Origin of the sequence: Vineibacter terrae, assembly GCF_008039615.1 — a bacterium.
Taxonomy (GTDB): Bacteria; Pseudomonadota; Alphaproteobacteria; order Reyranellales; family Reyranellaceae; genus Vineibacter; species Vineibacter terrae.
Map to the genome: position 1 here is coordinate 1 of NZ_VDUZ01000029.1, position 55,780 is coordinate 55,780.

51 protein-coding genes and 1 pseudogene (1 of these 52 cut by a window edge) are annotated in these 55,780 nt (G+C 68.9%); 20 read left to right on the forward strand and 32 right to left on the reverse strand.

The genetic code is table 11. The features are described 5' to 3' along the window. Window positions 1-64 precede the first annotated feature (64 nt). Complete coding sequence (locus FHP25_RS23180; RefSeq protein ID WP_147849351.1) at window positions 65-859, reverse strand: exodeoxyribonuclease III; 795 nt, start codon at window positions 857-859, stop codon at window positions 65-67. 196 nt (window positions 860-1,055) lie between these two features. Here FHP25_RS23180 and FHP25_RS23185 point away from each other — a divergent pair, with 196 nt between their 5' ends. Continuing rightward, window positions 1,056-2,519: an FAD-dependent oxidoreductase gene (locus FHP25_RS23185; RefSeq protein ID WP_147849352.1), complete on the forward strand. Its 1,464-nt coding sequence runs from the start codon at window positions 1,056-1,058 to the stop codon at window positions 2,517-2,519. A gap of 49 nt (window positions 2,520-2,568) precedes the next feature. Here FHP25_RS23185 and erpA read toward each other — a convergent pair whose 3' ends face one another. Continuing rightward, window positions 2,569-2,925 (reverse strand): iron-sulfur cluster insertion protein ErpA, encoded by a 357-nt coding sequence (erpA, locus tag FHP25_RS23190; protein ID WP_147849353.1) that lies wholly within the window; start codon window positions 2,923-2,925, stop codon window positions 2,569-2,571. Window positions 2,926-3,112: 187 nt separating this feature from the next. On the opposite strand from erpA, the gene FHP25_RS23195 reads away from it, so the two are divergent. Further along, window positions 3,113-3,871 carry a SapC family protein gene (locus tag FHP25_RS23195; RefSeq protein WP_231712442.1) on the forward strand — a complete coding sequence of 253 codons (759 nt, stop codon included), beginning with the start codon at window positions 3,113-3,115 and terminating at the stop codon, window positions 3,869-3,871. A 109-nt stretch (window positions 3,872-3,980) separates the two neighbouring features. On the opposite strand, the gene FHP25_RS23200 is transcribed toward FHP25_RS23195, so the two are convergent. From FHP25_RS23200 to FHP25_RS23210, 3 genes are all read right to left on the reverse strand, one after another. After that, window positions 3,981-6,839, reverse strand: coding sequence for a FecR domain-containing protein (locus FHP25_RS23200; RefSeq protein ID WP_147849354.1), 2,859 nt, complete (start codon window positions 6,837-6,839; stop codon window positions 3,981-3,983). A gap of 28 nt (window positions 6,840-6,867) precedes the next feature. Next, window positions 6,868-8,154 carry a tetratricopeptide repeat protein gene (locus FHP25_RS23205; RefSeq protein ID WP_147849355.1) on the reverse strand — a complete coding sequence of 429 codons (1,287 nt, stop codon included), beginning with the start codon at window positions 8,152-8,154 and terminating at the stop codon, window positions 6,868-6,870. A 359-nt stretch (window positions 8,155-8,513) separates the two neighbouring features. Then, window positions 8,514-9,440 carry a DMT family transporter gene (locus FHP25_RS23210; RefSeq protein ID WP_178133727.1) on the reverse strand — a complete coding sequence of 309 codons (927 nt, stop codon included), beginning with the start codon at window positions 9,438-9,440 and terminating at the stop codon, window positions 8,514-8,516. A 284-nt stretch (window positions 9,441-9,724) separates the two neighbouring features. Between FHP25_RS23210 and FHP25_RS23215 the strand changes: the two genes are divergently transcribed. Next, a complete protein-coding gene (locus tag FHP25_RS23215; protein WP_178133728.1) occupies window positions 9,725-11,989 on the forward strand; it encodes a CHASE2 domain-containing protein in 2,265 nt (754 codons plus the stop codon). Beyond that, entirely contained in the window at window positions 11,989-12,912 is a 924-nt protein-coding gene (locus FHP25_RS23220) for a glutamate cyclase domain-containing protein (RefSeq protein ID WP_147849358.1), read from the forward strand. Before FHP25_RS23215 ends, FHP25_RS23220 begins: the two co-directional genes overlap by 1 nt. Before the next feature lie 174 nt (window positions 12,913-13,086). Here FHP25_RS23220 and FHP25_RS23225 read toward each other — a convergent pair whose 3' ends face one another. Beyond that, the gene (locus tag FHP25_RS23225) at window positions 13,087-13,806 is read right to left on the reverse strand and encodes a glutathione S-transferase family protein (RefSeq protein WP_147849359.1); all 720 of its coding nucleotides are present in this window, start codon (window positions 13,804-13,806) and stop codon (window positions 13,087-13,089) included. A gap of 102 nt (window positions 13,807-13,908) precedes the next feature. Here FHP25_RS23225 and FHP25_RS23230 point away from each other — a divergent pair, with 102 nt between their 5' ends. Together FHP25_RS23230 and FHP25_RS23235 are read left to right on the forward strand one after the other, a co-directional pair. Then, window positions 13,909-14,265 (forward strand): winged helix-turn-helix transcriptional regulator, encoded by a 357-nt coding sequence (locus FHP25_RS23230; RefSeq protein ID WP_147849360.1) that lies wholly within the window; start codon window positions 13,909-13,911, stop codon window positions 14,263-14,265. Between the two features lie 90 nt (window positions 14,266-14,355). Next, a complete protein-coding gene (locus tag FHP25_RS23235) occupies window positions 14,356-15,543 on the forward strand; it encodes an acyl-CoA dehydrogenase family protein (RefSeq protein ID WP_147849361.1) in 1,188 nt (395 codons plus the stop codon). Between the two features lie 114 nt (window positions 15,544-15,657). Here FHP25_RS23235 and FHP25_RS23240 read toward each other — a convergent pair whose 3' ends face one another. The 6 genes from FHP25_RS23240 to FHP25_RS23265 all read right to left on the reverse strand — a co-directional run bounded on the left by FHP25_RS23240 (window position 15,658) and on the right by FHP25_RS23265 (window position 20,626). Beyond that, window positions 15,658-16,095, reverse strand: coding sequence for a CHRD domain-containing protein (locus FHP25_RS23240; RefSeq protein WP_147849362.1), 438 nt, complete (start codon window positions 16,093-16,095; stop codon window positions 15,658-15,660). A 175-nt stretch (window positions 16,096-16,270) separates the two neighbouring features. Further along, window positions 16,271-17,041, reverse strand: coding sequence for an ABC transporter ATP-binding protein (locus FHP25_RS23245; protein ID WP_147849363.1), 771 nt, complete (start codon window positions 17,039-17,041; stop codon window positions 16,271-16,273). A gap of 1 nt (window position 17,042) precedes the next feature. Continuing rightward, window positions 17,043-17,870: an ABC transporter permease gene (locus FHP25_RS23250; protein WP_147849364.1), complete on the reverse strand. Its 828-nt coding sequence runs from the start codon at window positions 17,868-17,870 to the stop codon at window positions 17,043-17,045. Beyond that, window positions 17,867-18,841 (reverse strand): aliphatic sulfonate ABC transporter substrate-binding protein, encoded by a 975-nt coding sequence (locus FHP25_RS23255; RefSeq protein ID WP_218578533.1) that lies wholly within the window; start codon window positions 18,839-18,841, stop codon window positions 17,867-17,869. Before FHP25_RS23255 ends, FHP25_RS23250 begins: the two co-directional genes overlap by 4 nt. 133 nt (window positions 18,842-18,974) lie before the next feature. Then, window positions 18,975-19,793, reverse strand: coding sequence for a methyltransferase domain-containing protein (locus FHP25_RS23260; RefSeq protein ID WP_147849365.1), 819 nt, complete (start codon window positions 19,791-19,793; stop codon window positions 18,975-18,977). A 197-nt stretch (window positions 19,794-19,990) separates the two neighbouring features. Further along, window positions 19,991-20,626, reverse strand: a complete 636-nt coding sequence (locus FHP25_RS23265) for a TetR/AcrR family transcriptional regulator (RefSeq protein ID WP_178133729.1) — start codon at window positions 20,624-20,626, stop codon at window positions 19,991-19,993. Window positions 20,627-20,713: 87 nt separating this feature from the next. Between FHP25_RS23265 and FHP25_RS23270 the strand changes: the two genes are divergently transcribed. Beyond that, a complete protein-coding gene (locus tag FHP25_RS23270; protein WP_147849367.1) occupies window positions 20,714-21,106 on the forward strand; it encodes a nuclear transport factor 2 family protein in 393 nt (130 codons plus the stop codon). A gap of 149 nt (window positions 21,107-21,255) precedes the next feature. On the opposite strand, the gene FHP25_RS23275 is transcribed toward FHP25_RS23270, so the two are convergent. The 3 genes from FHP25_RS23275 to cls all read right to left on the reverse strand — a co-directional run bounded on the left by FHP25_RS23275 (window position 21,256) and on the right by cls (window position 24,244). After that, window positions 21,256-21,912 (reverse strand): exopolysaccharide biosynthesis protein, encoded by a 657-nt coding sequence (locus tag FHP25_RS23275; RefSeq protein ID WP_147849368.1) that lies wholly within the window; start codon window positions 21,910-21,912, stop codon window positions 21,256-21,258. A gap of 79 nt (window positions 21,913-21,991) precedes the next feature. After that, complete coding sequence (locus FHP25_RS23280) at window positions 21,992-22,798, reverse strand: endonuclease/exonuclease/phosphatase family protein (protein WP_147849369.1); 807 nt, start codon at window positions 22,796-22,798, stop codon at window positions 21,992-21,994. Continuing rightward, window positions 22,799-24,244: a cardiolipin synthase gene (gene cls, locus FHP25_RS23285; RefSeq protein ID WP_218578534.1), complete on the reverse strand. Its 1,446-nt coding sequence runs from the start codon at window positions 24,242-24,244 to the stop codon at window positions 22,799-22,801. Between the two features lie 187 nt (window positions 24,245-24,431). Between cls and FHP25_RS23290 the strand changes: the two genes are divergently transcribed. Continuing rightward, window positions 24,432-25,409: an NADPH:quinone oxidoreductase family protein gene (locus tag FHP25_RS23290; RefSeq protein ID WP_147849370.1), complete on the forward strand. Its 978-nt coding sequence runs from the start codon at window positions 24,432-24,434 to the stop codon at window positions 25,407-25,409. 306 nt (window positions 25,410-25,715) lie between these two features. Then, window positions 25,716-26,129, forward strand: coding sequence for a VOC family protein (locus tag FHP25_RS23295; RefSeq protein WP_147849371.1), 414 nt, complete (start codon window positions 25,716-25,718; stop codon window positions 26,127-26,129). Here FHP25_RS23295 and FHP25_RS23300 read toward each other — a convergent pair. After that, window positions 26,110-26,973, reverse strand: coding sequence for a protein-methionine-sulfoxide reductase heme-binding subunit MsrQ (locus tag FHP25_RS23300; protein WP_147849372.1), 864 nt, complete (start codon window positions 26,971-26,973; stop codon window positions 26,110-26,112). The genes FHP25_RS23295 and FHP25_RS23300 overlap by 20 nt on opposite strands. Window positions 26,974-27,001: 28 nt before the next feature. Then, window positions 27,002-28,435 carry an NAD-dependent succinate-semialdehyde dehydrogenase gene (locus FHP25_RS23305; protein WP_147849373.1) on the reverse strand — a complete coding sequence of 478 codons (1,434 nt, stop codon included), beginning with the start codon at window positions 28,433-28,435 and terminating at the stop codon, window positions 27,002-27,004. Between the two features lie 550 nt (window positions 28,436-28,985). Here FHP25_RS23305 and FHP25_RS41965 point away from each other — a divergent pair. Beyond that, a complete protein-coding gene (locus tag FHP25_RS41965) occupies window positions 28,986-30,311 on the forward strand; it encodes a DUF2325 domain-containing protein (RefSeq protein WP_147849374.1) in 1,326 nt (441 codons plus the stop codon). Window positions 30,312-30,396: 85 nt separating this feature from the next. Here the strand turns inward: FHP25_RS41965 and FHP25_RS23315 are convergent, their stop codons facing one another. After that, complete coding sequence (locus FHP25_RS23315; RefSeq protein ID WP_231712444.1) at window positions 30,397-31,230, reverse strand: SDR family NAD(P)-dependent oxidoreductase; 834 nt, start codon at window positions 31,228-31,230, stop codon at window positions 30,397-30,399. 228 nt (window positions 31,231-31,458) lie between these two features. Then, the gene (locus tag FHP25_RS23320; protein ID WP_147849376.1) at window positions 31,459-32,190 is read right to left on the reverse strand and encodes a pyridoxamine 5'-phosphate oxidase family protein; all 732 of its coding nucleotides are present in this window, start codon (window positions 32,188-32,190) and stop codon (window positions 31,459-31,461) included. 154 nt (window positions 32,191-32,344) lie between these two features. On the opposite strand from FHP25_RS23320, the gene FHP25_RS23325 reads away from it, so the two are divergent. Further along, entirely contained in the window at window positions 32,345-33,505 is a 1,161-nt protein-coding gene (locus FHP25_RS23325) for a phytanoyl-CoA dioxygenase family protein (RefSeq protein ID WP_147849377.1), read from the forward strand. 213 nt (window positions 33,506-33,718) lie between these two features. Here the strand turns inward: FHP25_RS23325 and FHP25_RS23330 are convergent, their stop codons facing one another. Genes FHP25_RS23330 through FHP25_RS23340 form a run of 3 tightly spaced genes read right to left on the reverse strand, consistent with a single transcriptional unit; the run spans window position 33,719 to window position 38,666 of the window. After that, window positions 33,719-34,831 carry an ABC transporter permease gene (locus FHP25_RS23330; RefSeq protein ID WP_147849378.1) on the reverse strand — a complete coding sequence of 371 codons (1,113 nt, stop codon included), beginning with the start codon at window positions 34,829-34,831 and terminating at the stop codon, window positions 33,719-33,721. 2 nt (window positions 34,832-34,833) lie between these two features. Then, window positions 34,834-37,596, reverse strand: coding sequence for a ribosome-associated ATPase/putative transporter RbbA (rbbA, locus tag FHP25_RS23335; protein WP_147849379.1), 2,763 nt, complete (start codon window positions 37,594-37,596; stop codon window positions 34,834-34,836). Further along, window positions 37,593-38,666, reverse strand: a complete 1,074-nt coding sequence (locus tag FHP25_RS23340) for an HlyD family secretion protein (protein ID WP_231712443.1) — start codon at window positions 38,664-38,666, stop codon at window positions 37,593-37,595. The genes rbbA and FHP25_RS23340 overlap by 4 nt, the downstream gene beginning before the upstream one ends. 163 nt (window positions 38,667-38,829) lie before the next feature. Here FHP25_RS23340 and FHP25_RS23345 point away from each other — a divergent pair, with 163 nt between their 5' ends. Continuing rightward, window positions 38,830-40,590 (forward strand): PHA/PHB synthase family protein, encoded by a 1,761-nt coding sequence (locus FHP25_RS23345; protein WP_269434402.1) that lies wholly within the window; start codon window positions 38,830-38,832, stop codon window positions 40,588-40,590. Window positions 40,591-40,614: 24 nt separating this feature from the next. Here the strand turns inward: FHP25_RS23345 and FHP25_RS23350 are convergent, their stop codons facing one another. Next, window positions 40,615-40,845 (reverse strand): hypothetical protein, encoded by a 231-nt coding sequence (locus FHP25_RS23350; RefSeq protein WP_147849381.1) that lies wholly within the window; start codon window positions 40,843-40,845, stop codon window positions 40,615-40,617. 233 nt (window positions 40,846-41,078) lie between these two features. Between FHP25_RS23350 and FHP25_RS23355 the strand changes: the two genes are divergently transcribed. The 4 genes from FHP25_RS23355 to FHP25_RS23370 all read left to right on the forward strand — a co-directional run bounded on the left by FHP25_RS23355 (window position 41,079) and on the right by FHP25_RS23370 (window position 43,557). Beyond that, window positions 41,079-41,564: a VOC family protein gene (locus FHP25_RS23355; protein ID WP_147849382.1), complete on the forward strand. Its 486-nt coding sequence runs from the start codon at window positions 41,079-41,081 to the stop codon at window positions 41,562-41,564. A gap of 75 nt (window positions 41,565-41,639) precedes the next feature. Continuing rightward, window positions 41,640-41,966 (forward strand): MmcQ/YjbR family DNA-binding protein, encoded by a 327-nt coding sequence (locus FHP25_RS23360; protein WP_147849383.1) that lies wholly within the window; start codon window positions 41,640-41,642, stop codon window positions 41,964-41,966. A gap of 207 nt (window positions 41,967-42,173) precedes the next feature. Further along, on the forward strand, window positions 42,174-42,929 hold the full coding sequence (locus FHP25_RS23365; RefSeq protein ID WP_178133731.1) for an SDR family NAD(P)-dependent oxidoreductase: 756 nt from the start codon (window positions 42,174-42,176) through the stop codon (window positions 42,927-42,929). A gap of 253 nt (window positions 42,930-43,182) precedes the next feature. After that, window positions 43,183-43,557: a helix-turn-helix domain-containing protein gene (locus tag FHP25_RS23370; protein ID WP_331461699.1), complete on the forward strand. Its 375-nt coding sequence runs from the start codon at window positions 43,183-43,185 to the stop codon at window positions 43,555-43,557. A 201-nt stretch (window positions 43,558-43,758) separates the two neighbouring features. On the opposite strand, the gene FHP25_RS23375 is transcribed toward FHP25_RS23370, so the two are convergent. Next, on the reverse strand, window positions 43,759-45,210 hold the full coding sequence (locus tag FHP25_RS23375) for a GH1 family beta-glucosidase (RefSeq protein ID WP_147849385.1): 1,452 nt from the start codon (window positions 45,208-45,210) through the stop codon (window positions 43,759-43,761). 165 nt (window positions 45,211-45,375) lie between these two features. Here FHP25_RS23375 and FHP25_RS23380 point away from each other — a divergent pair, with 165 nt between their 5' ends. Then, window positions 45,376-46,077 carry an aspartate/glutamate racemase family protein gene (locus tag FHP25_RS23380; RefSeq protein WP_147849386.1) on the forward strand — a complete coding sequence of 234 codons (702 nt, stop codon included), beginning with the start codon at window positions 45,376-45,378 and terminating at the stop codon, window positions 46,075-46,077. A gap of 208 nt (window positions 46,078-46,285) precedes the next feature. Here the strand turns inward: FHP25_RS23380 and FHP25_RS23385 are convergent, their stop codons facing one another. Both FHP25_RS23385 and FHP25_RS23390 read right to left on the reverse strand, forming a co-directional pair. Next, entirely contained in the window at window positions 46,286-46,651 is a 366-nt protein-coding gene (locus FHP25_RS23385) for a hypothetical protein (protein WP_178133732.1), read from the reverse strand. Window positions 46,652-46,726: 75 nt separating this feature from the next. Further along, complete coding sequence (locus FHP25_RS23390) at window positions 46,727-47,113, reverse strand: hypothetical protein (RefSeq protein WP_147849388.1); 387 nt, start codon at window positions 47,111-47,113, stop codon at window positions 46,727-46,729. A 182-nt stretch (window positions 47,114-47,295) separates the two neighbouring features. Here FHP25_RS23390 and FHP25_RS23395 point away from each other — a divergent pair, with 182 nt between their 5' ends. Then, window positions 47,296-48,045 (forward strand): formylglycine-generating enzyme family protein, encoded by a 750-nt coding sequence (locus tag FHP25_RS23395; protein ID WP_147849389.1) that lies wholly within the window; start codon window positions 47,296-47,298, stop codon window positions 48,043-48,045. 41 nt (window positions 48,046-48,086) lie between these two features. Here the strand turns inward: FHP25_RS23395 and FHP25_RS23400 are convergent, their stop codons facing one another. The 6 genes and pseudogenes from FHP25_RS23400 to FHP25_RS23425 form a co-directional block, all read right to left on the reverse strand. Then, a complete protein-coding gene (locus FHP25_RS23400) occupies window positions 48,087-48,599 on the reverse strand; it encodes a hypothetical protein (RefSeq protein ID WP_147849390.1) in 513 nt (170 codons plus the stop codon). Window positions 48,600-48,724: 125 nt separating this feature from the next. Further along, complete coding sequence (locus FHP25_RS23405) at window positions 48,725-49,606, reverse strand: hypothetical protein (RefSeq protein WP_147849391.1); 882 nt, start codon at window positions 49,604-49,606, stop codon at window positions 48,725-48,727. Between the two features lie 2 nt (window positions 49,607-49,608). Further along, the gene (locus FHP25_RS23410; RefSeq protein ID WP_218578536.1) at window positions 49,609-49,896 is read right to left on the reverse strand and encodes a hypothetical protein; all 288 of its coding nucleotides are present in this window, start codon (window positions 49,894-49,896) and stop codon (window positions 49,609-49,611) included. 164 nt (window positions 49,897-50,060) lie between these two features. After that, a pseudogene (locus tag FHP25_RS23415) lies at window positions 50,061-50,240 on the reverse strand (hypothetical protein); the annotation flags it as partial. Window positions 50,241-50,652: 412 nt separating this feature from the next. Beyond that, on the reverse strand, window positions 50,653-51,945 hold the full coding sequence (locus FHP25_RS23420; protein WP_218578537.1) for a baeRF11 domain-containing protein: 1,293 nt from the start codon (window positions 51,943-51,945) through the stop codon (window positions 50,653-50,655). A gap of 711 nt (window positions 51,946-52,656) precedes the next feature. Next, window positions 52,657-54,066 carry an MBL fold metallo-hydrolase RNA specificity domain-containing protein gene (locus FHP25_RS23425; RefSeq protein ID WP_456243304.1) on the reverse strand — a complete coding sequence of 470 codons (1,410 nt, stop codon included), beginning with the start codon at window positions 54,064-54,066 and terminating at the stop codon, window positions 52,657-52,659. A 10-nt stretch (window positions 54,067-54,076) separates the two neighbouring features. On the opposite strand from FHP25_RS23425, the gene FHP25_RS23430 reads away from it, so the two are divergent. Together FHP25_RS23430 and FHP25_RS23435 are read left to right on the forward strand one after the other, a co-directional pair. Further along, window positions 54,077-54,349, forward strand: a complete 273-nt coding sequence (locus FHP25_RS23430; RefSeq protein ID WP_178133733.1) for a hypothetical protein — start codon at window positions 54,077-54,079, stop codon at window positions 54,347-54,349. Beyond that, a protein-coding gene (locus FHP25_RS23435) for a DUF3987 domain-containing protein (RefSeq protein WP_147849393.1) crosses the window boundary here: on the forward strand, window positions 54,346-55,780 show its 5' portion. Its footprint extends 770 nt past the window's final position; 1,435 of the gene's 2,205 nt are visible here — the first part of the coding sequence; its start codon is at window positions 54,346-54,348; its stop codon lies off the right edge, out of view. The genes FHP25_RS23430 and FHP25_RS23435 overlap by 4 nt, the downstream gene beginning before the upstream one ends.

Here is a 55,780-nt window from a genome sequence, read left to right on the forward strand (position 1 = left end):
CACGCGCGCACCGGCGCGAAAGCGCCGGATCATGAGCGCGCGTGGACGCGCGCGGTCCGAAAGGCTACCCGGCCACCGCCGCGTCGAGCTCGACCCATACCGGCACGTGGTCCGACGGCTCCGGCCGGCCGCGCTCGGCCCGGTCGATGCCGCAGGCCTTCAGGCGATCGGTGGCCTGTGGCGAGAGCAGCAGGTGGTCGATGCGCAGGCCGTTGTTCTTGGGCCAGGCGCCGGCCTGGTAGTCCCAGAAGCTGTAGGCCTGCACGCCCGGGTGCAGGGCGCGGAAAGCGTCGGTGTAGCCGAGGTTGAGGATGGCGCGCAGCGCCTGGCGCGACTCCGGCCGGCACAGCGCGTCGTTGGCCCAGGCGATGGGATCGTAGACGTCCTTGTCGGTGGGGCAGACGTTGTAGTCGCCGGCCAGCACCACCAGCGCCTCGCTGTCGAGCAGCTCGTGGGCACGCTGGTGCAGCCGCCGCATGAAGGCGAGCTTGTAGGGAAACTTCTCAGTACCGACCGGATTGCCATTGGGCAGGTAGATCGACGCCACGTGCAAGGGCCCGGCGCTGGTCGCGAAGCGCGCCTCGACATAGCGCGCCTGGACATCGCCGTCATCGCCGGGCAGGGCCCGGTTGATGACCTCGGGCTGGGTGCGCGACACCAGCGCCACGCCGTTCCAGCTCTTCTGGCCGACGACGGCGCAGCAATAGCCCGCCGCCTCGACCTCCAGGCGCGGGAACTGGTCGTCCTGGCACTTGATCTCCTGCAGCAGCAGCACGTCCGGCTGGGCCCGCTTGAGCCAGTCCGTGAGGTTGCCGGTGCGCCGGCGCACCGAGTTGATGTTCCAGGTCGCGATCTTCATGGCCGCACCATCGCAAGTCTGCGATGCGAAGGGAAGGTTTACGGGTGCGGCCGGAGCGGTATCATTGTCCACGCACCGTCATCCCGAGCGCAGCGAGGGATCTCCCGGAAAGGAGAACGCGTTCTTGCAAGCGGGAGATCCCTCGCTGCGCTCGGGATACGGTCTGTGCGTTCAAAATGACGCTGGGGCGTGTTCCATGGCCGAAGGGCGCTTGTTCTTCACGTCGGAGATATTCGAAGGCGGCCGCCGTCGCCGGCGCGTGGCCCGGCCACAAAAGACCTGGGTCGAGCCCTCGCGCACCCTGCCGGTGTTCGCCGAGTGCGACGTGCTGGTGGTGGGCGGCGGGCCGGCCGGCACGGCCGCCGCGGTGAGCGCCGCGCGGCTGGGCGCCGATGTCGTGCTGCTGGAGCGCTACAACCATCTCGGCGGTCTGTCGACCGGCGGGCTGGTGTTCTGGATCGATCGCATGACCGACTGGGATGGCAAGCCGGTGATCCGCGGCTTCGCCGAGGAGGTCTTCGACCGCCTGCCCAAGGAGTATGTCTGTGGCCCGGCGCGCGCCGACTGGGGCTCGCGCGATGCCGCCACCGCCGCCTACTGGTCGCTGCGCGCCGCAGCCTTCCACGGCATCGTCACGTGGTCGCCCATGGTCTGCCCGGAGCGCCTGAAGCTGGTGTCGCTCGACATGGTCGAGGAGGCCGGCGCGCGGCTGGCGCTGCACGGCTGGGCCTCGGTGCCGGTCGTCGAGGACGGCGCCGTGAAGGGCGTCGTCTTCGAAAGCAAGGAGGGGCGGCAGGCGATCCTCGCCAAGGTCACGGTCGACGCCACGGGCGACGGTGACATCTTCCATCGCGCCGGTGTGCCGTCGGAGAACGACATCGAGAAGAACGACATCCACCACTGCATGAACACGGCCTGGATATGGGCCGGCGTCGACATGAAGCGGTGGATGGATTTCCGGACCTCGGATCCCGACGGCTACAGCGCCTTCATGGCGCTGGGCCGCGAGAAGGTGCGGCACTTCGAGCGGCCCTTCACCTCGTGGCGCGATGACGTGGCGCTGTTCATGGGGCCGCGCCAGTCGGGCTTCGATGCGCTGAACGTCGATGACCTCACCGAGGTCGAGACGCTGTGCCGGCGTCTGATGTGGCAGCACCTGGAGGTGTTCCGCGCCCACGCGCCGGGCTTCGCCAACGCCTATCCCGTGCAGAGCGCGCCGCAGATGGGCGTGCGCCACACGCGGCGCATGGTCGGTGTCGAGAAGGTCGTGCGCGCGCAATGGGATGACGGCACGCCGCTGTCGAGCGAGGTCGGCGTCAGCCCCTCGCTGTCACCCAGGTTCCGCAATATCTCGGTGCCCTATGGCGCGCTGCTGCCGCGCGCCGTCGACGGGCTGCTGGCCCCCGGCCGGCACCTGTCGTGCGATGCCACCTCGCATTCCTTCATGCGCGAAATCCCGCAATGCTGGCTCACCGGCCACGCCGCCGGGGCCGCCGCGGCGCTGGCCGCGTCCGTCGGCGTGGCGCCGCGCGCGCTGGACGTCACGGTGCTCCAGAGTGCCCTCCAGAAGCAGGGCGCTTACGTGCGGCCGTCTGCTTCTTCGGACCGCGCGCGTCCACGCGCGCAATCGCCCGCAGCGGAGCGCAAGGCGATATCCTGACTGTCGGCGCTTGCGCGCCAATGCGGGCGTGGACGCCCGCGATCCGACATCACACGCTGAACGAGTTGCCGCAGCCGCACGAGCTGCTGGCGTTGGGATTCTTGATCTGGAACGAGGCGCCGACCATCTCGGTGACGTAGTCGATCTGGCTGCCCTTGAGCAGCTCCAGCGAGGCGCTGTCGATCAGCACCCGGGCGCCGTCCTTCTCGATCACGACGTCGTCGTCGCCCGTGTTGGTGTCGAAATCGAACATGTACTGGAAGCCCGAGCAGCCGCCGCCGTTGACCGCCACGCGCAGCTTGGCTTCGGCGGACTCGCGCGACAGCAGGAAGGCGATGCGCTTGGCGGCGCTGTCGCTCAGCGTCACCTGGGCATCGACCGGGACATCGATGAAGGCATCCGGCATGGCTCGAACCTTGTCTGGCGGGCCGCGTCCGGCCCTTCTCGTGCCTAATGTGGTGCTGCCGGCGGGACTGTCAACCAAATGCAGGTCCAAGTCGGTCGGACGCCACCGAAAACAATGGCTCCGCGCCGGTTCGGATTATAAAATTGCATGACTGGTCATTAGCCACACTAAAAGCGGGGATTTTGTCGTGTCCACACCTGTCAGCCAGACGCCGGCCCCGCCCATGCCATTGTTCTACACCCAGCCGGCACCGGTCGACGCCAATCGGCACAGGGGCAAGTCGCTGCGCGACAATCCCGGCTTCGGCTTCTCGGTGCGCACCAATTCCGTGCCGGTGAGCGGCGCCGAGTTCGCGCTGGCGCAGCGCCACTACCCGATCGTGTTCTCGGGTCAGGACGGGGCCGTGCCGGTGGCGGTGCTGGGGCTGCGGGCTGACGAGAACCTGTTCGTGCGCCGCGACGGCACCTGGGAGCCCAACCTCTACATTCCGGCCTATGTGCGCCGCTATCCGTTCGTCTTCATCGAGGCGGCGGGCGGCCAGCTCATCCTGGCGATCGACGAGGGCGGCGGCTTCGTCGTCGACGGCGGCAAGCTGCCGCTGTTCGATGCCGAGAACAAGCCCACCAACCTGGTCAACAGCGCGCTGCAATTCTGCGCCGCCTATCAGAACAACCACAAGGCGACGGCCGAGTATGTCGCGGCCCTGCAGGCCAACGACGTGCTGGTCGACAACCAGGCGCAGGCCACGATCGCCGGCACCGAGCGCCTGTCGCTGGCCGGCTTCAAGGTGGTCGACGAGGCCCGGTTCAACAAGCTGCCGGCCGCCACCCTGGAAGCCTGGCGGGAGAAGGGCTGGCTGGCCTGGACCTACGCCCACCTGCTGTCGTTCGGCTGCTGGAACGCGCTCGCCAACCTCGCCGCCGAGCGCAAGAAGGCGGCGGCATAACCCGATACACACTGTCATCCCGAGCGTAGCGAGGGATCTCCCCCGAATGACGCACTCGTGCGCCCGTCCGCAGGAGATCCCTCGCTGCGCTCGGGATGACAGGATCTCCCTACCGCTTGCCAGCGAAGATGCCGGTGGCGCGGTAGGCGGCGCCGTTGATCGCGAAGCTGCCGGCCTGGTAGGCGACCGGGTCGGTCGGGCTGCGGAAGAAGGAGCCGTTCAGCGCGCCGCTGCGGCCACCGCCGGTGACCGTGGCGACGAAGTCCCGCGGCGTCCGTGGCGCGGCGGAGGGGCCGGTGTAGTCGGTGCCGTCGAAGCTGGTGATCGCCACCGAGCCCGAGCGGGTGCCGAAGTTCCAGGCCTGGCGGTAGCCGCCGGCTGCAACGTAGCGGTCGTTGCCGTTGGTGACGTTGCCGATGATGTGGCCGCTGTAGGAGGCGGTGCCGTAGACCGGGATCTGCGCCACGCTCGCGAGCTCGCCGGCGACCCAGGTTCCCAGGTGCATGCGGTCGCGCTGGCCAGCGCGCGGGCCGCTGTCGTAGCGCACATCGCCGGCCCAATATCCCCACGACAGGTATTGGCAGTCGCAGAAGCTCACGCCGCTGGGCAGGAGGTTCTGCACCGGCACGCTGGACTGGGTCACGGCGAACACCCGCGCATCGGCGGGATTGCCGTGGCCGTAGGTGGCGCCGACCGTGGCGCTCTGCGCCATCGCGAAATTGGCGTCGTCGATGAAAGCCGAGCGTGACCGGTTGGGCCCCGAGAGGCCGCCGAGCGCCAGGGTCAGGTCGGGATGGTGGTGATGATGGCCGGCACGCTTCAGCCGCAGCGTCGCCTCGACGCGGTTGCTGGACGCGTCGGTGGTGATGCCGACATCGGTCGGGCGCCTGTTGCGCAGGCTGTATTCGGAGATGTTGCCTGACGCGTCGACCGTCTCGACATTGGCGCCGGCATAGCCGTTCATCGGGCGCGTGGTCCGCCGGCTGCCGAGCCCGTCGGGCACCGCCGCCGGCACCGCGAGCGCGAGCGGATAGTAGCTGTCGGTCGAGCTCAGGTTGTCCAGCGGCTGCCGCAGGGCCGCCTGCTGCGTGCGCGTGCTGTCGTTGATGCCGTTGGTCACCAGGCTGTCGGGGCCGAGCACCATGTATTCGGCGTGCGGGCCGTAGATCGCGGTCCCGGTCTGGGTTTCCATCGTCGAGGCCGCCGACGCGAAGCGCACGGTGTGGTCGCTGGCCGCGGCGCGCAGCGAGCCGCTGAACAGGCCGGACAGCGCGATCGCGTCAGGCTTGGTGTAGTCGGTGATGTAGGTCGCCAGCATCAGCCCGATGTAAGAGGACTGCGCGCTGCCCTGGCCCACGATCCCGAGCGAGGCCTGCATCGCCACCGCACGCTGGTTGGGATCGGGCGCGCTGGCGATCAGCGGCACGTGCGCGTTGGGCGAGTAGACCGACAGCAGCGGCGAGTTGAAGGCCGAGAGGATGGCGGGCCGCAGCGCGTCCTGCGGCGGCACGAAGGCGGTCGGCGAGGTCAGGGTTGCCGACTGGACGCCGACCAGGACATGGGCGCCGAACCCGGAGATCGGCAGGCCGTCGCTGGCCGTGGGCGTGCCGCCGAACACGCCGCTGAGCTTGTCCGGGGCGTTGTTGGGCACGAAGACATAGGCGAAGAAATCACCACCGACCGATGTCAGCCCCAGGCCGGTCAGCGGCCCGAAGCTCGAGCTGGTGTTGCCGGCGGTGAGCGTCACGGCCGCGCCGGGACTCCAGGGCAGGGTGAACGCGGCGCCGCTCTGGGTGGTGAGCGCCAGCGTCGTGCCGCCGACCACCGAAGCGCTGATCAGCGCCGCGTTGTTGGCCGGATCGCGCGGCGCGGCCAGCGTGGCGTTGTTGAACTGGGTGTAGGGCCGGTCGGCGATGTAGCGCCCCTGGCCCGGGATCAACACCACGCTGGGTGGTGCTGGCGGCGGTGGCGGTGCCGGCGGCGAGGGCGGCTGCGCCTGTGGCGGCTGGGGCTGGGGCGTCGTCGGCTGGGGCTGGGGCTGGGGTTGCGGTGCCGGTGGCTGCGGCGCGGCCTGCTGCACCGGCTCGGGCGGCGGCGGTTGCTGCGACGGTCCGGTCGGGCCGGGCGGTGCCGGCAGGAGGAAGGATTGCCCCGACCGGCTGTTGGCATCGGCGCTGGCCGTGTTGGTCAGCTGCGCCATCGTGGTGGCGGACGCCGTGCCGTTGGCCGTGGTCGCGGGCGCGATGGCGCCGGGGGCCAAGGCGGAGTTCACGCCGCTCACGCCGGATTGCGCCAGCCCCTGCTCGATGCTGGACGGTGCCGGCGTGCCCGCGGCCGACGCTGGCCGCGACGCTTCCAGGGCGCCGTTGGGCGCCGCCAGCTCGGTGCGCAGCGCCAGGCGCGGCTCGCCCGGCCGCCGTCCGGTCGCGATCTCGATGATCGACCCGGGGCGGCGCGCGACCTCCTCGCCGTTGGCGTTGGTGACCCGCATGCGCTCGCCGAACAGGAAGAACGCCTTCACGGCCGTCGGCACCGAGGCGTCGATCACGCTGATGCCGCCGCGGATGCCGATCGTGGCGGCGGGCGTCTTGACCACGGCTTCCGACGACTTGGTGATGTTGCCGCCGACCAGGCGGAACACGCCCTTGGTGACGGTGACCGCGATGTCGCCCGCCTTCTTGTCCGGGTCGTAGACGTAGCGGTCGATCACGATCTGGCTGCTGGGCCCGATGGTGAGCGCCGTGCCGTCGTTGAACAGCAGGTGGGCCCGGTCGTTGGCCGACGTGCGGATCGCTTCGTTGGCGACGACGTCGGTGCCGACGCGCAGGATGCGGTCCTGCTGCGCCGGCGGCGTGCCGATCGGCTCGCCTGCTGCCGAGCTGGTGACGCCGACCTTGGACTGCGCGCCGACACCGTGCAGCGCCAGCATGGTGGCGCACAACAGCCCAGGAACGGAGGTCATCCTCATGATGTCTCTCCCTGCCGCCCGAGGCGGCTCAGAACCGCCATGTCATGCCGACCATGGCGATGTAGTTGACGTAGGCGAAGTTGGGCAGCGTCGATGAGCGCGAGTTGCGGGCGCCCTGCACGACCACCGCGAGGCGCTCGGCGACCGGTATCTGCAGCGTCGCCGACAGGCGCCACTCGCGGTCGCGCCGCGTCGTGTTCGGATCGATGGTCGGGTCCGGCTCGGCATAGTTGTCCCACAGGCGCGCCGCGGAGAGCGCCAGCGAGATCTGGTCATCGGGCGCCCACGAGGGCCGTCCCATCGTCGCGATCAGGCCCACGCCCAGCAGCCATTCGTTGTAGGTCTCGAACGGCTTGTTGGCATCGAAGCGGCCGATGCCGGCGGTGGCGCCCAGCGACAGCCACGGCAGCACCTGCCAGTCGGCCGACAGCCGCCCGAACTTCTCCCAGCCGGTGCGGAAATCGTTGAACGGCCGCGTCGCGCTGTTGTGGTAGTCGCGCCGCCGCAGCTCGGCGACGAAGCCGGCCGACACGCTGGCCCATTTCTTGTCGATGTTGACGCCCAGGCCGGGCGCCACATATTCCGTCGACGAGCCCAGGATCACATAGTCGAATGCGGCATAGGGCCGGATGCTGACCTGCGGCAGCGCCGAGGGCAGCAGCCACAGGCGCGGGCCGCTCGACAGGCTGGCATAGAGCAGGTTGACGTCGGTGGCCTTGAACTGCCGCGCGACATAGAGCGTCCCCTGGGTGTCGAGCGCCTCGCCGCCCTGCGTGCCGAAATCCCACAGATGCTGGAAGGTGCCGATGATGAAGGCGTTCCAGTCCTTCCTGGACGTCGATTGCCGGTCGAGCTGCGCGTCGATGCCGCCGAAGCGGACGGTGCCGCCGGTGGGCGCGGCGTTGGCGTTCGACTGGTAGCGGAAGCCCCACAGCAGGCTGCCCGAGAATTTGTGCGGATTGATCTGGCGGTCGATCTCGGCCAGGAAGGCCTCGGCCCGCGTCCGCACCGTCGGCGGCACGTCCGGCAGGGCGAGTACGTCCGTCACGTAGCGGCGCGCCACCTGGTACGAGCCCAGCCGGTAGTAGAGCACGCCGAGCTCCAGACGCACGCGCGGCAGGTTGGGCGCGATGATCAGCATGCGCTCCAGCGCGGCAACGGCGCCCTCCAGGTCGCCGACCTTGATCGCCAGCTCGACGAAGGCGAACGCCTTCTGGAGGTCGCCCGGATCGGTGATCATCGCCTTGAAAGCGGCATCATAGGCGGCACGGTCGGACGGCGCCGGCTGTGCCTGCGCGGTCGATCCAAGCGGCACGCCGCATGTCAGGCACAGGGACAGGAGTCCTGCCCGCAGCCACGTTGATCCACGCAACTCACCCCCCGTGACTTGCGTTCTGCAAACTCCCCGGCCTCGTTACGACACACGATCCCCTGTGCCGCAGCATCGCCGCTGCGGCTGCGCGCATGCACGTGACGAAGCATTCAAATTGTCAAACGAACGACGTGGAGGCCACGGAACTGAAACGCGTACGCCATCGGCACACGCTCACCGCCGGCCCACCTTCCCATCGGCAGTGTCGCACGCTGGGATGGCCGCGCCCCACACGGCCATCACATAGGAAACTTTATAGGATAATTCATGCCGGCGCAACCGAGCCGCCCGATCCGCGAGCGTCAGGCGCCTGCAATGCGCTCGCGTGCCCGCACCCGCTCGCGATGCAGGATGTAAAGCCCCGAGCCGATGATCAGCGGCAGGCCGCCCCATAGCCACGGTGTCGGTATCTCGCGCCAGAACAGCCAGCCGTAGCCCAGCGCGAAGACGATCGAGATGTAGTCGAACGGCGCCAGCACCGCGGCCGGCGCCAGCCGCCAGGCACGCGTCACCAGGATCTGGCCCAGCCCGCCGATCACGCCCAGCGCCAGCATCCAGAGCCAGTCGATAGCGGTGGGCCACACCCAAAGCGTGCCCAGCGGCTCGCCGGCCACGGCGTTGGTGACGATGATCAGCCCGCTGACGCCGATCGCCGCCAGCGAATAGATGGTGATCGTGGTCTGGTCGCTGTCCGTGCGGCTCAGCCGGCGCACGCAGATCATCGACAGCGCATAGCACAGGGTGGCGGCGAGCACCGCCAGCGACAGCGGGTGGAAGGCGGCCGAGCCCGGCTGGACGATGATCAGCACGCCGGCGAAGCCGACGCCGACCGCGCTCCAGCGCCGCCAGCCGACGCGCTCGCCCAGCAGCGGCACGCCCAGCGCCGTCATGAAGAGCGGTGCGGCGAAGGAGATCGCGTAGAGCTCCGCCAGCGGCATCAGCGGGAAGAGGTAGAAGAAGCCGTACAGCGACAGCAGCGATGCCGCCACGCGCACCGACTGCAGCAGCGGCTGCCGTGTCGCCAGGGTCTGCCAGCCGCCTGCCGCCTGGATCAGCCAGAGCTGCGGCAGCAGGCCGAACAGGCTGCGGCAGAACATCACCTGCAGGGTCGGGTAGTGTGCATCGAGCCCCTTCACCATGGCGTCCATGGTGGAGAGGAGCGCGATCGCCATGATCTTGTTGTAGATGCCGCCGACGGGATCGATCAGCGACATGGCAGGAAGGCGCAACGCAACATCGCACGCGGAAATAGCATTGCGCCGCGGTGGTGTCATCCGAACAGACATGGGATGATCGCAGCAGGCGTCGCGGCGCGCGACGGGCAGGGCGATCGCATAAGGCCCTTCTGTCATCCCGAGCGCCAGCGAGGGATCTCCCGCAGCAGGACGCACGGTGCGCTGTTCGCGGGAGATCCCTCTTCTGAGCCTGTCGAAGGGGCGCTCGGGATGACAGGAGTGGCGGCCGCGCGACCTTGCGCCATATGCGCTCGCCCTGGCGCGACGGGGAGCGCTCGATGAGGCTGGCGCTGGCAAGGCGGTGGAGCAGGCGGCTGCCGGTCGTGGCGCCGCTGCTGATCCTGGTCGCCGCCTTGGCGCTGCGCGTGGCCGATCCGCCCGGCGTCGCCCGCCTGCGCGACTTCGCCTTCGATACCTTCCAGCGGCTGCAACCGCGCAGCTACGACCCGCAATGGAACGTGCGCATCGTCGATATCGACGAGGCGTCGCTGGCGGCTTACGGCCAGTGGCCATGGCCGCGCGACCGCATCGCCAGGCTGGTCGACAAGCTCACCGAGCAGGGCGCCGCCGTGATCGCCTTCGACGTGCTGTTCGCCGAGCCCGACGCCTCGTCGTGGCGCCGCCGGGTGCGCGAGCTGATCGCGTATGTCGATCCCGAGACGGTGCAGCGCATCGCCAACGCGGTGCAGGACAACGACCAGCTGCTGGCCGACGCCTTCGCGCACTCGACCGTGGTCACGGCCTACGCCTTCGACGTCGCCACGCGCGCGAGCCGGCCGCCGGCGCTGCGCCACGGCTATGCCATCAGCGGCGAGGATCCGCAGCGCTTCATCGGCCGCTATGCCAGCGTCGTCACGACGCTGCCGCTGCTGGAGGCCGGCGCCAAGGGCAATGGCGGCATCACGCCCGACTACGACATCACGGTCATCCGGCGCGTGCCGCTGCTGCTGCGGCTGCAGGACCAGCCGCATGTCTATCCGGCGCTGGCGATGGAAGCGGTGCGCACGGCGCTGGGCGCTTCGACCTACATCGTGCGCGGCGCCACCTCGGGCGGCGACCTGCCGTGGCTGGCGCGCGTGATCGCCCCGTTCGAGGAGGGGGTGCAGTCGGTGCGGGTCGGCGACAAGGTCGTGCCCACCGACCGCAACGCCAACCTGCTGCTCTACGACAGCGGCCACCAGCCGCAGCGATTCATTTCAGCCAAGGACGTGCTGGAGGACCGCGTCCCCAGGGACAAGGTCGAGGGCAGCATCATCTTCATCGGCACCAGCGCGGCCGGCCTCAAGGACATCCGCAACACGCCGGTCGATACCGCCATCCCCGGCGTCGAGATCCACGCCCAGGCGGTCGAGCAGATCTTCACGGACGTCTATCTCTGGCGGCCTTTCTTCGCCGGCTTCCTGGAGGGCGGCTTCCTGCTCGCCGTCGGCTTGCTGTTCGTGTTCCTGATGCCGCGCCTGTCGGCCGGCTGGGAGGCGGTGCTGGCGGTGGCCGGCGTGGCCGCCGGGCTGGCCGTGCCCTGGATCCTGTTCGCCGGCGAGCGCATGCTGGTCGATCCGATCTATCCGCCGGCCACGCTGGCCCTGATGTACGCCGCCAGCTCGGCATCGAGCTTCATGCTGACCGAGCGCGAGCGGGCCCAGATCCGCGGCGCCTTCGGCCTCTACCTGTCGCCGGATGTGGTCGAGGAGCTGGCGCGCAGCCCCGAGCGCCTGCAGCTGGGCGGCGAGGAGCGGGCGCTGACGGTGATGTTCACCGACGTGCGCGGCTTCACCACCATCGCAGAGCAGTTCGACCCGCAGGGCCTGACGCGGTTCATGAACCGCTTCCTGACGCCGATGACCAACATCATCCTGGCCGAGCGCGGCACGATCGACAAATACATGGGCGATGCCATCATGGCGTTCTGGAACGCGCCGCTGGACGTGCCCGACCACGCCGCGCGCGCCTGCCGCACGGCGCTGGCCATGCAGGCGCGGCTCAAGGCGCTGAACGTCGAGTGGCGCGAGCAGGCGCACGCCGAGGGCCGCAACCATATCGCGGTGACCATCGGCATCGGCCTGAACACCGGCCGCGCCTCGGTCGGCAATTTCGGATCGGATCAGCGCTTCACCTATTCGGTGCTGGGCGACGACGTCAACCTCGCCGCCCGCCTCGAAGGCCAGTGCAAGGCCTACGGCGTGGCGGTCATCGTCGGCGAGGACACGCGGGTCCAGGCGCCGGGCTTCGCCTATGTCGAGCTCGATCTCATCAAGGTGAAGGGCAAGACCGAGCCGGAGCGCATCTTCGCGCTGGTCGGCGACGCCGGGCTGCGCGAGTCTGCGGGGTTCGGGGCGCTGCTGGCGGCGCACGCGGCCTTCCTGGCCGAGTATCGCGCCGGGCGCTTCGCCGAGGCCCGCCGGCTGGCGTCGGCGGCGAAGGCGCAAGCCGAACTGGCCGGCTGGTCCGGCACGTACTATGACCGCATGCGCAAGCGGCTGAAGGTGATCATCGCCGATCCGCCGGCGGTCTGGGACGGTGTCTACGAGGCCAAGGAGAAGTGATGCAGCGAGGGGATATCGACGCGCGGCTGGCCGCCATCGAAGCGGCCGTCTGCCGCGAGGTCGGGCGCGGCGCGGCGCCGCTGATGGCAGCCACGCAGGGCCAGCTCGCGCGCGCCGCGCAGGCGATCGCCGCCGCCGAGCAGCCTGTCATCGGCATCATCACCGGCTTCTTCGTGCCGACGCTGGAGCCGCCGATGGCCGAGACTGACGGCCCGGTGGGCGCGGCGCATCTCGCGGTGGGCTTCGCGCGCAGCGGCTGGCGCGTGCGGCTGGCCACCGATTCGCCTTGCGCCGGCGCGTTGACGGCGGCGATGCAGGGCAGCGGCGAGCCCTTCGGCCCGCACATCGCGCTCGACGTGGTCGATGCCGACGACGCGCCGCGCGCGATCGCTGCCGTGGCCGAGCGCTGGCGCGCGGCGGGCGTGACCCACGCCATCGCCATCGAGCGCTGCGGCCGGGCCGCCGACGGCCGCAGCTACACGATGCGCGGCATCGATGTGTCGGCAGCCGCGGCGCCGCTGGACGATCTGTTCACGGCCGGCGCCTGGGTCCGTATCGCGATCGGCGACGGCGGCAACGAGGTCGGCATGGGCAGCCTGCCGCGCGACCTGATCGGGCGTTCGGTGCCCAACGGCGAGAAGATCGCCTGCGTGACGCCGGCCGATCATTTGATGGTTTGCGGCGTTTCCAACTGGGGCGCCTATGCCCTGCTGTCGGCGCTGTCATTGCTGCTTCCGGCCAAGGCGGCGAGCCTGCTGGCGACGCTGACGCCGGAAGCCGACTTGCGCATCCTGGAGACCCTGGTGCGCGACGGCCCGTCGGCCGATCCGGTCGCCGGCGTGCGCGCCGCCTCGGTCGACGGCTTCGCGCATCCCGTGCACGCCGCCGTCATCGAAGCCGTCCTCGCCGCCACCCGCGGCTGAGGGGGCTCATCTCTGCGGGAGTCAGCGCATGCGCATGCCCTGCCGTCATCCCGAGCGCAGCGAGGGATCTCCCGCGAATAGCGCACCGTGTGCCTTGCCGCAGGAGAGCCCTCGCTGGCGCTCGGGATGACAACGAGGTCATATGCAATCATCCCGCTCCCGCGGGGAGAGGTGTCAGCGCGACGGTCGTGGCGTGCCGAAGCGCTCGATCACCTCGGCCAGCTTCACGTGGCCCTTGAAGGCGCCGCTGCCTGCAGGCGCCTCGCCGGCCTCGATCGCCTGTGCGAAGCGCACGTCAGGCTCGGCCTCGATGCGCCGCCGCAGCGCTGCCAGCCGCGGGTAGGACGCCGTGTCGACGGCGTTGTGGAACTCCGCCCAGCGCGCCACGCCGACCAGCACGGTGTCGGCCAGCGTCAGCCTGTCGCCGGCCAGGAACGGCGTGTCGCCGATCAGGGCTTCGAGCCGGTCGTGGCGGTTGGCGACCGATCGGCGTCCGAAGGCGCGCAGGGTCTCCTGCACGGCCGGGTCGGGCGCCTTCATTTCCAGGGCCGCCCACAGGGGACTGAAGGCGCCGGTGAAGCCGGTGTTCAGGAAGGCCATGAGCTGATGCATGCGGTCGGCCTGCGGGCTGCCGGGCGCGAAGCTGATGCGCCGAGCCGTGTCGCGCATCTCCAGCCACAGGGCGATGGCCATGGTCTCGGTCAGCACGCGTCCGTCATCGGTGATCAGCACCGGTGTCTCGCGGCGATCGTTGATGCGGCCATAGCCGTCCGTCGCCATGTCGGCCAGCATGTCGACGCGGCTCAGCCGATAGGGTTGGCCCAGCCGCTCCAGCGCAGCGACGAGCCCCATCGAGCTTCCCAGCGGGAAGCCGTAGAGAAGGATCGGTTCCATGTCTCTTCCGTGGCGTTGAGGGATCGTGCTGCGCAGCGCGCTGGACTCTATGCGCCGCGGCTCCCATGTAAATTACGCACATTTCTGTAACCAGGCCGGTCCATGAAAGACGTCGTTTCGCGCTGCCCGATCGAGCAGGTCATGCGGGTGCTCAGCGGTCGCTGGCCGACGCTGCTGCTCTACTATCTGAAGGACGGGACGAAGCGCTTCAGCGATCTGCGGCGCGACAATCCCACGGTGTCGCACCGCATCCTCTCCCTGGAGCTGCGCAAGCTGGAAGCGGCGGGCATCGTGCAGCGCACCGTCCACCCCGGCTACCCGCTGCGGGTCGACTATGACCTCACCGCGCGCGGCCGCCGGCTGGTGCCGCTGGTCGACGCGCTGGGCGCCTGGTGGGAGAGCGAGGCAGCGGCCCGGCGCCCGGATGTGTCTGGCGCGCGCCGGCGTTCCGCTGCGTGACGGCCTCTTGGCTGCCCTGTTGAAAACCGGCTCGTCATGCCCTGTCGCGTCTGGTAACGGGCTTTTGCCTGTGATTTTTAGGAACGCCCAATGGCCGCGACCGCCGTCCCCAGCGATCACCCCTATGCCCGCTCCCATCCCGAGATCCGTGATGCGGTCCGGCAGCTCTGCAGCAAGTTCGACGGCGCCTACTGGCGCAAGCTCGACCGCGAGCGGGCCTATCCCACCGACTTCGTGCGGGCGCTCACCGAAGCCGGCTGGCTGTCAATCCTGATTCCGGAGGAGTACGGTGGCGCCGGCCTGGGCATTTCGGCCGCGGCCGCCGTGCTGGAGGAGATCCACGCCGCCGGCTGCAACGCCGCCGCCTGCCATGCCCAGATGTACACCATGGGCACGGTGCTGCGGCACGGCAGCGCGGCGCAGAAGCAGCGCTACCTGCCGAAGATCGCGACCGGCGAGCTGCGCCTGCAGGCGTTCGGCGTCACCGAGCCCACCAGCGGCACCGACACGCTGAGCCTGCGCACCCAGGCGGTGAAGAAGGACAACAGCCGCTACATCGTGAACGGCCAGAAGATCTGGACCAGCCGCGCCGAGCATTCCGACCTGATGCTGCTGCTGGCGCGCACGACGCCGCGCGACCAGGTGAAGAAGCGCACCGACGGGCTGTCGGTGTTCCTGGTCGACATGCGCGCGGCGCTGGGCAAGGGCCTCACGATCCGCCCCATCCGCACCATGATGAATCACAACAGCACCGAAGTGTTCTTCGACAACATGGAGGTGCCGGCGGAGAACCTGATCGGCGAGGAGGGGCAGGGCTTCCGCTACATCCTCTCGGGCATGAACGCCGAGCGCATCCTGATCGCCGCCGAGTCGCTGGGCGATGGCCGCTGGTTCATCGAGAAGGCGACCGAGTACGCCAAGCAGCGCAACCTGTTCGGCCGGCCGATCGGCCAGAACCAGGGCGTGCAGTATCCGATCGCGCGCGCCTATATCGCCGTGCAGGCCGCCGAGCTCATGGTGCGCAAGGCGGCGAGCCTGTACGAAAGCGGCATCAATTGCGGCGAGGAAGCCAACGTCGCCAAGCTGCTGGCCTCGGAGGCGTCGTGGCAGGCGGCCGACATGTGCGTGCAGACGCATGGCGGCTTCGGCTTCGCCGAGGAGTTCGATGTCGAGCGCAAGTTCCGCGAGGCGCGCCTCTACACCGTGGCGCCGATCTCGACCAACATGGTGCTGAACTTCGTCGCCGAGCACGTGCTGGATCTGCCGCGATCGTACTGAGCGCGGACCAGTCCGTCATCCCGAGCGCAGCGACGGATCTCCTGCGGGAAGACGCACAGTCCGCTATCCGCGAGAGATCCCTCGCTTGCGCTCCGGATGACGCAAGCACGCTCCCTACTTCCCGATCTGGCCGCGGATCTCGCCGCCGGGGTGGGCGGCGGTGTGGATGTTGACGTACATCCGTCCGGCCACCAGGTCGGCCGCTTGCGCCTCGGTCAGCGTGGCCGATCCGGTGATCGGCGACGCCGGCTTGGCGAACGGGATGGCGACGCCGGCGTTGGCGTTCGCTGCGGCGGGCCCGTGGATATGGCCGGCCGTCGCCGGTCCCGTGAGGCCGGAATAGCTGATGTTCCAAGTCAGCTTCTTGGTTCCGCTGTCGTAGTCGAACGTTGCCTGCCCCTGACCCTTGCTGGTGTTGGGCGGGACTTCCGACGTGCCGGCCAGCGTGGCCTTCATCTTCATCATCTCGGCGTGCGCCGCCGAAGCACCACCTGTCAGCGCGAGCGCGACGAGGAATGTGATCGCGAGTCCGGATCGACGGTTGTCGAACATGGCATGTTCCTCCTGCGTGACGATGCTTCATCGTTGAAGATGCGCATCGTGACAGCAGAAAGAAGAGCCATGCTCGAAGGGGGCGGCAAATCACGATGCCGGGACTGATCTTACGATTCGAAAGCGACGCGCATTGTCGCAACGATGTTACCGACAGGACTGTTCGGTGCGGCGCTCAGATCGCCGCGGTGGGAAACGCCTCTTCTCCCGGCCGCCATGTGTTGGCGCGGCCGAGATCGGCCAGCAGCTGACGCTTGGCGCGATCGAAGGTGCCGGACTGGCGGTCGCGTGGCCGCGGCGTGTCGAGCTGCATCACGCCGGCGATGCGGCCGGGATGGGCCCGCATCACCATCACCCGGTCGGCCAGGACCAGGGCCTCCTCGACATCATGCGTGACCAGGACCAGGGTCGGCCGTGTGTCGGCCCACAGGTCCAGCAGATGGTCCTGCAGGTCGACACGGGTGAAGGCGTCGAGCGCCGAGAACGGCTCGTCGAGCAGCAGCACGCGGGGCCGCGTCACCAGGGCGCGCGCCAGCGCCACGCGCTGCGCCTGGCCGCCCGACAGCTCGCGCGGCCAGCGTTCGCCGTAGTCGGCAAGGCCGACCCGCGCCAGCGCCGCATCGACCCGGGCGGCGCGCTCGGCAGGCGGCAGCGCCGTCAGGCCGAAGCCGACATTGCGCGCCACCGTCAGCCACGGCAGCAGGCGCGGCTCCTGGAACACCAGGCCGACGGCTTCGTGGGGGCTGGCGATCGCCTGGCCGTCGACGCGGATCGTGCCCCTGGTCGGAACGTCGAGGCCCGCCACCAGCCGCAGCAGGGTGCTCTTGCCGCAGCCGGAACCGCCGACAATGGCCAGGATCTCGCCGGCATCGACCGACAGCGAGATGTCGGCCAGGGCGCGGGTGCCGTTGGCGTAGCTCTTGGAGACGGCGTGCAGCTCGAGCATCTCAGGACCTGACCGCGACGTCCTGCCAGCGCAGCAAGGGCGTGGTCAGCGCCACCAGGATGGCGTCGGTGGCCTTGCCCAGCACCGCGAAGACGACGATGGCGGCGATGATTTGCGCCGGCTTGCCCAGCTGCTGGCCGTCGACCAGCAGATAGCCCAGCCCTTCGGACGCGCCCATGAACTCGGCCGCGACCACGAACATCCAGCCCAGGCCGAGGCCCGACCGCAGGGCGATGACGTAGTGCGGCAGCACGGCGGGCAGCATGATGCGCCGCACCAGGGCCGGCCCGGACAGGCGGAAGACCCGGCCGACCTCGATGATCTTGCGGTCGATCGACAGGATGGCGCCCAGCGTGCCGAGATAGACGGGGAAGGCGACGCCGACCGCGATCAGCGCGACCTTGGAGGCCTCGAAGATGCCGAGCCACAGGATGAACAGCGGCACCCAGGCGATCGAGGGGATGGCGCGCAGGCCTTGCAGCGTCGGGTCCAGCAGCGCGCGCGCCAGGCCGGAGGCGCCGGCCAGAGCGCCCAGCAGCGTCCCGGCCAGCACGCCCAGCGCGAAGCCGGCGACGACCCGCGCGACCGTCGCCTGGATGTGCAGCCACAGATCGCCGCTGCTCGCCAGCTCGGCCAATGTCTGCAGGATGCGGCTGGGCGGCGGCATCAGGCGGCCCTCGGCGAGGCCGCCGCGCACGGCCGCTTCCCACAGCAGCGCGCCGCCGACCGGCAGCACGAAGCCCAGCAGCAGCCGCCAGGGGATCGGCCGCGCCGCCGGCGCGGCGGGCGCGCCGAGGTCGGTGGCATCCGATGTCTGTGAGACGCTCATTGTCCGGGCGGCAGGAACCGGCTGTCGAGCAGGCCGTCGACCTGCGCCGTGACGTCGACGCCGGCGCCGACCACCCCGGCCTGCTGCAATGCTAGGCCCGCGGCCAGGATGCTGTCGCGCTGCGGCTTGCCGATGGGCCCGTAGGTGAGGCCGTTGCGCTCGAGCTGCCGCGCGATGACGTTGTCGGGCAGCTTGGTGGCCGCGACCAGGATGGCGGCAAGCTCCTTGGGGTTGTCGACGGCCCAGCGGCGCCCCTTTTCGTAGGCTGCCAGGATCCGGCCGACGATCTCGGGGTGCTGGACCGCGAACGCCTCGCGCACGTTCAGGATGCCCCAGGTGTTGGCATCGGGATTGCGGAAGAACAGGACGGCGCCGTCCTCGATCTCGGCCGACGCCATCATCGGATCGAGGCCGGCCCAGGCATCGACATCCTTGCGCTGCAGGGCCAGCCGGCCGTCGGCGTGCTGCAGCAGCACCAGCTTCACGTCCTTCTCGGACAGGCCTGCATTGGCCAGCGCGCGCACCAGGAAGATATGCGGGTCGGTGCCGCGGGTGACGGCAACACGCCGGCCCTTGAGGTCGGCGGGGGATTTGATGCCGGTGTCGGGCCGCGTGACCAGCGCAGTCCACTCGGGCCGCGAGTAGACATAGACGGACTTGATCCGGTTGCCATTGATGCGGCCGATCAGGGCTGCGGCGCCCGCGGTCGATCCGAAGTCCACCGAGCCCGCATTGAGGAATTCCAGCGCCTTGTTGGAGCCGGCGGACTGCACCCAGCGGATGGCGATGCCGTCCTTGGCAAAGGCATCCTCCAGGATCCGCTTGTCCTTGAGAACCAGCGACACCGGGTTGTAGGTCGCCCAGTCGATGGAGATCGCCTTCGGCGGCGCCGCGGCGGCGGCGCGCAGCGGCAGCACCGAGAGGCCGGCGATGGCCATCAAGTGGCGTCGGGCGAGCGTGGGTGCGGGCATTGGATCTCCATGGAGCAGGCAGCGTGGTTCGCGGCCACATCTAGGGGATCGCGTCGCCCGGCGGGCGTTAGTTTTTCTAAGCAGCCTTGTTAGAGGGACTAACTTGCGCGCGCCGGGTCGTGGATCGCCGGCGCTAGCCTTTCCAGGCCACCACTTCGGTGTGCGAGAAGCAGAACAGGGCATCCGGATCGCGGCCCCAGTCGCGCCAGCCGGCAGCCATGGCCTCCAGGTCGGCGCGCGACGCCAGGCCGTATTCCACGGCCTTGTCGGCGATGTTGGAGTGCAGCGTGCGCTCGGCGTAGGTGTCGGCCCACTCCCGTGTCGCGTCGGCATCCGCGTACGACACCGTCGAGGTCGTGACACGTGTCGTCGAGAAGCCGGCCTCGCGGAACCAGTGCCGCAGGTGCCGGCCGGCGTCGGGCTCGCCGCCGTTGCGCTGCGCCAGCGCGTAGTAGAGCGCGAGGAAGCGCCGGATGCCCGGGCTCTCTGGATAGAAGGTGGTGCTGCCCCAGTCGACGTCGCGCATCCCGGCCACGCCGCCGGGCTTGAGCAGGCGCCTGATCTGGCGCAGGGCATCGACAGGGCGCGCCAGGTGCTGCAGCACCTGGTGCGCGAAGACCGCATCGAAGCTGTCGGCGGCGAAGGCCGGCTCATAGATGTTGCCGACCTCGAACGACAGGGCAGGTGATGTGGTGCCGGCGGCCTGTCGTGCCGCCTCGATCGCCTGTGGCGAGGCATCGATGCCGATCGTGGAGCCGGGGGCGACGCGCCTGGCCAGGCCGAGCGTGATCGTGCCCGGCCCGCACCCGACGTCGAGCAGGCGCATGCCCGGCTTCAGCAACGGCAGGAAGAACACGGCGACGGCTTCGGCGGTGCGCTTGGCGTGGTTGCTGAGGACCGAGGCATGGTGCCCATGCTGGTACACTTCCGGGGCTGGTCCAGGGCTTGCCATGACGACCTCCGTTTCGAAAATCAAGACCGTCATCCCGAGCGCCCCTTCGACAGGCTCAGGAGTGGGATCTCCCGCGAATGGCGCACCCTGCGTCTTCCGCCGGAGATCCCACTCCTGAGCCTGTCGAAGGGGCGCTCGGGATGACGGTACTGAAAGACGCGAATACCGTAGGCCCTCCGGCGGATGGATGAAAGGCGCTACCGTGCCTTGCGCTGCGGCGGACGTGGCTTCGGCGCGCCCAGCAGCTTGTCGATCAGCTCCTGCAGCGCCGCGCGGCCGAGCCGCGCCGCCTCGGCCGGGTTTTCGGCGCGGGCGATGACCAGCGCCGTCTCCAGCAGCGCCGCCAGCAGGATATGGGCGTAGATGTCCACCAGGTCCGGGCGCAGCCGGCCGCCGTCGGCGGCCGCCTGCAGCGATCCCTTTAGCAGGCCGAAGCCGAAGCGGGCATCGATGTCGCGCCATTTCTGCCAGCCCAGCACGGCCGGGGCATCGATCAGCACGATCTGCCGGATCGCCGGATCGCGGCTGAGGTCGAGGAAGGCCTCGCCGCCGACCCGCATCGCCTCGACCCGGTCGGCGATGCCGCGTGAGGCGTCGATCGTGGCTTGCGCGATCCGCGCCTCCATCGCCTCGAGCACGGCCGTGAACAGCGCCTCCTTGCTGGCGAAGTGGTGATAGAGCGCGCCGCGGCTGACTCCCGATCTCGCCAGCACCGTCTCGATCGACGTCGCCTCGTATCCCGCCGTGGAGAACAGCAGGGTGGCGGTCTGCACGATCTGCGCACGCGTCGCCTGGCCCCTGGCGGCCTTCTTGTCCGTCGCCCGCTTATCCACCGGCACGCCCTTCAACATTGACAGACCGTCAGTCGGTTTGTATCAGATTCCCGACCGGCAGTCTGGAATCCTTCAGGGAGAAAAGCCATGCCTGCAGCCGAAGCGCGCCCAAGGGCCGCCGTTCCCGCATCGGATCTCGACATCCTGCTGGCTCTCAATCGGGACTACATCCGGTCGGTGCAGACCTCGGATGTCGGGCGCTTCGAGGAGATCCTGGCCGACGATTTCTACTGCTCCAACCCGGACGGCTCGCTGATCGACCGTGCCGCGTTCCTGAAGCAGACGGCGCAGCCCGTGCGCATCACGGGGCTGGAGGCGCTGGATGTGATGGTGCGCATCATGGGTGATTTCGCGATCATCCACGCCCGCACCCGCTACACGCTGCCCGACGGCAAGCCCGGTGGCGGACGCTACACCGACGTCTGGGCCCGCCGCGACGGCAGCTGGCTCGCCGTCTCCGCCCACGTGACACGCAACTGAATCCCCTCTCCCGCATGCGGGAGAGGGAGGGGCCCATCGTGCGCCAGCACGATGGGAGGGTGAGGGACCAGGGATGAGGCACCTCGTCTGCAGGCCCTCACCCGGCGCTACGCGCCGACCTCGCCTGCAAGCGGGAGAGGTGATACCACTCACCCGAACAGCGCCTCCTTGATCTGGCGCGCGAAGCCGGGCAGCAGGGCCATCACCTCGCTGTAGAAGAACAGCAGCAGCGCCGTCCATACCAGGGTGGCGAGCGTCATCGCCCAGCCTGCCATCGCCATCACGCCGTCGCGCTCCAGCAGGGCCAGGGCGAAGAACATCACGGCCCAGGCCGGCAGCAGGTTGTCGAACGGGATCGGCAGCGCCAGAACCACGGCGTTCAGCAGCATCGCCAGCGACAGCCAGACTCCGGCGGCGCCCGTGGTCCAGCCCGAGCACCGCGGGTGGACGGCATTCTCCAGCCGCAAGATCCAGCGCCGGGCGCGCGCCAGGAAGTCCTGCAGCCGGCCGCGCTGGATCGACTTGCCGGCGACGAACGCCGGCAGCGTCGGCGACTCGTAGCCCATCAGCATCTGGCCGAGCAGGATCACGATCGGGATGCCGGTTATGGTCGACAGCCACGGGATGCCCGTCGGGATGCAGTTGGCGATATCGAAGACGATCACCACCAGCGGGTAGGCGCGTCCCTTCATGTCGTCCATCAGGCGGGCGATGGTCACGGGCGCCTCGCGCGGCCCGGCAAAGAGCTGCGCCAGCAGGTCGACCAGCGATTCGCGATCGGCGGCAGGAATGTCGTGCGGCATCATGGGCAGGCTATTGGCTGGCGGATCGCCGTTCCAGCGGCCGCGGTCCGGAAGGAAGATCGGCTCGAGCCGGCGGCAGGGCTCAATCGGTCAGCGATACCTCGCCCACCAGCGGCAGATGGTCGGAGGCCCATTTCGCCGGCGAATCGCGGTGGCGCGCCAGGCGCACCAGCCGGTCGTTGGGGATGGTCCAGATGCGGTCCAGCGACATGATCGGCTGGAACGAGGGGAAGGTGCGGATGCGCGGCAGCAGCGCTGGCGCGCCCACCGTGCGCAGGCGACGGCGCTCGGCGCCGAAGATGTTGAAGTCGCCCAGCAGCACCGTGATCTCCTCGCGGTGAAGCTTCAGGGCCGCCGCCAGGCGCACCAGCTGCTCGGCGCGCTCGCGCCGGAACAGCCCCAGATGGGCCGCGATGAAGCGCATGCGCCGGCCCCGCACGCGCACCGTGCAGTCGATGGCGCCGCGCTCCTCGAACGGGGCGACGCTGAGGTCCAGCAGCCGCGTCTCAAGGATCTCGCCGCGCACGAACAGCGCGTTGCCGAACTTGAAGCGGGTGCGGCGGAAGGTGGTGCCGAAGACGGCAGCCATCGGCCGCAGGTGCTCCTCGAACAGGTGGAACTGATCGTCCGTGGTCGAGTAGGCGCGCACCTCCTGCAAGGCCACGACGTCGGCATCGATGCGCCGCACGATGTCCAGGATGCGGTGTGGATCGTACTTGCGGTCGGCGCCGATGCAGGAATGGACATTGTAGGTCAGCACGCGGCCGAGCGCGGCCGGCGGCGTGCGTGCCGCCAACCTTTCGCTGACCACCTCGTCGATCGGCCGCGATGGGTCGATATCGGCCATCGGCATAGGCAGGGAGGCGGCGTCGGGCTCGTCGCGGCGCATCTACAGCACCGGCGCCAGCAGGCGGGCGCCCTGCACCGCCACACGGAAGGCCAGCGAGCGCGACGCCAGCGCGTCGGCGCCGACCTTGCGGCTTTCCTGGAAGTCGCGCAGCAGCATGTCGGCCACCTCCTGGTTGAAGCGGGCATCGAGGAAAACCAGTGTAATCTCGAAATTGAGCCGGAACGAGCGATTGTCGAAGTTGGCGGTGCCCACCGTCGCCAGCCGGTCGTCGAAGACGCAGGTCTTCTGGTGCAGGACGCCGGCCTCGTAGAGATAGACTTTCACGCCCGCCCGGGTCATGTCGGGCAGGAAGGAGAGGCTTGCCAGCCAGGTCGTGCGGTGGTCGGGCTTGCCCGGTATCAGCACGCGCACATCGACGCCGCGGAAGGCCGCGAGCTGCAGCGCCGCCACGATATGCGAATCGGGCACGAAGTAGGGGTTGGCGATCCATATCCGCTGCCGCGCGGCGGCGATCATCTGGCCGAAGGCAAGCCCGCAGGTCTCCAGGACGTCGGCCGGGCCGGTCGGCAGCACCAGCACCGGCAGGCCGTCGGGGGCAGCCTGATAGGCCTGCCAGTCGAGCGTCAGCATCTCGCCGGTCGCCCAGTGCCAATCCTCCATGAAGCTCAGCTGGCAGCCCTGAACCGACGGGCCGGTCACGCGCACATGCGTGTCGCGCCACGGGCTGAGCGTCGGGTGGCGGCCCAGGTACTCGTCGCCGACATTGAGGCCGCCGACCCAGGCGGTGTGCCCGTCGACGACGACGATCTTGCGGTGGTTGCGGTAGTTGATCCGGGAGTGGCGTGCGAACCAGCTCTTGGACTCGTTGAAGGCGCTGACGGTGACACCGCCGCGGCGCAGCTCCTCGACATAGCTGCTCGGCATGTCCTCGCAGCCGATCTCGTCATAGAGCACAAAGACCGCGACACCCTCCCGCGCCCGCTCGATCAGGGCTTTCTTGAGGTGCGTGCCGACGCCGTCGCAGTGGATGGTGTAGAACTGGATCAGCACGTAGCGGCGGGAAGCGGCGATGCCGGCGAAGATCGACTGGAAGGTCTGCTCGCCGTCGATCAGCAGCTGCGCCGTGTTGCCGCGCGTGAACGGCAGCTCGGCCAGGCGCTCCAGCGCCAGCAGCTCGCGCGGGGCGGTGTCCGGGTCGAGCGCCCGCTCCGAGTCGCGCAGCGGCCGCACGCTGCGCATGAGGTCGTTGAGGCGGCCGTTGCGCGTGCGGCGGGCCCGCACGTAGCCGTGGAACTTGCCGTGGCCGAACACGGCATAGAGCGGCAGGGCGATGTAGGGCAGCAGCACCAGCGCGACCATCCACGCCACGGTCCCTTGTGCCGTGCGGCCGAACATCAGGGCGCGCATGGCCACGGCCAGCCCGGCCAGGTGCAGCAGCCCCAGCGCCACGGCCAGCCAGGATATCGATGCGGTCGTCTCGCCCACGCCCGTCCTCTACACCACCCTCCCGCCATGCGCCGCCAGATAAACGCCGCATCACCGAAGGCGTTCCCAGGCGCCGGGCTTGGTCAGCACGGCGCTCCCGCCTCGATCCGCGAAACAGCCTGCCTTTGCGCCGCTCGAAGGCATTGGCTATCAATGCCGGCATCGATCAACGACAGGAGATGATGCCATGCGGGCGATGATCAGCGAGAAAGTCGGGGGGCCGGAGAGCCTGGTGCTCAAGGAGCTGCCGTCGGCGCCGGTGGGCAAGGGCCAGGTGCGGGTCGAGGTCCACGCGGCCGGGGTGAACTTTCCCGACACGTTGATCATCGCCGACAAGTACCAGTTCAAGCCGCCGCGGCCGTTCGCGCCGGGCCATGAGGTCGGCGGTGTCGTCGCCGAAATCGGCGAGGGCGTCAGCGCCTATAAGAAGGGCGACCGCGTCATCGGCATGATCGGCCATGGCGGCTATGCCGACGAGGTCGTGGTCGACCAGGGCAACCTGCTGCCGATGCCCGACAACATGTCGTTCGAGGAGGGCGCCGCCTTCACGATGACCTACGGCACCAGCTACTACGCGCTCAAGCAGCGCGGCGATCTCAAGCCCGGCGAGACGCTGCTGGTGCTGGGCGCGGCCGGCGGCGTCGGCCTGACGGCGGTCGAGCTGGGCGCGGTGATGGGCGCCAATGTGATCGCGGCCGTGGGCTCGGACGAGAAGATGGAGATCTGCCGCAAGCACGGCGCCACCATGTTCGTGAACTATGCCAAGGACAAGCTGCGCGACAAGGTCAAGGAGCTCACGGGCGGCAACGGCGCCGACGTGATCTACGATCCGGTCGGCGGCGATGCCTTCGACGAGTCGGTCCGCTGCATCGCCTGGTACGGCCGCCTGCTGGTGATCGGCTTCGCATCGGGCCGCATCCCGGCGCTGCCCGCCAACCTGGCGCTGCTCAAGAGCTGCGACGTGCGCGGCGTCTTCTACGGCGCCTGGCGCGGCCGCGAGCCGGCCGAGGCGCGCAAGAACTTCGACGAGATGTTCGCCTGGTTCCGCGAAGGCAAGCTCAAGCCGCACATCTCGATGCGCTTCCCGCTGGAGAAGGCGCCCGAGGCGATGAACGCCCTGCTGTCGCGCAAGGCCACCGGCAAGGTGGTGATCACGACGCGCTGATCCTTCCTTCCGGGGATCCGATACCAGCGCTTCGGCGTCTTGCGCCGAAGCGCCCGAGCCGAACCGGAGCATTATTGTCATCCCGAGCGCAGCGAGGGATCTCCTGCGAATGGCGCACCGTGCGTCTTTCGCGGGAGATCCCTCGCTACGCTCGGGATGACAGTCATGATCGAGGTATTATCGGAGGCTTGCCGGCACGTCGGCGGGCGAAAAAATTGTCCCGCCCGGTGTCGGCCGGCGGTGTCCTCCCGCGTCCTTGGACCGAAGCATGGTGCTTCCGTTCTGGTCCGTTGAGAGGAGATTGTCATGGCAACCGAGGCTCAAGCGCCCCAGCCCCCCGTGAAGGGTGGCGTCGTGGCCTATCTGCAGGTCGATGGTGCGATGAAGGCCGCCGATTTCTACAAGCGGGCCCTGGGCGCCGAGCTGGCGATGGCCATGCCGCCCGACGACAAGGGTCGCACCATGCATGTCCATCTCTACATCAATGATGGCTCGGTCATGCTGGCGGATGCCTATCCCGAGCACGGCCATGCGCTCGAGAAGCCGCAGGGCTTCACCCTGACGCTGCAGGTCGACGACATCGACGCCTGGTGGAAGCGCGCGGTCGATGCCGGCGCCACGGCGGTGCTGCCGGTCACGGAGATGTTCTGGGGTGCCCGCTACGGCCAGGTGCGCGATCCGTTCGGCGTGCTCTGGGCATTCAATCAGCCGCTGGGCTGACGCGCGTGCTGGCGGGCGGGCGCAGGACGCCCGCCACCGCCGCGGCCATGCAGATGGCGAAGACGACCACGGCCGGCCGGATGCCGGCCGTGAAGGTGATGTTGGCGGCCAGCAGCCGGGAAGGGGGCACGCCCAGCCGGATCCAGAAATAGACGGCCTCGCCGATCGCGGTGCCGGCGGCGGCCAGCACCGCCAGGATCATCGGCCACCACCGCGCCCAGCGCGCGTCGCGAAGGCCGCGCCAGGCCAGCAGGCGCCAGCCCATCAGCCAGGCGAACAGGCCGGCCATCACATAGGGCTCGGCCGAGTTGGCCTTGGTCTGCATGAAGAAATGCACCACGCCCAGCAGCGCCGCGACATAGGCCAGCTGGTGCAGCCGCCGCCAGCGCGGGGCACCGAGGCGGCGCATCATGCCGTCCGTCGACGTCATGGCCAGCGCCGCCAGGATCAGCAGGGCGGAGAAGCCGATGGTGAGATAGATGCGCAGCACGATCTCGAGGCCGACCTTGCGCAGGTCGAAGGCCTCGTCGGCAGCATAGAGCGTCAGGTGGATCGCCGCGTAGGTGAAGGCGGCGACGCCGACCATGCGGCGGACCTGCATCAGGCGCGGCCATTTGAGGATGGCGCGGCCGGGGCTGATCGCCAGCGAGATCAGGATCAGCTTGAGCGTCCAGTTGCCGATCTGGTGCACGGCCTCGTTGACCGGCCGTGCGCCCAGCACACCGCTTTCGTAGCGCGCCGCGATTACAATCGCGGGAACGAAGAGCAAGACGAAGACGGCCAGCTTGAAAGGCGAGAACCGCCCGGCCGGATCCTGCCAGGGCAGGCGGCGCCGTGTGGTCATTGCACGGCGCCGCCGCTGCCGGCCGGGCCTACAGACCGGCCTGGGTGACGAACTTGGTGTTCAGGTAGCCCTCGATGGCCTCCAGCCCACCCTCCGAGCCGTAGCCGGAATCCTTGATGCCGCCGAACGGCACCTCGGGCAGCGCCAGGCCATGGTGGTTGATCGACATCATGCCGGCTTCGACCGAGGCGGCGATGGCGTTCGCGGTCTTGGCCGAGCGCGTGTAGGCGTAGGACGCAAGCCCGTAGGGCAGGCGGTTGGCTTCCGTCACAGCGTCCTCGAAGGAGCTGAACGGCGAGATGATGGCCAGCGGGCCGAACGGCTCCTCGTTCATCACGCGGGCATCCTTGGGCACGTCGGTGATCACCGTCGGCTCGAAGAAGTTGCCCTTGTTGCCGATGCGATTGCCGCCGACGCGAACCTTGGCGCCGCGCTTGGTGGCATCGCCGATCAGCGTCTGCATGGCGTCGATGCGGCGCGGGTTGGCCAGCGGCCCCATGGTGGTGCTCGCCTCCAGGCCGTTGCCGACCTTGATCGACTTGCTGTGCTGCAGGAAGCCGTCGACGAAGCGGTCATATACCCGCTCCTGCACCAGCAGGCGCGTGGGCGACACGCAGACTTGGCCGGCATTGCGGTACTTCGCGCCCGCCAGCAGCTTGCTGGCGGTGTCGACGTCGGCATCGTCGAACACGATCACCGGCGCGTGGCCGCCCAGCTCCATGGTGACGCGCTTCATATGGGCGCCGGCCAGCGCCGCGAGCTGCTTGCCGATCGCGGTCGAGCCCGTGAACGACATCTTGCGGATGATCGGGTGCGGGATCAGGTATTCGGAGATCTCGGCCGGCACGCCGTAGACGAGGTTCACCACGCCGGCGGGCAAGCCGGCGTCGACGAAGCAGCGGATCAGCTCGGCCGGCGAGGCCGGCGTCTCCTCCGGTGCCTTGACGATGATCGAGCAGCCCGCCGCCACGGCGCAGGAGAGCTTGCGCACCACCTGGTTGATCGGGAAGTTCCAGGGCGTGAACGCCGCCACCGGACCGACCGGCTCCTTGATCACGAGCTGGTAGATGCCGTCGGCGCGCGCCGGCACGACGCGGCCATAGGTGCGGCGCGCTTCCTCGGCGAACCAGTCGATGACGTCGGCGCCGGCCAGAACCTCGCCCTTGGCCTCGGGCAGGGGCTTGCCCTGCTCCATGGTCATCAGCGGCGCGATCTTGTCGGCGCGCTCGCGCAGCAGGTCGGCGGCCTTGCGCATCACTTTCGAGCGATCGAAGGCCGACACCTTGCGCCAGACGCGGAAGCCCTTGTCGGCCGCCTCCAGCGCACGATCGAGATCGGCGCGCTCGGCATGCGCCACCGTGCCCACCGGCTCGCCGGTGGCCGGGCTGACGACCGGCAATGTCTTCTTGGAGGCCGCTTCCGTCCAGACACCGTCAATCAACAACAAGACGTTGGGGTACATTCGTCTTCCCTCCTTCGGACCAGCTTCAAGGCTCGAGCCAGCGGACACGATGCCCACCGTCGCCCAGCAGCCAGGGTGATTGGATAGGGCGATACTGGCCCAGCAGCCGGCTCCCGGCAAGTCACGTGGTCGCGTGGACGCGGCCAAGGACTGTCATCCCGAGCGCAGCAGGGGATCTTCCGCATCTCCTCTCCCCGCGAGCGGGGAGAGGAAGGGGCCCATGCCGAAGGCATGGGAAGGTGAGGGGTAGGAACGATCAGGCATGCAGCAAGAAACAGGGACTGGTCGCGCGTACCCCTCACCCTCCCATTGCGCTACGCGCAATGGGCCCCTCCCTCTCCCCGCTCCCGCGGGGCGAGGGGTGAACAGCGCCATATGCGATTGTCCCGCCCCCCGGAGAAGGACTACGTCACACATTCTCGGGATGACGGCGGCCGGTCCGCACGACAGCCGGGTTGCGCTTCTACGATATATCTGAATAGATATATCGAGTCCCTTGGTCTGGCAGTCGATATATCCGTAAGGATATCTCGGCGGGAGCGCGACGCGCATGAAGACGGCGACCTCCTTCGACCCGGCGATCCTGGGCATCAGGCCGCGTCCCGGCGCGCCCGGGCACGTGCTGCAGCTGGCGCCGCTGGGCCCTGTGCTGATCACCCGGACACCATCTCTCGAGGCGGTCCCGGCGCCGACTCGGCGGACGAAGATCTGGGAACTGTCCAAGCATCTGCATTGCTCGATCGTCGGCACCTGCCTGTCGGCCGCCGAGCTGCGCCAGGTCCTGGTCCGCGCCGGCGTGGCCTGCGACGGCAAGACCGATCACGAGCTGCACGGCCAGGGCGTGCTGCTCGCCGGCCAGCGCGACGGTGCCGGCAAGCTGCTGCACAGGGCGCTCGATCGGCGGCATCGGCTGGCGATCAGCCGGTTCGAGAAGGCGCGGACCGAGGACGCGGTCCGCGGCCTATGGCGTGACGCGGTCAAGCGCGGCGACATTCCCGGCGCCTACTGGGCGGCGTTCACGCATCCGGCGACCACCGAGACCCTGGTCCGTGAGATCTTCGGCGAGGTCCATATGCTGTCTCATCTTGTGGGGGCGGCCAACCGCGCCGATATCCGCCGGCTGAGCGCGCTGGAAGCGCAGAACGCCGAGCTGCAGGAGAAGCTGCGGCGCCAGCAGGAGCAGCTGCGCGAGGGCATCACCGCGCGCGATGCCAAGCTGCGTGAGCTCGGCGCGCTGCTGGCGCGCCGGATCGCGGGCAGCGCCCACAGCGATGCGGTGGCGGACGGCGGCGCCGGCGACGAGCAGGCGGCGCTCGAGCGCGTGGTGCGCGACCTGGAGCGGCGGCTGACCTCCGAGGCCGGCCGCCGCGATGCCGTCGAGAAGCGGCTGGAGCGCATGGCCGACACGCTGCGGCGCGAGCAGGAGCAGCGTGCCGCTGCCGAGCGCCGCGAAGCGGCGCTGCGCGACGAGCTCAGGGCGGTCGACGCGCGCCTGGCGTCCAGCGTCGCGGCGGCGCCGGACGAAGCCGCAAACGTGCCGGCTGGCCTGGACGGGTTGTCGCTGCTCTATATCGGCGGACGGCCGAACCAGCTCAGCCATCTGCGTGCCGTGGGCGAGCGTTTCGGCGCCCAGGTGCTGCACCATGACGGCGGCATCGAGGATCGCAGCGGCTTGCTGGCCGGCCTGGTCAGCCGCGCCGACGTGGTGATGTTCCCGGTCGACTGCGTGAGCCACGATGCCGTGGCCACAGTGAAGCGCCTCTGCCGCCAGGCGTCGAAGCCCTACGTGCCGCTGCGCAGCGCCGGCCTGAGCGCGTTCGTGGCGGCGCTGGGCCGCAGCGAGGTGAAGGCGATCACCGCGGCGCCGGGAGTCTGATGTCTTCCGGTCGGGCCGCGGCGCTCCAGCGCCGCATCATGAGCGGCGCTGGAGCGCCGTGGCCCGGCCGAGAGACGCCTTTGCCTCACGCCTTCATGAAGGCGGCGAACGCGTCCTTGTAGTCGGGATGCCAGCGCGACAGGGCCGGACGGTTCTGGATGATGTCTTCAGCCGCCCACTGGATGCGCTTGTGGTCGACCGGCGTCGTGACGTCGTTGTCGGGGCAGATGATGTAGAAATCGCCGGCCGACATGCGCTCGACCATCATGTCGACGACCTGCTCCGGCCACCAGGCGGCATCCGGCTTCTCGGCGCGCCGCGGCCGGGTGATGCCGGTGAACGTGAAGCCCGGCACCAGCAGATGGGCGCTGATCCGGCAGCCGGGCACGTTGCGCAGCTCGTGCGCCAGCGCCTCGGTGAGGACCTTCACGCCTGCCTTGCTGACATTATAGGCCGTGTCGCCGGGCGGGCAGGTGATGCCCTGCTTGGAGCCGGTGCTGATGATGGCGCCGGGCGTCTTCTGGTCGATCATCGCCTGGGCGAAGGTCTGCACGCCGTTGATCACGCCCCAGAGGTTGACGTCCAGGACCCGGCGCCAACGCTCGTAGTGGTCCCACGGGCCGCCGCCGGGCGCCGTGCCGGCGTTGTTCATCAGCACCGCGACCTCGCCGAAGGTGGCGTAGGCGGTCTCCTTCAGGCGCTGCACGTCGGCCAGCTGCGAGACATCCGTGCGCACGGCCAGCGCCGTGCCCGCCGGCGCACCAAGTGCGGCAACGGCGGCCGCGAGCGCCGCATCGTTGGTGTCGGCCAGGCAGACTTTCATGCCCAGCGCTATGAAGCGCTTGGCGGCGGCAAGTCCGATGCCGCTGGCGCCGCCGGTGATGACGGCGGCGCGTCCGGCGGCGAGGGCGGGATGCATGGTCACGGCAATGGCTCCCATCGTGGCGCGTCGGTCCGACGCCGATGCCGCAGTATAGCGCGGGCCTCGAAGTTATCCTTCCTCGGTGGGGATAGGGTGATCGCATCAGGCGCAACGCCGCGGGGGCGCTCGGGATGACAGGTCGAGCTTCTTCCCGATGGTGGAAATCTAGCCTCTATATATATCTGTATATATCGATAAGCGAGCCCGGCGGCGCTCCGCGCGCCGTCACGGCTCTTCGTACTTGTGGTGGTTCTCCAGCATGATCTCGTCGAGCCGGCGGTCAGGGGTGAAGCCGTCGAGGCCATCCGGGCGCGGCACGCCGGCCGGCAGGCGGCTGCAGGGCTCGACCGCGCCGATCACGGTGCGCACCGGGAAGCGCGCGGCATAGATCGGCAGCGCGTAGTCCTCCTCCTCGTCGGCCACGCCCTTGGAGCGGACCTTGCCGACAGCGTCCTCGATCTGCATGCCGATCACGGTCGTGGCCTTCAGCTCCTGCACGGTGCTGGTGCGCAGCGATGCGGCACGGCCGGGGTAGAAGCGGTCGATCATGCGGTCGAGCGCGGCGGCCTTCTCGGCCGGGTCCTCGACGATATGCGCGACGCCGAAGCACATCGCCGAGCGGTAGTCGACCGAGTGGTTGAAGCCGCAGCGCGCCAGCACCAGGCTGTCGAGATGGGTCACGGTGAGGCAGACCGGCAGGCCCGGGCGCTGCGCCCGCAGCATGCGGCTGGCGGACGAGCCGTGCCAGTACAGCCGGTCGCCTTCGCGCCAGAACGCGGTCGCGGTGCAGAAAGGCTGGCCGTCGATGGCATAGGCGATGTGGCAGATCATCGCCGCGTCGAGGATCGCATGGACGCTCGCCTTGTCGTAGCGGCCGCGCTCGTGCAGCCGGCGCAGGCGGTTGCGGTCGTTCCTGGCGAAGGCAGGGGCATCGGTATCGGCTTCAGTGGTCGACATGTGGTCCTCGGCAGATGGCCGCCTGACATACTGTCGCGCGCGCTTCGCGTTGAAGCGCCATTCCCGCGCAAAGCAGCGGTGCCATTTGGCTGGGCGCGCGCCGATTGCCAGGCGCTGTGGCGGCCTTCTATCCTCGGTCCAGGAGGAAACAGCCATGAACCAGCCGATGCGCAAGCCAGCCGTGGATTACGGGTCGGAAGAAGCCGCGATGCAGGCCTACCTGAAGGCCGGCGCGGAGCGGGCGCAAGCACTGGGCAATCGCGGTCCGATCCGCTTCACGCTCGACGGCCGCGTGCACCCGGACATCCTGGAGGCCTATTGGCGCTGCGGGTTCTACGTCTTCGAAGGCGTGCTGCGGCAAGAGGAGCTGGCCGACATCGAGGCCGACCTGCACGCGATCCAGGACCGGCTGCCGGCCGCGCGTGGCGCCGCGCTCGACCGCAAGGGCCGGCCGGCGCTGGCCGCCGACTGCGCCGCCCCGACCTTGCTGTGGTCCAAGCCGCTGGGCGATCCGCTGGGCGGCACCACGCTGGCCAACGGCCGGCACCAGGTGAAGATGTTCGAGCCGACGCCGGCGGCGGATGCGCCCGAGGAGGTCGTCTACCTGATCCTGGGCTCGCTGCAGTTCTCCGAGGCGGCGCTGCGCGTCTATGGCCATCCGCAGCTGCTGGCGGTGGCGGCGGCGGTCAACGGCGACGACTTCGTGCCGTTCAACGAGGCGCTGTTCATCAAGGAGCCGGGGCTGGGCGCGTCGGTGGCCTGGCATCAGGACGGCGTCACGCACTGGGACAGCCCCGACTGGGACCAGGGCACGCACGGCTTCAACTTCATGGCCCAGCTCTACGGCTGCACGCCGGCCAACGGCGTCTGGGTCGTTCCCGGCTCGCACAAGCTGGGCAAGCTCGACATCAAGGCCATGGTGGCGGCCGCCGGCAGCGAGCGGCTGCCCGATGCCGTGCCGCTGGTCTGCCGGCCCGGCGATGTCGCGATCACCAACCGCCAGGCCGTGCACGGGTCCTTCGCCAACACCAGCCCGCAGTGGCGGGTGACGGTGAATTTCGGCTTCCACCGGCGCCGCTCGGTGCTGGGCGTCAAGGGCGGCGGCGTGCACAACGCGCCTGCGGTCTACGACACCGCCCGTATCCGCGAGCGCGCCCGCGTCATCGGCTACGCCATCGACGCCCGCCGCCGGCGCTTCCCCGACGAGGCGCCGTTCGTCTACCAGCCGCACGCCGCCGCCGGCGAGGCCTACACCTGGGACGCCGCCGCCAAGGCCGGGCTGAAGGACTACAACCTGCTCGACCTCAGCATCTGAGGGGCAACACCTCTCCTCTCGCGCTGGGAAATAGACACATTTTTCCTCCCCAGCTTTGCTGGGGAGGTGCCCCGAAGGGGCGGAGGGGAGCCGACGAGATCTATGTGACTGAGACCACGTCGGCTCCCCCTCCGGCCTCCGGCCACCTCCCCCAACTGCGTTGGGGGAGAGTTCACCCGGTCACGCCGTAGTGCCCTCCGGGAGAGGCGACGCTCACCGCAGCGAGGCGCGGAACTTGCGCAGCGAGTAGGTGAACAGCACGGCGCCGATCGCGATCAGGGCGGCGAATTGCGGCCACACCACGCCAAGCCCGGCGCCGCGGTAGAGGATCGACTGGGCCAGCATCACGAAATGCGTGTTGGGCGCCGCCAGCATGATGGTCTGCACGACCTCGGGCATGCTCTCGCGCGGCGTCGTGGCGCCCGACAGCACCTGCAGCGGCAGCAGCACCAGCATCAGCAGCAGGCCGAACTGCGGCATCGAGCCGGCCAGGGTGGCGAGGAAGATGCCCATCGAGGTGGTGGCGAAGAGCTGCAGCGCTGCCCCCAGCATGAACAGCCAGACCGAGCCCTCGATCGGCACCTGCAGCAGGCCCTGCACCACCACGGCCAGCGAGAAGCCGGAGGCCAGCAGCACCACCAGGCCCATCGACCACACCTTGCTGGTCATGATCTCGAACGGCGTGATCGGCATCACCAGCAGGTGCTCGATGGTGCCGTGCTCGCGCTCGCGTATCAGGGCGGCGCCGGTCAGGATGATCGACAGCATGGTGATGTTGTTGATCACGTTCATCACCGAGCCGAACCAGGCCCGGTTCAGCTCGGGATTGAAGCGCGCGCGCAGCACCAAGTCGACCGGCGGCGTCGCCGCCGAGCGGTAGCGCTGCGCGAACGCATCGACCTCGCCCGTCACGATGCTCTGCACGTAGCCGCTGCCGCTGAACGCCTGCGTCATGCGGGTGGCGTCGACGTTGAGCTGGATGGTGGGCGACCGCCCGGCCAGCAGGTCGCGCTGGAAGTCGGGCGGGATGTCGATCGCGAACGTGTCGAGGCCGGCGTCCATGCGCTGGTCCATCTCGGTCGGTGTGATCAGCTGCGGCGCCACGAAGTAGGGCGGGTAGAAGGCGGCGACGATGCGCGTCGACAGCGGCGAGCGGTCCTCGTCGACGATCGCGATCGGCGCCTTGTTGAGCGTCTCGGGCATCGCCGTCGAGGCGCTGTAGACCGACAGCGTGAAGGCATAGGCGATCAGCACCAGCAGCATCGGGTCGCGCGCCAGGCCGCGCAGCTCCTTGATGCCGAGGTTGACGATGTTGGCGATGCGCATGGTCAGCCTGCCTGCTTCTTCAACAGCGCCGCGCTCAGGAACAGCAGCACCGGCACGGCCAGCAGCAGCGGCACGAACGAGGCCGAGAGGTCGGCGAAATCGAGCGCCTTGGAGAAGGTGCCGCGCGCGATGGTCATGAAATGCGTCGTCGGGTAGATCTGCCCGATCAGCGCCCCGGTGCCCTGCAGCGAGGACACCGGGTCGGTCATGCCCGAGAACTGCACCGCCGGCACGATGGTGAGCACTGACGTGCCGAAGATGGCCGCGATCTGGCTGCTCATGAAGGTCGACAGCAGCAGCCCCAGCCCGGTGGCGGCGGTCACGTAGAGCAGGGCGGCGGTGGCGTAGGCCAGGAAGCTGCCGGTGAAGGGCACGGCGAACACGAAGGTGGCGAATGCCGTCAGCAGCAGGAAGTTCAGCATCGCCAGCCCGATATAGGGCAGCTGCTTGCCGAGCAGGAACTCCAGCCGGGTCACGGGCGTGACGTAGAGGTTGACGATCGAGCCCAGCTCCTTCTCGCGCACCACGCTGAGGCTCGCGAGCATGGCCGGGATCAGCAGCAGCAGCAGCGGGATCACCGCCGGCACCATCGCCACCAGGCTCTCGACATTGGGGTTGTAGCGGAAGCGGGTCTCGATCCGGAACGTGTCGGCCGCGGCCTGCTCGCCCAGCAGCAGGCGCGCCTTCTCGGTCAGCCACTTCATGTGCATGCCCTGCACGTAGCCACGCACCGTCTCGGCCCGCTGCGGCATGGCGCCGTCGATCCAGGCGCCGATCTCGACCGGCCGCCCGCGCGCCACGTCGCGCCCGAAGCCGGGCGGGATCTCGATCGCCAGGCTGATCTCGCCGGCGCGCATGCGCCTGTCGAGGTCGGCGTAGTCGGTGAGCGGCGGGCGCTCGACGAAGTAGCGCGAGCCGGCGATCTCCAGCACGTAGTTCTGGCTCACGGTGGTCTGGTCGTGGTCGAGCACCGCGAAGGTGAGGTCCTCGACGTCCAGGCTGATGCCGTAGCCGATCACGAACATCAGGATGACGCTGCCGATCAGCGCCAGCGTGGCGCGGATCGGGTCGCGGCGCAGCTCCAGCGCCTCGCGCCTGGTGTAGCTGAACATGCGCCGCACATCGAAGAAGCGCCGCGCCGGCGCCGCGGCATGGGCGGCCGCTGGCGGCGCTGCATCGATCGCGGGCGCCGCCGCCGCGGGCTCGCCGATCGCGTCCTGCAGGTAGCCGACGAAGGCGTCCTCCAAGGTCGCGCTGCCGCGCCGCGCCACGATGCCGTCGGGCGTGTCGCTGACCAGCACCTTGCCGGCATGCATCAGCGAGATGCGGTCGCACCGCGCCGCCTCGTTCATGAAATGCGTCGAGATGAAGATCGTGACGTTGTCGTGCCGCGCCAGGTCGACCAGGATCTGCCACAGCGCGTCGCGCGCCACCGGGTCGACGCCCGATGTCGGCTCGTCGAGAATCAGCATCTCCGGCGCATGCACCATCGCCACCGCCAGCGACAGGCGCTGGCGGATGCCCAGCGGCAGGGCGTCGGGCAGGGCGTCCATGACGTCCAGCAGGTCGAAGCGCCGCGCCATCTCCGCGATCCGCTCGGGGATGGAGGCGGCCGGCAGCCGGAACAGGCGCGCATGCAGGTCGAGGTTCTGCCGCACGGTGAGCTCGCCATAGAGCGAGAAGGCCTGCGACATGTAGCCGACCCGGCGGCGGACCTGGATGTCGCGCGGATCGACCACGCTGCCGAGCAGGCGGGCGGTGCCCTCGCTGGCGGGCAGCAGGCCCGTCAGCACCTTCATGGTCGTGGTCTTGCCGCAGCCGTTGGAGCCGAGGAAGCCGAAGATCTCGCCGCGGCTGATGCGGAAGCTGACATGGTCGACGGCGGTGAAGTCGCCGAAGCGCACGGTGAGCCCCTCGGCCTCGATCGCGATCTCCGACGAGGCCTCGACGCTGCGCGGCGGGATCACCACGTCGCGATGCCCGCGGCGCTTGTCCTCGGGCAGCAGCGCGATGAAGGCGGCGTCGAGGGAGCCGGCGCCGGTCTGCGCCAGCAGCTCGTGCGGGCTGCCGGTGGCCAGCACGCGGCCGCCATCCATCGCCACCAGCCAGTCGAAGCGGGCCGCTTCCTCCATGTAGGCGGTGGCCACCAGCACCGTCATGCCGCGCCGGCTGCGGCGGATGTCGTCGATCAGGTCCCAGAACTGGCGGCGCGACAGCGGGTCGACGCCGGTGGTGGGCTCGTCCAGGATCAGCAGGTCGGGATCGTGGATCAGCGCGCAGCACAGGCCGAGCTTCTGCTTCATGCCGCCCGAGAGCTTGCCTGCGGGCCGGTCGGCGAAGCGCGCCAGCCCGGTGCTTTCCAGCAGCCGCGCGATGCGCTGCTCGCGCTCGTCTTGCGCGTGCCCGAACAGGCGGCCGAAGAAGTCGACATTCTCGAACACCGAAAGGGTGTGGTACAGGTTCTTGCCCAGGCCCTGGGGCATGTAGGCGATGCGCGGGCAGGTGTCGCGCCGGTGCGCGGCATCAGCCATGTCGCCGCCCAGCACCTCGACACGGCCGTCCTGCACGGCATGGGCGCCGGCGATCAGTGCCAGCAGGCTCGACTTGCCGACGCCGTCCGGCCCGATCAGCCCCACCATGCGGCCTTCCGGTATGTCGAGGCTGATGCCGTCCAGCGCCCGCGTCCTGCCGTAGGCGAGGCCCACGCCGTGCAGGCGCGCGACGGGCGCGCCGGCATCGGCCGCTGCCTGGGTCGGGGCGCTCATTGCACCAGCGTGCCGTGCAGGCTGGCCGGCCATGCCGCCTTGGGATCGAGCTTCACGTAGGCGACGCCGGGCAGGCCTGTCTTGACCTGCAGGATGTACTTGCGCAGCAGCTCCGGCGGGATGCGGGCCTTGATGCGGAACATCAGCTTCTGGCGCTCCTGCGCCGTCTCGACCGTCTTGGGCGTGAACTGCGCGACGTCGGCCACGAACGAGATCTGCGCCGGGATGATGTATTGCGGCGCCGCGTCGAGCACGATGCGGGCCTCGGCCTGGTAGGCGACACGCCCGGCCTGCCCGGTGGGCAGGAAGAACGTCATGTAGACATCGCCCAGGTCAACGATGTTCAGCACCCGGCCGCCGGCCGACAGCACCTCGCCGGGCTGCGCCACCCGGTACTGCACCCGGCCGTCGCGCGGCGATTTCAGCACGCTGTCCTCGATATCGGCGTCGATGCGCTGGATCGTGGCGCGCACCGCGTCGATCGCCGCCTTGGCGTCCACCACCTGCGACTTCGCGGCGCTGATCGCCGCTTCCGTTGCCGCCAGCTGGGCCTGCGCCGCGCCGACCGCCGCCGTGGCGCCCTGGGTGCGGGCCCGGTCGTCGTCCAGCACCTGCAGCGCCACGTAGTCGGTCTTGGCCAGCTCCTCGGTGCGCGCCAGCTTGCGCCTGGCGGCGTCGAGCTCGGCTTCACGCTGCGCCACGACCGCGACCGCGGCCGTGCGCTCGGCGTTGCGCTGGGTCACCATGCTGTTGGCGGTCTCGACGGCGATGATGGCGCGCTGCAGCTGCGCCTCGGCCTCGCGCTTCTGCGCCTGCAGCGTGGCGCTGTCCATCTGCGCCAGCACCTGGCCCGCCTTCACGAAGTCGCCCTCGTTGGCCATGATCTCCTTGACCCGCCCCGGGATCTTGGTGGCGATGTCGATGTCCACCGCCTCGATCCGGCCGTTGCCGCTGGCGATGCCCTCGGGCAGGCCCGCCGGCTGCAGCGCGCGCCAGGCGTAGAAGCCGCCGGCGGCCACGAGCACGGCGGCCGCGATCGCGATCCATGACCTTTTCAACCACGCTGTCACCGCAGGGTCTCCGCGTTGGAGGCGCCGATGTCATCGACATGAAAGTGGGGGCCGCAGCCTGCGCCGGCGCGGCGCGCCGGTCCTTGACCCAAGTCAACGCGCTTGAGCACACCGACGGTAAGCGTGGTTGCATGCCACGGCAACCGCAATAGGCATGGTCCCCATGACAAGCTCGTCAGTGCAAAAAGATGATCCATCCGGCCTCGAAGGCTTCCGGGCCTTTGATCGCATGCGCGAGGCGCTGACGGCGCAGCTCACCGGTGGGCTGTCGCCCGCCGCCCTGGGGCTGGCGCTGTTCGACTGGTCGATCCACCTCGCCGCGGCGCCCGGCAAGCAGGCCGAGCTCGCCAGCAAGGCGTGGCGCAAGGCGGGCCGGCTGGCCGCCCACATGGCGGCCAGCGCTTCGGATCCCGGCACGCCGCCCTGCATCGAGCCGCTGCCCGGCGACCGGCGCTTCCGCGACCCGGGCTGGCAGGCGCTGCCCTACCGTCTGTGGGCGCAGGCCTTCCTGCTCAATCAGCAATGGTGGCACAACGTCACGCGCGGCGTGCCGGGCGTGACGCCGCATCACGAGGACGTCGTCGCCTTCACCGCGCGCCAGCTTCTCGACATGGCCTCGCCCTCGAACGTGCCGTTCCTCAACCCCGAAATCATCCGGCGGGCCCACGAGACCGGCGGCGCCAATTTCGTGCAGGGCTTCCAGAACTGGGCCGAGGACGCCGGCCGGCTGGCGGCCGGCCAGCCGCCGGCCGGCGCCGAGACCTTCGCGGTCGGCCGGAATGTCGCAGTGACTCCCGGACGCGTCGTCTACCGCAACCACCTGATCGAGCTGATCCAGTACGCGCCGGCCACGCCGTCGGTGCAGGCCGAGCCGCTGCTGATCGTGCCGGCCTGGATCATGAAGTACTATATCCTCGATCTGTCGCCGCAGAACTCGCTGGTGCGCTACCTCGTCGAGCGCGGCCACACCGTCTTCTGCATCTCCTGGCGCAATCCCACGGCGCAGGACCGCGACCTGACGCTGGACGATTATCGCCGCCTGGGCGTGATGGCGGCGCTCGATGCCATCAACGCCATCGTGCCCGACCGCCAGGTCCAGGCCGTCGGCTACTGCCTGGGCGGCACGCTGCTGTCGATCGCGGCCGCCGCCATGGCGCGCGCCCGCGACGATCGCCTGGCGTCGGTGACCTTGCTGGCGGCGCAGACCGACTTCAGCGAGCCCGGCGAGCTGGCGCTGTTCATCGACCACAGCCAGATGCATTTCCTCGAGAGCATGATGTGGAACCGCGGCTACCTCGCCGCCGACCAGATGGCCGGCGCCTTCCAGCTGCTGCGCTCCAGCGACCTGATCTGGTCGCGCCTGGTGCACGACTACCTCATCGGCGAGCGCACGCCGATGATCGACCTGATGGCCTGGAACGCCGATGCCACACGCATGCCCTACCGCATGCACGCAGAATACCTGCAGCGCCTCTATCTCGACAACGAGCTCGCCGCCGGCCGCTTGATGGTCGACGGCCGGCCCGCGGCGCTGCAGAACATCCGCGCGCCGCTGTTCGTCGTCGGCACCGAGTGGGATCACGTGGCGCCCTGGCGCTCGGTCTACAAGATCCACTACCTGAGCGACACGGCCGTCACCTTCGTGCTCACCAACGGCGGCCACAACGCCGGCATCGTGAGCGAGCCCGGCCGCAAGCGGCGCCATTTCCGCATCGCCGGCAAGCAGCCGGCCGATCCCTGCCTCAGCCCGGACGAGTGGGTCGCGGCCGCGCCGCCGCGCGAGGGGTCATGGTGGCCGGCCTGGGCCGACTGGCTCGCCGCCCGGTCCACCCCTGGCCGCGTCGCGCCGCCGGCGATGGGCGCCGCCGCGAAGGGCTACGCCCCCCTGGACGACGCGCCCGGGACCTACGTCTTGCAGCGGTAGATCTCCTGCCGAACGAGGAGAGCGCTACCCCATCATGTCGCGGATCGCCTTCAGCACCGCGCGCGCGTCGGACTGCCGTTGCGTCGGGCCGACTTGCGAGCGGGCTGCCGCGTCCAGTATCGGGCCGACGTCGTCCCAGCCCACCGCGCTCTTGACCGCCATGGCCCTGAGCAGCTCGACCAGGATTGCAAGCGCGACCGTGCCCTGCGCCTCAGGGCTCGCCGTGTAGACAGTCGCATCGGCTGGCGTTGGCATGATCATGCTCCTTTGAGCCGCTGGGGCATTGAACCGCACCGGAGGATGAGCAAAGCCCGGGGCCGATGGCCAGATGAATTTCAGGATCCTTTCGCTGCGCCCGAAATGACAGGCTGAAGAAAATCCGCCTGCGGATGTCGGGAGCCGGCAGGGCCGCGCGTCCTTGGCTGTGACGGCGGGGCGCTCGCGCCCTCCGTCGACGTCCACGACGCCTGGCCCTACGGAGAAGAGCGATGTCCAAGATTTCCCCCTGCCTGTGGTTCAACGGCGAGGCCGAGGAAGCCGCGAAGCTCTATGTCTCGCTGCTGCCCGACTCGCGCATCGAGCACGTGCAGCGCAATGTCGTGGACGGTCCAACGGGCAAGGCGGGCACCGTCCTGGTCGTCGACTTCACCCTGGCCGGCCAGCGCTTCATGGCGCTCAACGGCGGCATGCGCTTCGAATACACGCATGCCGTCTCGTTCAAGATCGACTGCGCCGACCAGGCCGAGGTCGATCGGCTGTGGGACGCGCTTTCAGCCGGCGGCAAGGTCGAGCAGTGCGGCTGGCTGAAGGACCGCTTCGGCGTGTCCTGGCAGATCGTGCCCAGCGTGCTGCCCCGGCTGCTGGGCGATCCCGACCCGGCGCGCGCCCAGCGCGTCATGCAGGCCATGCTGAAGATGGTCAAGCTCGACATCGCCGCCCTGCAGCGCGCCCGCGATGGTGCCGCGGCGGCATAGCGGCCGGACCGTCATCCCGGGTGTGTCCGACCGCCCGAGATGACGCCACGTGCGCCGCCATGCGATAACCGCCTGATGGCGACGGGAAACGATCTGCGCCGCATGGCGCTGGCGCTCGAGGGCACGACGGAAGCGCCGCATTTCGACCGTGCGGCCTTCAAGGTCGCGCGCACCTACGTCACCTTGGCGGCCGACGGCCGCAGCGCCAATTTCAAGTTCACGCCCGACGAGCAGGAATTCAAGTGCATGATGGCGCCCGACGCCTTCGCGCCGATCGCCAACGCCTGGGGCCGGCAGGGCTGGACCACGGCCACCCTGGCCAGGCTCGGCGCGGCCGAGCTCAAGAGCGCGCTCGAGATGGCCTGGGCGCACGCGTTGCCGAAGAAGAAGCCGCGGCGTTAGCCGGGCGCCGCTGACAAGAAGCAACGGCTGAAACGGCGCCCGCTGATGTGGGCAGACGCCAGGGGCGCGCCGATCCGGACGAAGCCGCGCGACAGAGCTCTCGCGTGCGCTCTCACCGACGTCTCTCCCTGCGGAACATCGGCGCACAGCAGGCTTCGTGGCTCGGCGCGTCAGCGCGTAGGCTGCCGCGAACCAAGGAGGAGTGACATGGCCAGGCTCAAGGACAAGATCGCGATCGTGACCGGCGCCGCATCGGGCATCGGCGCCGCCAGCGCGCAGCTCTTCGCCGAGGAGGGGGCGCAGGTGCTGGCCGTCGACCGCCCCGAATCGGCGATCAACACCGTCCATGCCGGTCAGGCCGCGATCGTGCCGCTGGCCAAGGACCTCACCGACGCCGACGCGCCCGCCGCGATCATCGGCGCGGCGCTGGAGCGCTTCGGGGCGCTGGACATCCTGTTCAACAATGCCGGCGTCAGCGCCAATGCGCTGGCCGAGGTGATGACCGACGCGCAGTGGGCGCGCACGCTCGAGGTCAACGTGACTTCCGTGTTCCGCATGTGCCGCCAGGCGATCCCGGCCCTGCGCGAGCGCGCCGCCAAGACCGGCCGCGCCCGCATCATCAACACCGCCTCGGTGATGGCGTTCGACACCGACTACGGGCTCTCCGCCTACTGCGCCTCGAAGGCCGGCGTCGCCGGGCTCACGCACACCCTGGCACTGGAGCTGGGCAAGTTCCGGATCACCGCCAACTACATCTGCCCCGGCGCCATCCAGACCGGTATGACCGCCGCCAGCTTCTCCAACCCCCAGATCGCCGCCATCTGGGCCAAGAAGGCAGCGCTGCGCCGCCTGGGCAAGCCCATCGACATCGCCCGCGGCGCGCTGCTGCTGGCCAGCGACGAGGCCGACTTCATCACCGGCCACGGCCTGGTCGTCGACGGCGGCCTGACCCTGCGCACGTAGTTTCCTTCTCTCCGCGAAGGCGCAGGGCTGTCCGGGGAAACTTCCCTTCTCCCGCCTTCGCGGGGAGATTGCGTCGAGGGTTTTGAGCTTCGCCCATTGGCTTGCGCGCTCGACATGCACGGCGATGTCCTTCGGCGCCCGGCCGTGCGCCAATCCACGCCAGAGTGACCGCGCACAGGTTTCGTGCGGCAGCCACCGGTATCCGGTACCATGCTCCGCGTGCAATACGAATCGGCCCGAAAGGCCACACGACATGAGCAAGACCGGTACTACGCGGGTGACCGTGAAATCTGGTGAGCCCCTGCCTCGGGGCGACACCGATTGGGCGCGACTCGATGCCATGACAGATGAGGAGGTGGTAGCGGCCGCCCTGTCCGACCCTGATGCGCAGCCTCTCACCCCGGAGCAGCTAGCGAGGATGCGTCGGGTATCGCGCGTCAAGGTTCTGCGACGGCGCCTCGGGATGACGCAGATGGAATTTGCCGAAGCCTTCCACCTCCCGGTCACGACTTTGCGCGATTGGGAACAGCGCCGTAGCACGCCGGACGCGCCAGCTCGCGCGTTGTTGTTGGCCATCGAGCGCGATCCCAAGGTCATGCGGAGATTGCTTGCGGACAGGGCGGCGTAGCCTCGGCGACACTGTCGACCTGCGGAGCGCTGCATCGTAGCGCTCCGGCTGATGAATGCTGCCCACCTTCATCGACCGTTGGCATGCCAAACGCCAAACCGCAGAACATCGGGTTCCTTGCCTCCACGTTCGTGTGCCACGCGCGCAAGAGCTTGCGCCTTGGTCGTGTGATCGCCTTGAGCTCCCTGACGGGCATGTTGGCTACGCCAGCGCATTGCGCGCAATGATCTCCCGATACAACTCCGCGCTCAGCTTGGGCGTGCGCTTCTGCGTGGCGTAGTCGACATGGTGCAGCCCGAAGCGGCTGGCGTAGCCGTCGGCCCATTCGAAATTGTCCAGCAGGCTCCACAGGAAGTAGCCGCGCACCGGCACGCCCGCCGCGGTGGCGCGCTGCAGCTGGGTCAGGTAGTTGCGCAGGAACATCACACGGTCGGTGTCGTAGACGATGCCGTCGGCGGCCGGCGTGTCGGTGCCGGCGCAGCCGTTCTCGGTGATGTAGATGTCCTTCACGTCCCATAGCCTCGCGACATGGCGCGGCCCCCAGTGGAGCGCCTCGGGTCCGACCTTCAGCCATGGCGTCTGCATGTGCGGGAAGCCGGCGGTGATCGGCGCCAGCGCGAAGCCGGAAGGCGCATCGGGCGCCGCCCGCACGTAGTTGTGCGGCGCGTAGATGTTGATGCCGACGAAATCCAGCGGGCTTGCGATCGCCGCCAGGTCCTCGGCCGTGAAGGTCGGCGCGTCGGCGCCGGTCCAGGCCAGGAACGCCTCGGTGTAGCGTCCTTCCAGCATCACGGTCAGGTAGCCGGCATTGAGCTCGCGCGTGGCGCGCTCGGCGGCGCGGATATGCTCTTCGGTCTCGATCACCGGCACGCAGACATTGATGTTCTCGGCCGGCCCGACCTTGACATCTGGCCGCGCCGCGGCGCGGATCGCCTGCACCGCCAGGCCATGGCCGAGCACGGCATGGTGGCGGGCCTGGTTCAGGCGCCTGGGCGGCAGCTTGAGGCCGGGCGCGTGGATGCCCTGGCCGTAGCCCAGCTCGATGAACGCCGACATCTCGTTGTGCGTGAAGAGGTGCTTGACGCGATCGCCGATGCGGGCGGCGACGTGGCCGGCATAGTCGGCGAAGGCGCGGGCGGTGTCGCGCGACTCCCAGCCGCCGAGGTCCTGCAGCGCCTGCGGCAGGTCCCAGTGATAGAGCGTGGCCCAGGGCGCGATGCCGTTCGCCAGGAGCGCGTCGATCAGCCTGTCGTAGAAATCCAGCCCCTTGGGGTTGGCCGCGCCGGTGCCCTGCGGGAAGACGCGCGGCCAGGCGATCGAGAAGCGGTAGGCGCGCACGCCCAGCGCCTTCATCAGCTGCACGTCGTCCTTGTAGCGATGGTAGTGGTCGACGGCGATGTCGCCGGTGTCGTCGTTCCGCACCTTTCCGGGCGTATGCGAGAACGTGTCCCAGATCGAGGCGCCGCGGCCGTCCTCCTGGACGGCGCCTTCGACCTGGTACGACGCCGTGGCCGTGCCCCACAGGAACCCAGCCGGAAATCCCGGCGGGGTCGATGCCGCTGGCTGCGCCTGGGCCTCGAAGGACGCCGCCGATCCCAGGGCGGACGCACCGGCGGCCTTGGCGAAGCCGCGTCGTGAGAAGCGCGTGAGCATGGCGGCCTCCGGCCTGTGGGCGCTTGCAGCGCCGGGTGGCGCCATAGCACCACGGGTCATCGTGCGGCACCATAGCCATCCCGACGCGCCGGCGGCGCCCATGCATGGTTTCTGTCGCGCCGCGACGCTAGGCTGCGCGCCGCCGAGGACACCAGGACCATCACCATGCCGCAGCATATCGGAATCGTCGCCTGCTCCGCCGAAGGGGCGTCGCTCTGCTATCGCACGATCTGCGTCGAGGGTGCGCAGCTGATGGGGCCGCACGCGCATCCCGAGGTCTCGATGCACACGCCGTCGCTGGCCGACTATGTCGCCTGCCTCGACCGCGGCGACCTGCAGGGCGTGGGCGCGCTGATGCTGGCCTCCGCCCGCAAGCTGGCGGCGATCGGGGCGGACTTCCTGATCTGCCCCGACAACACCATCCACCAGGCGCTGCCCCATGTGGAGGCGCAGTCGCCGCTGCCCTGGCTGCACATCGCCGATACGGTGGCCGCGCAAGCCGTCACGCGCGGGTTCCACCGCCTGGCCGTGACCGGCACGCGCTGGCTGGTCGACAGCGAGGTCTATCCGCAGAAGCTCGCCGCCTGCGGGCTGGAATATGTCCGGCCCAGCGCGGCCGAGTGCGACGCGATCAACCGCATCATCATGGACGAGCTGGTCTACGGCATCTTCAAGCCCGAATCGGCCGCCGGCCTTCGGCAGGTCGTCGCGCGCATGAAGGACGAGGAGGGCTGCGACGCCGTGGTGCTGGGCTGCACCGAGCTGCCGCTGATCATGGACGACGCCAGCTCGCCGCTGCCGACGCTCGATTCGACCCGCCTGCTGGCCCGCGCCGCGCTGCGCCGGGCCGTGCAGGGGCATGATTGAACCCCCTTGCCACCGTCTCCTCGCCCCGCGGCAGCGGGGAGAGGAAGGGGGCCATGCCGAAGGCATGGGAAGGTGAGGGGTAGAAACGATCAAGCCATGCGGCAAAAATAGGGACTGATCGCTCGTACCCCTCACCTTCCCATCGCTTTGCGATGGGCCCCGCCCTCTCCCCGCTGCCGCGGGGCGAGGGGTGAACGCGACGCAACCCTCACACGCACCCGCCGGACCCGACCTTCCGCCTGAGCGCGGCGATGCCGTCCCTGGTGTTTCCACGGCGGCAGTTCTCCACCGCCGCATCGGCCTCGAGCATCCCCTGGTAGCTGCTGCCCTGTGGGCTCTGGCCGCCGGTCGATCTGTAGCGCCAATACTGGGCATAGAGCTCTTCGCAACGCGCCAGCGCGTCCTGCGGCGATTGGCCGACATCGGAAGCGGAGGCGGTGGGCGCGGCGCACTCGACGCAGCCCGCGACCGCGAGGGTGCCCAGCAACGACATGCATGCGATGATCGACCGTGCGGCAGGCGTCGGATCGCCGCGCGCGTTGCAGGTCGTCCGGCGTGGCGTGGCTTGGGGCATGTCGCCAATCCCCTGCGTCTTCCAGGTGCAGACTGTAGCGCGATCCGGCGTTGCACCACAACGCGGCCACCACCATCACCCGCACCCGCCCGATCCGACCTTCTGCCTGAGCGTGGCGATGCCGTCCTTGGTGTTGCCGTGGCGGCAATTCTCCACGGCTGCTTCCGCCTCGAGGATTCCCGCGTAGCTGATGCGCACAAAGCGGTTGTTGACCGGCATGTAGCGCCAGTACTGGGCGTAGAGCGCCTCGCAGCGGGCCAGCTCGCTGGACGGTGGCTGGCCGTTGTCGGAAGCGGCGGAGGCGGGTGCGCCGGGGCATTCGCCGCAACCTGTCAGCGCCAGGATGCCCAGCAACGACGTGCATGCCGCTATCGGCCGGACCAGGCGCATCCTCGCCGCGCCGGCTTCAAGGTGGCGGCCGATGCGGCACAGGACGCCGTCACGAAGGGTATGCTGCCTCATCCATCCTCCAACCTGGCTTTGTGGATGCCGCCGGCACGCCGGCGGGGTACGTTGCATTGTGCCAGTGGCGGCAGGCACCGGCGAGGTGGCCGTTCGGGCCTTCGGCGTCATCCCAAGCCCGAAGGATCCAGGCGGCGCTGCGGCACCAGGTCTGATGGCCCTGGAAGAGTAGGAGTGGGGCGGTGGAAACGCAGGCGGAATGCTGCGGGCATTTCAGCGCCGGCGCCGGGATGCCCGACATGGTCGTCATTCCTGCCGGACGATGCGAGATGGGTGCCCGCGACGGCGAGGAGGGCCAGGAAGACTGTGAAGGGCCGCGCCATGTCGTCGTGATCGCACGTGCATTCGCCTTGTCGCGAACGCCCGTGACATTCGCGCAGTGGGACGTGTTCCTCGCGCATGCGCCGGCGGCCCACCGTCCCGCGGACGAAGGGTGGGGGCGGGCGGGCCGGCCGGTCGTCAACGTCTCCTGGGACGATGCCCAGGCCTATGTGCGCTGGCTGGCGGCGCGCTGCGGCCGGCCCTGCAGGCTGCCCAGCGAGAGCGAATGGGAGTATGCAGCCCGCGCCGGCACGCAGACCGCCTATCACTGGGGTGAGCCTTTCGAGGCCGGCCGCGCCAACGGCATCGACAGCGGCTGCGAATGGAGCGGCACGTGCTCGTCGCCGGTCGGCAGCTTCGCGGCCAATGCCTTCGGGCTGCACGACATGCACGGCAATGTCTGGGAGTGGGTGGAGGATTGCTGGAACGAGTTCTATCTCGATGCGCCTGATGACGGGTCCCCCTGGCGCGCCGGGCGCTGCGACGCCCGCGTCCTGCGCGGCGGCTCATGGTGCGACCCGCCCCGCCTGCTGCGCGCCGCTGCCCGCAACCGCAATAGCCGTGGCTTCCGCTGCAACGACTACGGCTTCCGCGTTGCGCTCAGCCTGTAGGCCGGCATTTTCTGTGACTCCCAAGCGCAGCGAGGGAAACGCTACAACGGAACGCGGTAGCTGATGGGGTTGGTGACGGCCGCGCCGCCCGGGCTGACTGTGGCCCCGCGCGCGTCAGCCCAGCCATTGAGAGGGGGAGGCGGGTAGAGCACCGACGTCGAGGCGAGAATCGTGCCGCCGCGGCCCAGCATGGCCGGCCCTGCCGCGCGAAGGAAGGCGTCGCCCGCCGGCCCCTGGCCGAGGTCGCCGCATATCCAGTAGATCCAGGCGTATGGCGTCAATGCGCTGAAGCAGACATTCCTCAGCAGACCTATCGTGCCGGCATCGAAGGCGATGCTTTGCAGGAACGTCTTCTGGGTTCGGACGATGCCCGGTGATCCGTGCAGGTAGAACCACAGAACGCCGATCTGCTTGCCGGCGAGACGTCCAAGCTCGTTGATGACGTCCTGGCGGCTGGTGACGTGCGTCCAGATGCTGCCGGGTTGATTGTTGTTGGTGCACATATACTGGCGAAAAGGGTTGGTGCTGTCATCGTACAGGTGCAGCGTCAGCATGAGTCCCTCGCGGATTTGCGTAGCGCAGCCGGCATCGGGTCATCCTGTCAGCTGGACACCGCGGTCCGCTGGTGCATTCCAAAAAAAGTTGGACGGTTGGCCGCCACGCCGCACGGCGCGGGCCTCTATCGCGCGTGCCAGGGGAGCCGGTCGTACATGACGCCGACCCGGCAGGCGAGGCCGACGCCAGGCGACGACAGCTCGGCGCCGGCAAAGAACATGACGCCTTTCGGCCCGGTGTCCAGGACCAGCATGGCGAAGATGGTGGGGTCGCCGGACTGGAGATATCGGTTCAAGGCATCGAGCATGCGCCACGGCGGCATGCCCATGCCGAAGAACAGCATCGACGGCGATGTGCCCAGCCCGTAGGCGAGGCTGAATTCCGCGACCAGCGTGCCGTGGCAGAAATCCTCCAGGGTCAGGTGATTCCGCCAAGGCGTGCGCCGGATGATGCCGTATGTCGGGAAGAACCAGGGTGAGCCCGATCCACCGAACATGCTCTTGGGGAGGTTCAGGGTCAGGCCACCCGCGATATTGTAGAAGCGCCCGGTCACCTGCGCGGCCGTGTGCTTCACGTCGACGGTCATGTACTGGCCGCTGATGAAGAACCCGGACAGATTGAATCCCGCCGTTCCCTCCAGCTCCCAGTCGCAGGTGAAGAAACGGTTCCATATCCAGTCGAACAACGCCTTGACGCGGTTCTGCGGGATCTTCGGCTCGGTTTCCGGCGGTCCGATCACCGGCGTCCCGTTCACCGGTGCTTCGTCCGGCAGCGGGTCGGGGTGATACAGGGTCGCGCCCGTCCTGATCAGGTTGGGGTTGGGGACGTCGCGGTAGAGGTTGGTGCCGATCTTCTCCTTGAACTTCCTGATGTGATTGAAGTCGCCATAGATCGCCATCGAATACTTGCTCAACCAGTCGCCTTGCCTGACCAGGATCGAGCGATCGACGTTGATCGTCACCTCGTAGCCGCCGCCTTCGAACGTGTGAGGCAGGGTGTATGTCATGGTCAAAGCCCCCTTGTGCATGCGGTTGCGCGGATGGCCGTGGCCGTTTGCCGGCGGCTTTGGACGCGGGCGCCGCGCAGCTGCGCCAGCCGGCAGATGTTGACTGGCAGCAGCAGCGCGTGAAGCAGCAGCACCGGCACGAGGCCCCCGAGATAGCCGTAGGTGATGAAAGCCACGTTGCTGGCGATCGCCACCCAGCGCAGCGCGCGCATCGAGCGCATGCAGAAGGTCGCGAGCACGAGGCCGGCGGCGCCGTAGCCAACGCCGTCGATGATCGGTAGATCGCTCATCCTGCTTTCCTTTCGCCGCGCTGAGCCCGGCGAGATTAGTGTGCTCGCACTCGTGGTCGAGTGGTCGCGCTGGACTGCAATTCCTACCGATCGCGGCGCGTGCGCGCTTGGACTGGCACGTCAATTGAGTAGGACGAAAGCGGCCTGGCTGCCGTGCGATCGGGTCAGTGTTGGCGATGGTGTCGCGCTCTGCGGCGGGGCTGGGCCGATGATCGGGTTGCCATGGCGGGCAGGCTGACGATGGGATCGTCGCGCAAGGGAGCAATGGTTTTCAGGGGCATGCAGCGGGCGCGCCGGACGGCCCGCTCGTCGGTCCATTCGAGCAGGATGGCGCCGACGAGGCGGATGGCAGAAGGACCGAGAGAAGATCAACCACAGAGGCACAGCGCAGCCCTTTGGCCGCAACCAAATAGCGGAGGAGTGCTTCATGGTGAGCACAGGTGAATGCTTCGCATTCACCTGTGCTCACCATGAAGGCTATCCAAATCACCGCGGCTCGCGGAGATTCTTGAGGTCAGTAGTACAGAGACACAGAGGAGCACAGAGAGAAAAGACGGCGCGCCTTCGGCGCGCCGCAGCATCTCTGTGAGGCTCTGTGTCTCAGTGCCTCTGTGGTTAAGTCTTCAAGTCTCGGCCACCGAATGATGTGTTCGGCGCACCGCAAGGTCGTTCGCCGCGTTCACGACGACACGAGGCCGAGTCTATCCGGTCGGGATATGCCCTGCCAGGCAAGCACCGGCCGGCCGGTTGCTCTTGTCAACCGGCGTAGCGCAGGATCGCCGCCAATGCGCCGCCGCCGGGAACCTCGTCTCGCCTGACGGCGAGAACGCGGGCGCCGCTTTCAAGCGCGCGTCCGATCGTCTCGTCGATCACGCCATAGGTTCCGGGCCCTTCCTCGCTGAAGGTGACGGCGCCCGTTTCCGCGTCGACCGTGCCATGGATCACGGTGTCGATATCGACGATCAACGTGTCGATCATCCCGAATGTCGCGGCCCGCGCCGCATCCGCGATATCCGTGATGGTGCGACCGGCGCCGGCGCGGGTCTCGAACAGATCGCGGATCTGCGCCACCTCGCGGGCGTAAAGCGCGTCCAGCAGCGGGCGGGCAGCATCGGCGATCGCCGCCTCGCTCGAACGATCGTCGGTCGCGGCCAGGTTTTCGGGCAGCAGCTTCGGATGGCTGTTGACGGAGCGGAAGATCGCCGCGAGGGGATCGCGGGCGGCGAGAACCAACGGCACATCCTTGCCTGACAGGACCGAACGGATCGCTGCGTCGACCTTCCGGGCATATTGGGCAAGACGCACCTTCTGCCCCTCGGCGCCCATGACCCGGCGCAGCGAGGTGCGGTTGTTGAGCGAGGATGTCCCGACCGCGCTTGCGGCATTCTTCGGCAGGTCCGGCACCTGGATCAGCCGGGCAGGCAGATCGGGCAGGACCTCGACCAGCCGGACATCGTTCTCCGAGATCGCCAGCACGAAGGCGTGATGCGGGAAGGTGATCGCGCGCAGCAGCGGCTTCATGTAGAAGCGATCCGCCACCTCGACAAGCGGCTGAAGCCTGTTGGCCAGACGGAAGGTCCGGATGTTGTCCGGCGTCGCCAGCACAGCAAGCGAATGGTTCTGGAAGCGCCAGAAGTTGTCATCCGCGAGAAGATCGTCGAATTGCTCGGCGAGCAGATCGAGCCGGCGCCTGTCAAAGCCCGCTGCCTCGAGCTGCGCCAGCGCCTGCTTGGCGAGATTGCCGAACGCCGTCGCCTCGACGCCGCTGTCCTGTGCGGCAGGCGTGGTTGGAAGATAGATGGAAACGCAGGCATCGGCCCGCGTGGCCCTGAGGCTCTTGAACTCCTGCAGGCTTGGCATTTCAACGTAAGGCATGGAAATCCTGTGGCTCTCTGCAACGAATGGAACGAGGCGCAGGGCCTCGCGCCAGCTTGTCGGACTGATCCGGAGTTTCCTTTGGGACAAAGCCGGGCAGTCGTCCTTGATCGATATCAAGCCCTTCGTTGGCAGGTCTGCCTGAACCCTTCGCTCCAACGCGAACCTGAGCACGGGAACGTGTGCATGAAGACCCGATCCGCGGGCTCTTGAAGGCGTATCGAGCTCAGGCAGAGGCGTGGTTCTCACAGCTGTTATCGTGAGCGCAGCGAAGGATCTTGCAGTGGTGATCCCAGGCACCGCAGGTGCTGGTGATCGCTGCACTCGGAGTTTGAGACCCTATCCTTCCTCCTCCGGGGCAGGGCATTCGCATATGCTCCTACCGTCATCCCGAGCGCCCCCTTCGACAGGCTCAGGAGAGGGATCTCCCGCGAATTTGCGCACCGTGCGCCTTGCCGCAGGAGATCCCTCTCCTGAGCCTGTCGAAGGGGGCGCTCGGGATGACAGCGAGGTCATATGCGAATGCCCTGCCCTCCGGGGAAGGATTAAGTCACTGAGGAAGACAAGATCGATTCAATCAACGGAGACGGAGATATAGCGGCGCGCCGAAGGCCCGCGGTCCTTTCTCTCTGTGCTTCTCTGTACTACTGACCTCGAGAATCTCCGCGAGCCGCGGTGATTTGGATAGCCTTCATGGTGAGCACAGGTGAATGCGAAGCATTCACCTGTGCTCACCATGAAGCACTCCTCCACTATTTGGTTGCCGCCAAAGGGCTGCGCTGTGCCTCTGTGGTTGATCTTCTCATGGTCCGCGTTCGACCCACCGCAAGGTGTTTCGATGCCCGCTGGGCGGCGTCTGGAGAGGGCACGAAGAAACGGCCACCTTCACAGGCGGAACTCCTGGTCCTGCCGCGGAACGACACCCGGCCAACCCAGCTCCCGCTCGATCCGCACACGCAGCGCTTCGGATGCTTCCGGCTCGCCGTGGACGATGAACACCTGCCGCGGAGCCCGCTCGAATCCCGAAAGCCAGCGCATCAGCTCGTTGCTGTCCGCATGAGCGGAAAGCATGTCCAGCTGCGCTACCTCCGCGTTGATCGGCACCCACATGCCATGGATCTTGAGCTCCTTCGCTCCCTGTTGAAGCGAGCGTCCTCGCGTTCCCGCAGCCTGGAAGCCCGAGAGCAGGATCGTGTTCTTGGGGTCCGGGCCGAAGGCCTTGAGATGGTGCAGGACGCGCCCGCCGGTGGCCATGCCCGAGGCCGAAATGACGATCTTCGGAAACGGGCTCGCGGTAATCGCCTTCGACGCCTCGACGTCATTGGTGTAGCGGGCGATGCCGAAGGCGTCGCGGCAGGTCGCGCGATCCAGGCGGTGGTCGCGCGCATGGCGGCTCATCAGGTCCGTGGTGTCGATCGCCATCGGGCTGTCGAGGTAGATCGGGATGGAGCTGAGGCGGCCCGCCCGCTTCAAGGTCCAGAAGCAGTAGAGTAGCTGTTGCGCCCGGCCGACGGCAAAGGCCGGTATGATGAGCGTGCCGCCGCGTCTTATGGTCCGTTCCGCGATCGCGCCCAGGGCTTCGGTCGGATCCTCGTCGGAATGAGCCCGGTTGCCATAGGTCGATTCGACCACGATGTAGTCGGGATCACCTCCCGCGACCGGGTCGGGAAGCAGCGCATCGCCGTATCGGCCGATATCGCCCGAGAAGACCAGGCGGCGGCCTCCCCAGTGGATCTCCGCATGCGCTGCGCCGAGGATGTGCCCGGCATGACGGAACCGCAGCGTCGCGCCGTTCGGGAGCCGCACGACCTGATCGAAATCCGCCGTCGAGAAATGCTCGATCGCCCGCTGCGCATCCCGCACGCTGTAGAGCGGCAGGGCGGGCTTGTGCTTCGACAACTGGTAGCGATTGAGGAAGTCGGCGTCCTTCTCCTGCAGGAAGCCGCTGTCCTTGAGGATCAGTTCCGCAACATCGCGGGTTGCTTCCGTCGCATAGACCTTGCCGCGGAAGCCGTCGCGGACAAGCCGCGGCAGATATCCGCAATGATCGAGATGGGCGTGGGTCAGAACGACGGCGTCGATATCGCGCGGCGGGACCGGAAGCGGTGCCCAGTTCAGCTCACGAAGGTTCTTCAACCCCTGGAACAAGCCGCAATCGATGAGTATGCGATGACCGTCGAGCTCGAGCAGATGCTTCGATCCGGTCACCGTCCCGGCCCCGCCGAGCGACCTCAATGTAACCACGTTCAATCTCTCTTGCTGGCTTGGGATTGGTTGGCTCAAGAGAATGGACAAGCAGAGCCGGATGCTCGAGGTCAAGCGCATCGTGATCGTTGGCTGCTGCCCATTGCCTGAAGCCGAAAATAAATCCGTTCGTCGCTTTTTGGACTCCTTGTTGCCGGCTGGGGCGCTGCGTATATTCAGCGCCAGTCAACGCGTGCCTGCCGCCGGGGCCAACGGGCGCTTTCGTGGGCCCCGCCGCAAGGGGCGATGCCGCCGCCGGGCATCTGAAACGGGCGTTCCGCCGGTTGCTGCCGTCAAGCAACGCTTTGTTTCCCGAACGGATGTGACGTCATGAGCGCGCGCGATTTCGAGGCGTTGACGCATTCCCACTATGGCAAGCCGCTGCGCTGGTGGCGCTACGGCGACGATTTCGCCGTCGCCAGCGTCGTTGCGCGCACCGGCCGTCTTCTGGCCCTGCCGGCAGTCCGCAACGGCGCGCATTGCTACTGGGGCGAGCCGGCGCCGCCGCTGCCGCTCTATCGTGCCGCGACGCTTGAGCTGCGGGCGCAGGCGCCGGTGCTGGTCGTCCAGGGCGAAAGCGCCGCCGACGCGGCGGCCGGGCTGTTCACGGACCATGTGTGCATCACATGGGCGGGCGGCGGCAACGGTGTCGCCAAAGCCGATGTCATGCCGCTGCATGGCCGCGACGTCATCCTGTGGCCCGACAACGATGGCGCCGGCGCGACCGCGATGGCCCGGCTGGCGACGCGGCTGCGCGGCGTGGCCCGCACCGTCGTGCAGGTCGCGGTGCCGCAGGCGTGGCCGGCATCATGGAACATCGCCAGGCCGCTGCCGGCCGGCATCACGGCCGAGACCCTGCGCGCGATGCTGCCCGGCATGGAACTGCACGGCGGCACCAGCTTGCGCCGGGAAGATCACGACTGTCATCCCGAGCGCAGCGAGGGATCTCCCGCGAATGGCGCACCGTGCGTCTCTCGCAGGAGATCCCTCGCTGCGCTCGGGATGACAATGAAGATGTGCGATCACCCTGCGCCGACGGGAGAAGCGCCCGTGACCCAGCCTGTCCAACCCGAGCCGCCGTCGGTCCCGCCATCGGCACCTGACGGCGCCTGGCCGGCACCGGACCGGTCGCTGCTCGACGACCGGCAGGGCGATGTGCCGGCATTTCCAGTCGAGCTTTTGCCGGGCTTCTGGGCCAGCTGGTGCGATGGTGCCGCGCGCGGCCACGGCGTGCCGGTCGACTATGTGGCGATGGCGCTGCTGAGCGCGGCGGCCGGGCTGATCGGCGCCGCGCGCTGCGTCGGTCCGGTGCCGGGATGGACGGAGCCCTGCTTGCTGTGGACGGTGCTGGTGGGGCCGTCCGCTTGCGGCAAGACGGCCGGCATGGATGCCGCGCTGCATCTGGTGCGTGCGCTGGACCGCGAGCTCGAGCCGGCGAACGCCGATCTGCTGGGCCGGCACACCGTGGCGCAGGAGGAGGCGCGCTGGGCCGCCTTCTGGTGGCGCAAGATGATGCGCCGGGCCGTGATCACCAACCGCGAGCGGCCGCCGATGCCCGCCGCCGTGCTGCAAGCGCCGGTCTTCGCGCCGCGCCGGCTCGTCCTCGAGGGTGCGGCCGTCGACACGGTCGCCGGCGCGCTGCGCGGCAATCCGCGTGGCCTGCTGCTGGCGCCTGACGGACTCGCCGCCTGGCTCGACACCGTGGCCGGCGCCGGCAAGGCGGATCCGGCGCGGGCGTGGTGGTTGAAGGCATGGTCGGCTGGCG

Bases quoted from the DNA above. Each gene is read 5' to 3' on its own strand.
- FHP25_RS23180 (WP_147849351.1), bottom strand. From the start codon at position 859: ATGAAGATCGCGACCTGGAACATCAACTCGGTGCGCCGGCGCACCGGC.
- FHP25_RS23185 (WP_147849352.1), top strand. From the start codon at position 1,056: ATGGCCGAAGGGCGCTTGTTCTTCACGTCGGAGATATTCGAAGGCGGC.
- erpA (WP_147849353.1), bottom strand. From the start codon at position 2,925: ATGCCGGATGCCTTCATCGATGTCCCGGTCGATGCCCAGGTGACGCTG.
- FHP25_RS23200 (WP_147849354.1), bottom strand. From the start codon at position 6,839: ATGAGGATGACCTCCGTTCCTGGGCTGTTGTGCGCCACCATGCTGGCG.
- FHP25_RS23215 (WP_178133728.1), top strand. From the start codon at position 9,725: ATGAGGCTGGCGCTGGCAAGGCGGTGGAGCAGGCGGCTGCCGGTCGTG.
- FHP25_RS23220 (WP_147849358.1), top strand. From the start codon at position 11,989: ATGCAGCGAGGGGATATCGACGCGCGGCTGGCCGCCATCGAAGCGGCC.
- FHP25_RS23225 (WP_147849359.1), bottom strand. From the start codon at position 13,806: ATGGAACCGATCCTTCTCTACGGCTTCCCGCTGGGAAGCTCGATGGGG.
- FHP25_RS23230 (WP_147849360.1), top strand. From the start codon at position 13,909: ATGAAAGACGTCGTTTCGCGCTGCCCGATCGAGCAGGTCATGCGGGTG.
- FHP25_RS23235 (WP_147849361.1), top strand. From the start codon at position 14,356: ATGGCCGCGACCGCCGTCCCCAGCGATCACCCCTATGCCCGCTCCCAT.
- FHP25_RS23240 (WP_147849362.1), bottom strand. From the start codon at position 16,095: ATGTTCGACAACCGTCGATCCGGACTCGCGATCACATTCCTCGTCGCG.
- FHP25_RS23245 (WP_147849363.1), bottom strand. From the start codon at position 17,041: ATGCTCGAGCTGCACGCCGTCTCCAAGAGCTACGCCAACGGCACCCGC.
- FHP25_RS23250 (WP_147849364.1), bottom strand. From the start codon at position 17,870: ATGAGCGTCTCACAGACATCGGATGCCACCGACCTCGGCGCGCCCGCC.
- FHP25_RS23255 (WP_218578533.1), bottom strand. From the start codon at position 18,841: ATGCCCGCACCCACGCTCGCCCGACGCCACTTGATGGCCATCGCCGGC.
- FHP25_RS23260 (WP_147849365.1), bottom strand. From the start codon at position 19,793: ATGGCAAGCCCTGGACCAGCCCCGGAAGTGTACCAGCATGGGCACCAT.
- FHP25_RS23270 (WP_147849367.1), top strand. From the start codon at position 20,714: ATGCCTGCAGCCGAAGCGCGCCCAAGGGCCGCCGTTCCCGCATCGGAT.
- FHP25_RS23275 (WP_147849368.1), bottom strand. From the start codon at position 21,912: ATGATGCCGCACGACATTCCTGCCGCCGATCGCGAATCGCTGGTCGAC.
- FHP25_RS23280 (WP_147849369.1), bottom strand. From the start codon at position 22,798: ATGCGCCGCGACGAGCCCGACGCCGCCTCCCTGCCTATGCCGATGGCC.
- FHP25_RS23290 (WP_147849370.1), top strand. From the start codon at position 24,432: ATGCGGGCGATGATCAGCGAGAAAGTCGGGGGGCCGGAGAGCCTGGTG.
- FHP25_RS23295 (WP_147849371.1), top strand. From the start codon at position 25,716: ATGGCAACCGAGGCTCAAGCGCCCCAGCCCCCCGTGAAGGGTGGCGTC.
- FHP25_RS23300 (WP_147849372.1), bottom strand. From the start codon at position 26,973: ATGACCACACGGCGCCGCCTGCCCTGGCAGGATCCGGCCGGGCGGTTC.
- FHP25_RS23305 (WP_147849373.1), bottom strand. From the start codon at position 28,435: ATGTACCCCAACGTCTTGTTGTTGATTGACGGTGTCTGGACGGAAGCG.
- FHP25_RS41965 (WP_147849374.1), top strand. From the start codon at position 28,986: ATGAAGACGGCGACCTCCTTCGACCCGGCGATCCTGGGCATCAGGCCG.
- FHP25_RS23315 (WP_231712444.1), bottom strand. From the start codon at position 31,230: ATGCATCCCGCCCTCGCCGCCGGACGCGCCGCCGTCATCACCGGCGGC.
- FHP25_RS23320 (WP_147849376.1), bottom strand. From the start codon at position 32,190: ATGTCGACCACTGAAGCCGATACCGATGCCCCTGCCTTCGCCAGGAAC.
- FHP25_RS23325 (WP_147849377.1), top strand. From the start codon at position 32,345: ATGAACCAGCCGATGCGCAAGCCAGCCGTGGATTACGGGTCGGAAGAA.
- FHP25_RS23330 (WP_147849378.1), bottom strand. From the start codon at position 34,831: ATGCGCATCGCCAACATCGTCAACCTCGGCATCAAGGAGCTGCGCGGC.
- rbbA (WP_147849379.1), bottom strand. From the start codon at position 37,596: ATGAGCGCCCCGACCCAGGCAGCGGCCGATGCCGGCGCGCCCGTCGCG.
- FHP25_RS23345 (WP_269434402.1), top strand. From the start codon at position 38,830: ATGACAAGCTCGTCAGTGCAAAAAGATGATCCATCCGGCCTCGAAGGC.
- FHP25_RS23350 (WP_147849381.1), bottom strand. From the start codon at position 40,845: ATGCCAACGCCAGCCGATGCGACTGTCTACACGGCGAGCCCTGAGGCG.
- FHP25_RS23355 (WP_147849382.1), top strand. From the start codon at position 41,079: ATGTCCAAGATTTCCCCCTGCCTGTGGTTCAACGGCGAGGCCGAGGAA.
- FHP25_RS23360 (WP_147849383.1), top strand. From the start codon at position 41,640: ATGGCGACGGGAAACGATCTGCGCCGCATGGCGCTGGCGCTCGAGGGC.
- FHP25_RS23365 (WP_178133731.1), top strand. From the start codon at position 42,174: ATGGCCAGGCTCAAGGACAAGATCGCGATCGTGACCGGCGCCGCATCG.
- FHP25_RS23370 (WP_331461699.1), top strand. From the start codon at position 43,183: ATGAGCAAGACCGGTACTACGCGGGTGACCGTGAAATCTGGTGAGCCC.
- FHP25_RS23375 (WP_147849385.1), bottom strand. From the start codon at position 45,210: ATGCTCACGCGCTTCTCACGACGCGGCTTCGCCAAGGCCGCCGGTGCG.
- FHP25_RS23380 (WP_147849386.1), top strand. From the start codon at position 45,376: ATGCCGCAGCATATCGGAATCGTCGCCTGCTCCGCCGAAGGGGCGTCG.
- FHP25_RS23385 (WP_178133732.1), bottom strand. From the start codon at position 46,651: ATGCCCCAAGCCACGCCACGCCGGACGACCTGCAACGCGCGCGGCGAT.
- FHP25_RS23390 (WP_147849388.1), bottom strand. From the start codon at position 47,113: ATGAGGCAGCATACCCTTCGTGACGGCGTCCTGTGCCGCATCGGCCGC.
- FHP25_RS23400 (WP_147849390.1), bottom strand. From the start codon at position 48,599: ATGCTGACGCTGCACCTGTACGATGACAGCACCAACCCTTTTCGCCAG.
- FHP25_RS23405 (WP_147849391.1), bottom strand. From the start codon at position 49,606: ATGACATACACCCTGCCTCACACGTTCGAAGGCGGCGGCTACGAGGTG.
- FHP25_RS23410 (WP_218578536.1), bottom strand. From the start codon at position 49,896: ATGAGCGATCTACCGATCATCGACGGCGTTGGCTACGGCGCCGCCGGC.
- FHP25_RS23430 (WP_178133733.1), top strand. From the start codon at position 54,077: ATGCTCGAGGTCAAGCGCATCGTGATCGTTGGCTGCTGCCCATTGCCT.